Here is a 55,016-nt window from a genome sequence, read left to right on the forward strand (position 1 = left end):
TGCCTGATCGGCTGGGACGCCCCGCACGACTTCGGATCAGACGAACGCGCCCTGCTCACCGCCTCCGCGGGTCTCGCCGGCGAGGCCCTGATGCGCGCCCACGCCTTCGACGCCGAGCACGAACTCGTCGGGATGCTCCAGCGCGCCCTGCTGCCGCGCCGGCTGCCCGGGCTGCCCGGCGCCGAGGCCGTCGCCCGCTACCTGCCCACCAGCGAGGGCGGCCTGGAGGTCGGCGGCGACTGGTACGACGTTATCCCGCTGACCGACAACCACGTCGCCCTCGTCATCGGCGACGTCCAGGGCCACAACGCGAGCGCCGCCGCCCTCATGGGCCAGATGCGCACCGCCCTGCGCGCCTACGCCGCCGAGGGGCACACCCCCGACGTGGTCGTCTCGCACGCCAACCGGCTGCTCCTGGACATGGAGAGCGACCTCTTCGCCACCTGCTGCTACGTCGACGTCGACATGGAGGACGGCACCGCCTGGTGCGTGCGCGCCGGACACCTGCCGCCCGTGCTGCGTCACCCGGACGGCACCACGCGGATCACCGAGACCGAGGGCGGCCCGCCGCTCGGCGTGCTCGGCCGGACCGAGTTCCCGATGACCCAGCTGAGCCTGCGCCCCGGCACCGTGCTCGCACTCACCACCGACGGCCTGGTCGAGTCCCCCGACGCCGACATCGACGACGGCATGGAGCGCTTCGCCCGCGACCTCGCCGGCTCCGACCCGGCCCACCTCGGTCTGGTCGCCGACGCCCTGCTCGGCAACGCCCACCGCGCCGACGACGTCGCCCTGCTGCTGATGCGCTACGACGGCATGGCCGTCCGCCCGCTGCGGGAGAGCTGGACCGTGTGGCGGGTCCCCGAGGCGGCCCGGCACGCTCGCCGCTTCAGCAGGCGCACCCTGCGCTCCTGGGGCGTGACCGACGAGGGCATGGACGTGGCCCTGCTGGTCGTCTCCGAGCTGGTCACCAACGCCCTCATCCACACCGACGGACCCGTCCGGCTCGACCTGACCCTGGTCGACCACCGGCTGCGGGTCGCCGTCGCCGACGCCTCGCCGCGCAGCCCGGTGAAGCCCACCAACATCGGCTGGGAGGCCACCGGCGGGCGCGGCATCCTCCTGGTGGAGGCGGTGTCCACCGCCTGGGGGACCGTGCCGGCCAGCGGCGGCAAGCAGGTGTGGGCGGATCTCGTCCTGGCGGACTGACCTCCACCGCTCTCGACAGGCGGCCCGGCCCGACTCTCCTTAGTGTCCTTGACGTGGCACACACCTTCGAAGAGCTCGTGGCGAAGCACCGCGCGGCCGACGCGGCCCACGAGAAGGTCCTGGAACTGCGGGACGCCTACGGGCCACCGGCCCGGCAGCAGTCGGGCGGCGCCCAGTCGGAGACCTACGAGACGGCCCTGCGCGCCTGGCGCGACCTGGCCCGGGACGAACTGACCGCGGTGAACGAGTACGCCCGCGACGAGGGCCGCTCCAGGGCCGAGATCGAGGCCGAGGTGGAACGCGCGGCAGCCTGGCCGGCGGAGGGCTCCTGACCAGCGGACAAACAGGGCGGGATGCCGTTACGGGGCACCTCGTGGTCACATGACGTCCGCACCGAGGCCATACTGTCGTAACCAGTCAGGAAAACAGAAGAACGTCTCAATCAGATGTTCACCTATAAGGTGTAGCGAATGAAGGCTTTGGTGCTCTCCGGCGGTGCCGGAACCCGGCTGCGGCCGATCACCCACACATCGGCGAAACAGCTCGTACCGGTGGCGAACAAACCCGTGCTCTTCTACGGGCTCGAATCCCTGGCCGCCGCGGGCGTCACCGAGGTCGGGATGATCGTCGGCGACACCGCCGCCGAGATCGAGGAGGCGGTGGGCGACGGGTCGAAGTTCGGCCTGGACGTCACCTACATCCCCCAGGACCAGCCGCTGGGCCTGGCCCACGCGGTGCTGATCGCCCGCGAGTTCCTCGGCGACGACGACTTCGTCATGTACCTGGGCGACAACTTCATCGTCGGCGGCATCAGCGGACTGGTCGACGAGTTCCGCGAGACCCGCCCGGACGCCCAGATCCTCCTCACCCACGTGCCCAACCCGCGCGCCTTCGGCGTCGCCGAGCTGGACGCCGACGGCCAGGTGGTCGGGCTGGAGGAGAAGCCGCAGGAGCCCAAGAGCGACCTCGCCCTGGTCGGTGTGTACCTCTTCACGCCGGCCATCCACGACGCCGTCCGCGCCATCAAGCCGTCCTGGCGCGGCGAACTGGAGATCACCCACGCCATCCAGCACCTCATCGACCAGCGTGCCGACGTGCGCTCCACGGTGATCAAGGGCTACTGGAAGGACACCGGCAACGTCGTCGACATGCTGGAGGTCAACCGGACCGTCCTGGAGTCCCAGGAGCCGCGCATCGACGGCGAGGTCGACGAGGCCAGTCAGATCGTCGGCCGCGTGGTCGTCGAGGCGGGCGCGCGGGTCACCGGCTCCCGGATCGTCGGCCCGGTCGTGATCGGCGCCGGGACCGTCGTCAGCGACTCGTACGTGGGCCCCTTCACGTCGGTCGCCGAGAACTGCCGGATCACCGAGAGTGAGCTGGAGTTCTCCATAGTGCTGCGGGACTCCTCCATCGACGGGGTGGGCAGGATCGAGTCCTCGCTGATCGGCCGGCACGTCGAGGTCACCCCGGCACCCGGCACCCCCAGCGCCCACCGCCTCGTTCTCGGAGACCACAGCAAGGTGCAGATCCGTTCATGAATCTCCTCGTCACCGGCGCCGCCGGCTTCATCGGCTCCACGTACGTCCGCGGCCTGCTCGCCGCCGACGCGCCCGACGCGCCGCACATCACCGGGCTGGACAAGCTCACCTACGCGGGCACCCTGACGAACCTGCCCGAGTCGCACCCCCGGCTGACCTTCGTGCAGGGCGACATCTGCGACGCGGAGCTGGTCGACAAGCTCATGGCCGAGGCCGACCAGGTCGTGCACTTCGCGGCCGAGTCGCACGTCGACCGCTCCATCGACGGGGCCGGCGCGTTCGTCCGCACCAACGTGGTCGGCACCCAGACCCTCCTGGACGCGGCCCTGCGCCACGGCGTCGGCCCGTTCGTGCACGTCTCCACCGACGAGGTCTACGGCTCCATCGAGACCGGCTCCTGGCCCGAGAGCCACCCGCTCCAGCCGAACTCGCCGTACTCCGCCTCCAAGGCCTCCTCGGACCTGCTCGCGCTGGCCTTCCACCGCACCCACGGCCTGGACGTCCGCGTCACCCGCTGCTCCAACAACTACGGGCCGCACCAGTTCCCCGAGAAGGTCATCCCGCTCTTCGTGAGCAACCTGCTCGACGGCAAGAACGTGCCCCTGTACGGCGACGGCAGCAACGTCCGCGACTGGCTGCACGTCGAGGACCACTGCCAGGGCATCGACCTGGTCCGCACCGGCGGCCGGGCCGGCGAGGTCTACAACATCGGCGGCGGCACCGAGCTCAGCAACAAGGAGCTCACCGGCCTGCTGCTGGAAGCCTGCGGCGCCGGCTGGGAGCGCGTGGACCGGGTCGCCGACCGCAAGGGCCACGACCAGCGCTACTCCGTCGACTGGAGCAAGATCCACGACGAGCTGGGCTACACCCCCAAGCACGACTTCACCTCCGGCCTCGCCGACACCGTCGCCTGGTACCGCGACAACCGGGACTGGTGGGAGCCGCTCAAGGAGCGCGCCGCCCTGGAGTCCCGCAAGGAGCAGGAGAAGCGCTGATGAAGTGGCTCGTCGCCGGAGCGGGCGGCATGCTCGGCCACGACGTGACCGAGGAACTCGCCCGCCGGGGTGAGGAGGCCGTGGCCCTCGGCCGCGCCGACCTCGACATCACCAGTGCCGGCTCGGTGGACTCGGCGCTCGCCGCGCACCGGCCCGACCTGGTGGTCAACTGCGCCGCGTACACGGCCGTCGACGACGCCGAGACCGACGAGGAGCGGGCGCTGCTGATCAACGGCGAGGGCCCGCGCCTGCTGGCCCGCGCCGCCGCCCGGCACGGCGCCCGCCTCGTCCACGTCTCGACGGACTACGTCTTCGACGGCGAGGCCCGCACCGCCCCGTACCCCGAGGACCATCCGACGGCCCCGCGCACCGCCTACGGGCGCACCAAGCTCGCGGGCGAGCGGGCCGTCCTGGCGGAACTCCCGGGCGCCAGCGCGGTCGTCCGCACCGCCTGGCTGTACGGCACGCACGGGAAGAACTTCGTGCGCACCATGATCGAGCTGGAGTCCCGCCGGGACACCCTCGACGTCGTCGACGACCAGCGCGGCCAGCCCACCTGGAGCGCCGACCTGGCCGCCCGGATCGCCGACCTCGGCCCCCGCCTGGGCCGGGACGACCGGGCGCACGGTGTCTTCCACGGCACCAACTCCGGTGCGGCCACCTGGTGTGAGCTGGCCCGGGAGGTGTTCCGCCTGCTCGGTGCCGACCCGGAGCGGGTGCGCCCCACCACCAGCGAGGCGTTCGTCCGCCCGGCACCCCGCCCGGCCTACAGCGCCCTCGGGCACGACCGGTGGGCCGAGGTGGGTCTGGAACCGCTGCGGGACTGGCGGCAGGCCCTGGCGGAGGGGCTGCCGCTCATCCGCAAGGAGCTGTCCGCGTAGGACGCTTCAGCACCAACGCACCGCAGGGCGGCCGACGGCTCATCGAGCGCATCGGCCGCCCTGCGGCGCATCAGAGCGCTGCCCGGGCACCTTCCGCGGCGGCCCCGGCAGCCGGTCCCGGCGATCGGGCCGGTTCAGCCGTGGGTCTTGGCGAGCAGCTCCAGGACCTCGGCCGTGCTGCCGGACTCGCCGAGCCGGGGGAAGATCCGCTCGACGCTGCCCCGGTGCGCCTCGCCGTCGCCGTCGGCCATGGCGTCGGTGGCGAGCGTCACGTGGTAGCCGTGCGCGTAGGCGTCGCGGGCGGTGGACTCCACGCCGATGCTGGTGGCGATGCCGGCCAGCACGATCTGGGTGACGCCCCGGCGGCGCAGCTGGACGTCGAGGTCGGTGCCGTGGAAGGCGCTCCAGTTGTGCTTGGTGACCCGGATGTCGCCGGGGTGGCCGGAGAGTTCGTCGACGACGGCGTCCCAGCCCTCCGGGAAGGCGAGGCCGCGCGCCTGGCGCTCGGTGCGGCCCGGGACGGCGTCGGCGAAGTCGGCCGCGAAGGAGACCCGGACCAGGACGACGGGCAGGCCCTGGGCGCGGAAGGCGTCGGCGAGCTCCACCGTGCGGGCCACCACCTCGGGGCCGGTGTGCGGCTGGGTGGGCATGCCCACGATGCCCTGCTGGAGGTCGATGACGACAAGGGCGGTGCGCGGGTCGAGCGTGCTCAGAGACATGGGGTGGATCAGGCCTTTCGGGGGGCTTGACGGGGTTCGGGGGTGAGCCGGGCCAGGGAGCGGTCCGGCAGGGTGATCGCCAGCAGCAGTGCCGAGCCGGCGAGCATGAACAGGGCCAGGCCGTGCAGCCCGCCCGTGTCGGCGCGGTGCGGGTAGAACGCCGCGGTGGCGGCGGAGGCCCCCAGCGCGCCGAGGTACATGAAGGTGCGCAGCAGCCCGGCGGCGGAACCGATCCGCTCCGGGTCGGCCTGCCGGTACAGCGCGGTCTGCCCGGCGAGTCCGAGCAGGCCCTGCGGGATGCCGAGCAGCGCGCCGACCGCGAGCAGCAGCCAGACCGGGCTGCCGGCGCCGACCGGCAGCAGGGCCGCGCAGCCGGCGATCTGCAGCACGGAGCCGACGACCAGCTTGCCGCGGACGGCCTCCCGGCGTCCGGTGAGCGTGGCGGTGACGAGCGCGGCGGCCGACAGCGGAAGCAGGGCGAGTCCGGCGGTGGAGGCGTCGAGTCCGCGGCCCTGCTCCAGCCACTGCGTGTAGCCGTACAGGAAGGCGTACGAGGTGGTGTACGCGAGCAACTGGCGCACGTAGGTGACGACGAGCGGGACGTTGCCGCCGAGGACGCGCAGGTCGACGAACGGGTCGGGCACCCGCAGCTCCCGGGCCGCGAAGACGGCGGCCGTGACCACGGCCAGCGCCGGCAGGTACCAGCGGCCGGGCCGCGGGCTCATCAGGAACAGCATCAGCGAGACCAGCAGGACGGCGAACAGGGCCATGCCGGGCAGGTCCATGCGCTGCCGGTGCGCGGCGGTCGCGGTCCTCGGCAGCCACTTCACGCCGAGCACCAGACAGGCCGCGGAGAGCGGCACGTTGACGGTGAACACCAGGTGCCAGCCGCCGGCGCCGATCAGAATCCCGCCCAGCGTCGGACCGATCACGGCGACGGTCTGGGCGGACACCGCGAGCGCGGTCAGCACCGCGGCCGGGCTGTCCTGCCCGGTGCGCTCGGCCTCGCTGCGGGTCAGCCGCATCGCCGCCGGGTACGCCGCCGACGTACCGAAGCCGAGCAGCACCCGCGCCGCGATCAGCACGCCCAGCGAGGGTGCCAGCGCGCCCATCAGCCCGGCGACGCCCACCAGGCCGGTACCGACGAGGTAGAGCCGGCGCGGCCCGTACACGTCCACGAGCCGGCCGATCACCGGCTGGCCCACGGCGGTCGCCAGGTACAGCGCGGTGACCAGCCATGCCGTCTCGGCGGGCGGGGCCCCGAAGGCGATGCCGATCGGCACCAGGGCCACCGCGATCATCGAGGAGTTGATCGGGTTCAGTACGGACCCGAGGACCATCGGCGCGATCAGCCGCCGGTCGAATCCGGCGGGGGCCGGGCGGGTGTCCTTGCGGGTTCCTGCGGCGAGCCTCGGTATCACGGGCGCGACAGCCGTTCGAGCAGCTCGATCGCGGTGAGCAGGGTCCGGCGCTCGTCGTCGGTGTACCGGTCCTGGAAGGCGCGGGCCAGCCACTCGTCACGCGCCTGCCGGTTGCCCTCGACGCGGGCCTGGCCGGCCTCGGTCAGGGTGACCAGCTGGCGGCGGCCGTCGCTCGGGTCGGGGCTGCGGCGGATCAGCCCCTGCTGGTCGAGCGCGGCCAGGGTGGCGGCCATCGACTGGGGGCGCACCCCTTCGGCGGAGGCCAGCGCACTGGCCGTGGCCGCGCCGTGCTTCGACACCAGGGTGAGGGCCGACTCCTGCGACGGGGTGAGGTCCGCGTCCTGGGCGACCTCCCGGATGCGGCGGCGCAGCCGGCTGAACATCACGCGCAGGTCGCGTGCCGCACGGGTCGCGGAATCGGAGATCTCTGCCATGCGTCCACCGTAGAACCGGCAGCCGAAACTGTCCAGTCGGAACTGTTAAGTCTTGACTGAAGATCTTTCCGAGGTCCGGTGACCTAGGCTGGCCCGGTGCGCCTGCTCCTGACCTCCGACACCCACCTCCCCCTGCGCGCCAGGCGGCTCCCGGACGAGCTCCTCGCCGAACTCCCGCGCGCGGACGTCGTCCTGCACGCCGGCGACTGGGTCGACGAGGCCACCCTCGACCTGCTGGAGAGCCGCAGCCGCCGGCTCGTCGGGGTGTACGGCAACAACGACGGCCCGGGCCTGCGCGCCCGGCTCCCCGAGGTGGCCTACGCCGACCTGGGCGGCCTGCGCTTCGGGGTGATCCACGAGACCGGTCCCGCCCAGGGCCGCGAGGCCCGCTGCGCCGCCCGCTTCCCGGACCTGGACGTCCTGGTCTTCGGCCACAGCCACATCCCCTGGGACACCACGGCCCCGGGCGGCCTGCGCCTGCTCAACCCCGGCTCCCCGACCGACCGCCGCCGCCAGCCGCACTGCACCTACCTGACGGCGACCGTCACCGGCGGCGCCCTCACCGAGGTGACCCTCCACCGGCTGCCGCCCCGCTGACGACCGGCTTGCGGCGGGGCGGCAGGAGGCGGCCGATCAGAGGGGTGCGTCGGTGCGGGGTGGTAACCCGCAACGCATGGCAGACACACCGGCAACGCTGCTCCGGCGCGCGATGAGCCCGGCGCGGGTGTCGGCGGACCTGGGGGCACCCCCTCTGGGGGAGGGTGGTCGATGGCTACGCGCTGGCGCTCGCCTCGCTGATGCTCACCAGCGGCGCCGCCGGGGACCGGTACGGGCATCGCAGAGTCGTGCTGGCAGGGCTCGCCGTGTTCGGAGCCGGCTCGCCGGCGTGCGGGCTCGCCCCGGACGTGGCGGTGCTGGTCGCCGCGCGGGTGGCGCAGGGCGTCGGTGCCGCGCTGCTGCTGCCGGGCACGCTGGCCATCATCGGCCGCGCCTTTCGGGAACCGGCCGCGCGCGCTCGGGCGATCGGGGTGTGGGCGGGCATCGGGAGCCTGGCACCAACCCGCGCCCTCCCACACCGCTCCACCACAACACCCCAGAAACACGACCAACCGATGCTCGGCCACGGCCAGCGCCACCAGGGCCGCGACGGCGAGCAGGGCGGCGGTCACCGCCTCGGCCGGGCGGGCATGTTAGATGAACGCGTACGTCACCGCCGGCAGCGCAAGGCCGCTGAAGACCATGCCGGGGAGGTCGAGCCGCGGCGCCCGTTCGTCGACGCTCTCCGTCACCACGGCCGCCGACCAGGCCAGGGCGAGGAGCACGATCGGCACATTGACCAGGAAGACGGCCCGCCAGCCGAGCGCCTCCGTCAGCGCGCCACCGAGCAGCGGCCCGGCCGGCAGCCTGGTCGTGTTTCTGGGGTCGCGGTGGCGCGGTGTGGGGGAGGGGCGGGCGGTGTCGTTATCGGTGTGGGGAAGGGCGGCGCCTCCGCCGTAGCCTTGTCAGTGCCCAGGCAAGCAGGGCGGCCGCCGCTGCTGTCGCCGCCACGCGCTTGGCCACGGGCAGGCCCGCCGTGCGCAGCAGGTTGAGCGGCTCCGGTTCCTGCTCGTCGGCCGGTTCCGGGGTGTCGTCCCGCCGTTCGGCCAGACGCTCCGCCAGGCAGGCCGCGAACTGGCCCACCAGGCGGTCGCCCACCTCGGACAGCACCCCGCGCCCGAACTGGGCCGGGCGGCCTGTCACCGTCAGGTCCGTGCGCACCGAGACCGCCGTGCCGTCGCCGTGTTCGGTGAGGGTGCCGGTGACCGTGGCCCTGGCCGTGCCCTGCCCGCGGGTCTCCCGGCCGCTGGCCGCAAGCACCATCCGGTGCGCCGACTCGTCCTGTTCCTCGAACACCGCCGTACCCCGGTAGGTCACCGTGACCGGGCCGACCTTGACCTTCACCGAGCCGGTCACGGTCTTCCCGTCGTAGTCCTCGACCACGGCGCCCGGCAGGCACGGCGCGACCCGCTCGATGTCGAGGAGCGCCGGCCAGGCCTCGTCGACCGGCACGGGGACGGTGAACTCGTGGTGCAGTTCCATGACTCACTCCTCCTGACAGTCAGCGGACGGCGGATGCGTGGATGGCGCCGGTGGTCGTGGCCAGGGGCGCGCCGCTGCCGCCCCAGCGCAGGGCCACGATCTCGGCCGCGACGGACACGGCGACCTCCTCCGGGGTACGCGCGCCGAGGTCGAGGCCGAGCGGTGAGCGCAGCCGGGCCAGTTCGGCCTCGGTCAGACCGGCCTCGGCCAGCCGCGCACGCCGTTCGTCGTGGGTCCGGCGGCTGCCCATCGCCCCGATGTAGGCGGCCGGCCGGCGCAGCGCCTCCTCCAGCAGCGGCACGTCGAACTTCGGGTCGTGGGTGAGGACGCAGATCACCGTGCGGTCGTCGGTGGCGGTGCCGCGGAGATAGCGGTGCGGCCAGTCGACGACGACCTCGACGGCGGCCGGGAAACGCTTCGGGGTGGCGAAGACCGGACGGGCGTCGCAGACGGTGACCCGGTAGCCGAGGAAGTCGCCGATGCGGGCCACCGCGGCCGCGTAGTCGATCGCGCCGAAGACCAGCATCCGGGGCGGCGGCGCGAACGACTGGAGGAACACGGTGACCGCGTCCTCGCGGCGTTCGCCGTGCGGGCCGTAGTGCCGCAGGACGGAGGCACCGAGCGCGAGTTCGCCGCGTGCGTCGGCGGTGGCGGCGACGTCGAGGCCGGTCGTGCCGAGGGTCCCGGCCGTCCGGTCCGGCCAGACGGCGAGCGTGGCGCCCTGCGGTGCGGGTCCGTCCACCACCGTCGCCACCGTCACCGGCTCGCCGGCGGCGACCGACCCGGCCACCGCGCCGAACGCCGGGTCGGAGCCGGCGGTCACCGGCCGGACCAGGAGGGTGATCTCTCCGCCGCAGGTCAGCCCGACCGCGAACGCGTCCTCGTCGCTGTAGCCGAAGGTCCGCAGCGACGGCTCGCCGCTCGCGACGACCTCCTGGGCCAGCTCGAAGACGGCGCCCTCGACACAGCCGCCCGACACACTGCCCACCACCTCGTCGTCAGGACCCACGGCCATGGCCGCACCGGGCCCGCGCGGCGCGCTGCGGCTGACCGCGACCACCGTGGCGAGACCGAACGGGATCCCGGCCGCATGCCAGCCGGCCAGCGTCGGCAGAATCTCACGCACCATCCGCTCCCTTCCCCGGTCCGCTCCCCGGCGCGCCGCCGGCCCGCGCCCCGCGCACCACGGCGGCGAGCCGCTCCAGCGCAGCCAGGCTGTGCCCCGCCACGAAGGCGTCCACGCTGGGCAGCGCCGCCGCCATCCCGGCCGCCAGCGGCGCGTAACCGGGCCGTGCCTTGCGCGGGTTCGCCCAGACCACCTGGTGGGCCAGGGCGTGCAGCCGGCGCATCTGCTGCCCGAGCAGCTCCGGGTCGCCGCGTTCCCAGCCGTCCGAGAGCAGGACGACGATCGCGCCCCGTGCCATGCCACGCTGCCCCCACCGGTTGAGGAACTCGCGCAGCAGTTCGCCGAGCCGGGTCCCCCCACGCCAGTCGGGCACGGCCGCCGCGACCTCCGCCATCGCCAGGTCCGGGTCCCGGTGCGACAGTTCGCGGGTCACCCGGGTCAGCCGGGTGCCGACGGTGAACACCTCGGTGCGGCCCGCGCGCACCGCCGCGTGCGCGAACCGCAGCAGCGCGTCGGCGTACGGCCCCATCGAACCGCTCACGTCGACGAGCAGCACCACCCGGCGCGGCCGCGCCACCCGTGCGTGCCGCCGCAGCAGGGCCGGTTCCCCGCCGCGCCGCAGCAACTCCCGCACCGTACGGCGCGGATCGACCTCCCCGCGCCGGGCCGGCCGACGCCGCGCCGAGCGCCGGGTCTGCCCCTGCAAGGTGAACGCGGCCAGCAGGCGACGCAGTTGGTCCCGTTCGGCGGGGTCCAGCTCGGTGACGTCGCGGTGCCGGAGCACTTCGGCGGAGCTGGCGAGGACGGCGGTGGGCGGGCCCGGCGGCTCGCCCTCACCGCGGGTCCGGGGCGCCGTGGCCGTCTCCCGTGCGACCAGCCGCAGCCGGGGCGGGGGAGCGGTGCGCACCGGCTGCCGGGCGGGGGCGGCGGACGGGCCGAAGTACGCGGCGAACACTCTGTCGTACCGCTCCAGGTCGTCATGGCCGCCGCAGAGCGTCGCTCGTCCCGCCCAGTACACGTCCGGGCGCATTCCCGGCCGCAGGGCGGCCACGGCGCGCAGGAACGCGTACCCGCGCTCCGCGCTCGCGTCCACCCCCGCCGCCCGCAACGCCCGTACGAACCCGAGCAGTACGGCATCCGCCGGCACGCCGGCCGTCCTCGACAGCGCCGCGTCCATGTCCGGTCACCCGCCCCGGGCCGCGAGGACCGCCGAGAGATCGAGCCCGCGCGCCCGCTCCGTGTCCTCCCGGTACTTCAGCACCGAACCCAGCGTCGCCACCGCCAGTTCGGCGTCCACCTCGCTCGCCCCGAGCGCGTCCAGCGCCTCCGCCCAGTCCAGCGTCTCCGCCACTCCCGGCGGTTTGACCAGGTCCGCGCCGCGCAGCGCCTGCACCAGGGCCGTGACCTGCTCGGCCAGCCGGGCCGACACCTGGGGCAACCGGCTGCGCACGATGGCCAGTTCGCGGGCGAAGGAGGGATGGTCGAACCAGTGGTAGAGGCACCGCCGCTTCAGCGCGTCGTGCACCTCGCGGGTCCGGTTCGAGGTCAGGACCACCACCGGCGGCACCTCGGCCCGCAGCGTGCCCAGTTCGGGGATCGTGACCGAGTACTCGGACAGCAGTTCGAGGAGGAACGCCTCGAACTCGTCGTCGGCACGGTCGATCTCGTCGACCAGCAGCACCGAGGGATGCTGCTGGAGGGCGAGCAGCAGGGGCCGGGCGATCAGGAAGCGCCGGTCGTAGAGCTCGCTCTCCAGCCGGTCCGCGTCCTGGACGCCCGCCGCCTCGGCGGCCCGCAGGTGCAGCAGCTGGCGCGGGAAGTCCCAGTCGTACAGGGCCTGGGAGGCGTCGATGCCCTCGTGGCACTGCAGCCGGATCAGCGGTGCGCCCAGCGCCTCGGCGAGGGCGGCGGCGAGCGCGGTCTTCCCCACGCCGGCGTCACCCTCGCAGAACAGCGGCCGGTGCAGTCTGAGGGCCAGGAAGCAGGTGACGGCCAGCCCCTCGTCGGCGAGGTACCCCGTCTCCGCCAGGCGTCCCCCCACCTGCTCCGGGTCGTCCATCGGGGGAATCGGCGCTCACCCCATTCCGGCGGCGGTCAGCACGGCCCGCCTGGTCAGCACCCGGGCGAGGTGCTCGCGGTACTCGGGCGAGGCCGACAGGTCCTGGGAAGGCCGGGTGCCTTCTGCGGCGGCCTCGGCGGCACGCGCCACGGCCTGCGGGCCGTCTGCACCGGACAGGGCCTGCTCGGCCGCCGCGGCCCGCAGCGGGGTGGAGCCCATGTTGGTGAGCCCGATGCGTGCCTCGGCGATGTGCCCGTCCTCACGCCGCACCAGCGCGGCGACCGCGACGATGGCCCAGGACTGGGCGACCGCGTGGAACTTCTCGTAGTGGAAGCCCCAGCCGTCCGCCTTCGGGATCCGCACCTCCAGCAGGAGTTCGTCGGGCGCGAGCGCCGACTGGAGGTAGTCGACGAAGAACTCCCGGGCCGGGACCGTGCGCCGGCCGCCCGGCCCGGCGACGACCAGTTCGGCGTCGAGGGCGAGCGCCACGGCGGGCAGGTCCCCGGCCGGGTCGGCGTGCGCGAGGGAGCCGCCGAGGGTGCCGCGGTGCCGTACGGCGGGATCGGCGACGGTGGCCGTGGCCGCCGCAAGCAGCCCGGCGTGCCGCCGCACCAGCGGGTCGTGGACGACGTCGTGGTGCGTGGTCAGCGCGCCGATGGCCAGCATCCCGCCGTCCTCGCGGACCCCGCGCAGCTCCGGGATCCGGCCGACGTCCACCACCAGCTCCGGGAAGGCGAGCCGCAGGCGCAGCAGCGGCAGCAGGCTCTGCCCGCCGGCCAGCACCTTGGCCTCCTCGCCGGCGTCGGCGAGGGCGCCCACCGCCTCGTCGACGGTGGCCGGGCGGGTGTAGTCGAACGTGGGGGGAATCATGCGGAACCCTCCTCACCGTACTGGCCCAGGTCGCCCGAGCGGGCGGCCTGCCCGGACTGGCCCGACTGCGCCGGACCGGTCCCGCCGGCCTCCTCGCCGGCACCGCCCCGGCCGGCGCGGGCGGCCCGCACGGCCTGCCACACCCGGTGCGGCGAGCACGGCATCCGTACGTCGGTGACGCCCAGCGGGCGCAGCGCGTCCACCACGGCGTTGACCACCGCGGGCGTCGACGCGATCGCCCCGGCCTCGCCGACTCCCTTGACCCCCATGGCGTTCGAGGCCGCCGGGGTCTCCGTCCGGTCGGTGACGAAGTCCGGCAGGTCCGCCGCCGACGGCACCAGATAGTCGGCCATGGTCCCGGAGACGAGGTTGCCCTCGTCGTCGTAGACGGCCTCCTCGTACAGCGCCTGCGCGATGCCCTGTGCGAGACCGCCGTGCACCTGGCCCTCGACGATCATCGGGTTGACGACATGGCCGACGTCGTCCACGCAGACGTACGACCTGATCGTCGTCTTCCCGGTCTCCGTGTCGACCTCGACCGCGCACAGGTGGGTGCCGTGCGGGTAGGAGAAGTTCTCCGGGTCGACCACCGTCTCGGCGTTGATGGACGGTTCGACGCCGTCGGGCAGGTCGTGGCTGGTGAACGCCTCGAAGGCGATCTCCTGGATGGTCTTGCGCGCCTCCGGCGAGCCCTTCACGGCGAACACGCCGTCCGTGAACTCCAGGTCCTGCTCGCTGGCCTCCAGCAGGTGCGCGGCCACCTTCCGCGCCTTCTCGACCACCTTCGTCGCCGCCCGGTGCACGGCCTCGCCGCCGACGGCGAGCGACCGCGAGCCGTAGGTGTCCATGCCCTGCGGGGAGGACTGGGTGTCGCCGTGCACCACCTCGACGTCCTCGAACGGCACGCCCAGCACGTCGGCCGCGATCTGGCTCCAGCAGGTCTCGTGCCCCTGCCCGTGCGGACTGGTGCCGGTCACCACCTCGACCTTGCCGGTGGGCAGCATGCGGATGCTCGCCGCCTCCCAGCCGCCGGCCGCGTACCGGAGATCGCGCAGCACCCGGCTCGGTGCCAGCCCGCACATCTCGGTGTACGTCGACACGCCGATGCCGAGGCGTACCGGGTCGCCGCGTTCGTTGCGTCTGCGCTGCTCGGCACGGAGGTCGTCGTACCCGAACAGCGCGAGCGCCTTCTCGGTGGCCGCCTCGTAGTTGCCGCTGTCGTAGGTCAGCCCGGCGATCGAGGTGTACGGGAACTCCTCGTGCCGGATCCAGTTCCGGCGCCGCAACTCCACGGGATCCAGGCCGAGTTCGGCGGCCAGCTCGTCCATGATCCGCTCGATGGCGAAGGTCGCCTCCGGGCGCCCGGCGCCGCGGTAGGCGTCGGTGGGCGTCCGGGTGGTGAAGACGCCGGTGCAGGTGAAGTCGTAGGCGTCCATCTTGTAGATCGCCGGGTACATGAAGGCGCCGAGGATCGGGATGCCCGGGGTGACCAGCATCAGGTAGGCGCCCATGTCGGCGGTCAGGTCCACCTTCAGGCCGAGCAGCCGGCCCTCGCGGGTGGCGGCGACCTCGACGTCCTGGATCATGCCGCGGCCGTGGTGGGTGGCGAGGTAGCCCTCGGAGCGGGACTCCGTCCACTTCACGGGACGGCCCAGCCTGCGGGCGACGGCGAGTGCGACGGCCTCCTCGCCGTACACCTGGAGCTTGGAGCCGAAGCCGCCGCCCACGTCCGGGGCGATCACCCGGAGCTTGTGCTCGGGGACGCCGGTGACGGTGGCCAGCATGATCCGCAGGATGTGCGGGATCTGCGTCGCCGAGTAGACCGTGTACTCGCCGGAGGCGGCGATCGGGGTGACCACGACCGCGCGCGGCTCCATGGCGTTCGGGATCAGCCGTTGCTGGTGGTAGCGGCGCTTGAGCGTCACGTCGGCGCGCTGCCGTACGGAGTCGAAGCTCTCGCCGGTGGCGAGCGGCCAGGTGTAGCAGCGGTTGGTGCCCTTGTCGGCGTGGACCAGCGGGGCGTCGTCGGCGAGGGCGGCCTCCAGGTCGAGCACCGGGGGCAGCGGGTCGTAGTCGACCTCGACGGCCTCCAGGGCGTCCGCTGCGGTGTACCGGTCGCGGGCCACCACGACGGCCACCGGGTCGCCGGCGTGGCGGACCTCGTCGACGGCGATCGGCGGGTGGTCGGGCAGCACGATGTCCTCGGTCACCGGCCAGGCGCAGGGGAGCGAACCCAGGCCCTCGGCGAGGTCGGCGCCGGCGAACGCGGCGACGACACCGGGGCGTTCGAGGGCGGGGGAGACGTCGACGCGGGTGATGCGGGCGTGCGCCATCGGGCTGCGCAGGACGGCCATGTGGAGCAGTCCGGCGACCTGGATGTTGTCGGTCCAGTTGGTCTGGCCGGTGATCAGCCGGGCGTCCTCCTTGCGCAGCCGGGCGCGGCCGATCTCGTGTGCTGCGGCTTCTACGGCCTGGCCGGTCATGCCGTGGCCTCCTCGGGTACCTGTTGCCCGGAGGCGGCGAGCACCGCGCGGACGATGTTCTGGTAGCCGGTGCACCGGCACAGGTTGCCCTCCAGGGCGTGCCTGACCTCGTCGGAGGACGGGTGCGGGTTCTCGTTCAGCAGATCGCGGGCCGCCATGATCATCCCGGGGGTGCAGTAGCCGCACTGCAGGCCGTGCCGTTCGTGGAACGCCCGCTGCAGCGCCGTCCACTCCCCGTCCGTGGCCAGCCCCTGGACGGTGGTCACCGTGCAGCCGTCCGCCTGGACGGCCAGCACCGAGCAGCTCTTGGCGGTCGCCCCGTCCAGGTCGACCGTGCACGCGCCGCAGTTCGAGGTGTCGCAGCCGATCGGAGTGCCGGTCAGGCCGAGACGGTCGCGCAGGTAGTGGGCCAGCAGCAGGCGGGGTTCCACCTCGTCCTCGTAAGGCGTGCCGTCCACCGTCACCTTGATGTGGGTCATGTGGCCTCCAGACCGTGCGGCGGAAACGAGGGATTTCAGCCAGGCGACGTGATGTAGGTCACTCTAGAGCCGTGCCGGGAGGGCGGCGAGTGCTGCGGCGGGGCTTTTGTTGAGCGTTAATCCATTGCCGCGGACGGGTCCGTCCTGCTGCACTGCTCCTCACCCGACGTCACAGAGAGAGGGCCACCGATGCGCGCTGCGTGCATGTCCACCGAGGAAGGAATCCCCCCCATGCCGAAGGACATCACGCTCAGTGCACATGCTCAGTCTCGGAATTCTCGCGCACGTCGACGCAGGTAAGACCACTCTGACGGAACGGCTGCTGCACACGGCCGGCGTCACCGACGAGCTCGGCAGCGTCGATGACGGCAGTACCCGCACCGACACCCTCGCCCTGGAGCGGCAGCGCGGCATCACCATCAAGTCGGCCGTCGTGTCGTTCCCGCTCGACGGCGTGACCGTCAACCTCATCGACACCCCGGGCCACCCGGACTTCATCGCCGAGGTGGAGCGGGTTCTCGGGGTTCTGGACGGTGCGGTCCTCGTCGTGTCGGCCGTGGAGGGCGTCCAGGCGCAGACCCGGGTCCTGATGCGGACCCTGCGGCGGCTGCGCATCCCCACGCTGGTCTTCGTCAACAAGATCGACCGGCGGGGCGCCCGCGACGACGCCGTCCTCGGCCAGCTGGCCCGCAGGCTCGCCGTGCCGCTCGTCCCGATGGGCCGTGCCACCGGGCTCGGCACGCGGGCCGCCCGCTTCCTGCCCGGCCTCGGCCCGGCCGCGCTGGACGTGCTCGCCGACCACGACGACGCGTTGCTCGCCGCCTACCTCGACGGCGGTGCCCCGGAGCCCCGGCTGCACGCGGCCCTCGCCGAGCAGACCCGGCGGGCCGTGGTCCATCCGGTGTACTTCGGCTCCGCCGCCACCGGCGCCGGCGTGCCCGACCTGATCGCCGGCATCGAGCGGATGCTCCCGGCCGCCGACGGCGACCCGGCCGGCCCGTTCTCCGGCACGGTCTTCAAGGTGGAGCGGGGACCGGCGGGGGAGAAGGTCGCCTACGCGCGCCTCTTCTCCGGAACCCTGGGAGTCCGGGACCGGATCCCGTTCGGCAACCGCGCCGCCGCCGGCCACCGGCCGGAGGGCCGGGTCACCGGGCTCAGCGTCTTCGAGGGCGGTACGGACCTCCGGCGGGACCGCGCCGGTGCCGGGCGGATCGTCAAGGTGTGGGGGCTGGCCGGCATCCGCATCGGCGACGCCCTCGGGCTGCCGGGACGGGCGTACGAGCACCACTTCGCGCCCCCGACCCTGGAGACCGTGGTGGTCCCCGGACCCGGCACCGACCGCCGCTCCCTGCATGTCGCCCTCACCCAGCTCGCCGAGCAGGACCCGCTGATCGACGTCCGGCACGACGAGGCGCGGCAGGAGACCTCCGTCTCCCTCTACGGCGAGGTGCAGAAGGAGGTGATCCAGGCGACCCTCGCCGACGAGTACGGCCTCGACGTCGCGTTCCGGGAGACGACCACCATCTGCGTCGAACGCCTCACCGGCACCGGAGCCGCCGTCGAGTTCAACAAGAAGGACGACAACCCCTTCCTGGCCACGGTCGGCCTGCGGGTGGAGCCGGCCCCGCCGGGGGCGGGCGTCGGCTTCCGCCTGGAGGTGGAGCTGGGCTCGATGCCGTACGCCTTCTTCAAGGCCGTCGAGGACACCGTGCGCGAGACCCTCGGCCAGGGGCTGCACGGCTGGCGGATCCCGGACTGCACGGTGACCATGACCCACTCCGGCTACTCGCCCCGGCAGAGCCATGCCCACCAGGGCTTCGACAAGAGCATGTCGAGCACCGGCCACGACTTCCGCGGACTGACCCCGCTGGTGCTCACCGAGGCGCTGCGGCGGGCCGGCACCCTGGTGCACGAGCCGATGCACCGCTTCCGCCTGGAGGCCCCCACGGACACGCTGGGCGCACTGCTGCCGGTGCTCGCCGGACTCGGCGCGGTGCCGCAGCGGACCGGGACCGAGGGCATGCTCGCGGTCCTGGAGGGCGCGGTGCCCGCGGCCCGGGTGCACGGACTGGAGCAACGGCTGCCGGGGCTGACCCGCGGCGAGGGCGAGCTGGAGACCGCCTTCGACCACTACGCGCCGGTGGTGCGGGGGCCGGTCCCGGAGCGGTCGCGGACCGACCACAACCCGCTGAACCGCAAGGAGTACCTGTTGAACGTGACCGGTCGAGTGACCGGCTGAGGGAACCGGTACTCAACTTACTCGTGAGTCAGAAGTATTGACTGTGTCCGGAAATCACCGGACTGTAATGGACATGACGAATATCCGGGCACGACTGATCGTTGTCCTGGTTGTCCTCTGCGGATTCCTCGCGGTGGCGGGCACCCCGTCCGCCACCGCAGCCACCCCGTCCGACTCCCTCTCGTTCGACGGCACCGCGCTCACCGTGCAGAACGGCCGCTTCGTCGACGGCCAGAGCCGTGAGGTCGTGCTGCGCGGCTACAACGTCTCCGGCGAGACCAAGCTGGAGGAGAACAGCGGCCTGCCCTTCGCCTCGGTCGCCGACGCGAGGAAGTCCGCCACCGCGCTGCGCGCCCTCGGCGGCGGCAACGCCGTGCGCTTCCTGCTCTCCTGGGCACACGCCGAACCCGTCCAGGGCCAGGTCGACACCACCTACCTGGCCAACGTGACCGCGCAGATGCAGGCGTTCCTCGACGCCGGCATCCGCGTCTTCCCCGACTTCCACCAGGACCTGTACTCCCGCTACCTGTTCAACTCGGGCAGCTGGTACACCGGCGACGGCGCTCCCAAGTGGGCGGTCGCGCTCGGCGGTTACCCGGCCGAGTCCTGCGGCATCTGCCTCTTCTGGGGCCAGAACATCACCCAGAACGCGGCCGTCCAGAAGGCCCAGTACGACTTCTGGCACAACAACTACGGCCTCCAGGACTACTTCCTGGCCACCGCCCAGACCACCATGACCTACCTGGCCGGGCACCTGACGTCCGACGAGTTCGCGGGCGTCGTCGGCTTCGACCCCTACAACGAGCCGTACGCCGGCTCCTACGACTCCGGTGAGACCTCCCGCACCTGGGAGCAGAACCGGCTGTGGCCCTTCTACCAGAAGTTCCGGGTCCGGATGGACGCGGCCGGCTGGACCTCCAAGCCCGCCCTCGTCGAGCCCAACCTCTACTGGAACGGCAACGTCACCAACCAGGAAGGCGGACTGCTCGACGCGGGCACGCTCGGCTCGCGGTACGTCTTCAACACCCACTTCTACGACCAGAAGGCCATCTCCGGCATCCTGATGTGGGGCAACGCCTCCGACGGCCAGTACAGCACCGACTTCGGGACCATCCGGGACCGTGCCTCGGCAGCCGGGACGACGGCGGTCGTCAGCGAGTTCGGGCACCCGCTGTCCGGCACCACCTCCGGCAAGGCGCCGACCGTCGACAAGGCGATGTACCAGGCCCTCGACTCCCGCCTCTCCGGGGCGAACTGGTGGTCCACCCCGGCCTCCTCCGGACCGGTCCTCTCCGGCACCCAGTGGCAGTGGGACATCTACAACGGCCGCCATCACGAGCTGATGAACGACAACCCGGACAAGGTCCTCACCTCCGGCGACGCCTGGAACGACGAGGACCTCTCGGCCGTGAACATGACCGACTCGGGCACCGTGACGCTCCGTCAGGACGCCCGGCTGCTCGACCGGATCTACCCGTCCGCCACCTCGGGCTCCACCCTCGCCTTCACCTACGAGGACCGCTCCCGGGACGGCTCCACGACCCTGACCTGGAACCCGGTGCCCAGCTCGCTGCCGAACGTGGCCGCGCTGGTCGGCTCCGGACAGTACGCCGTCCAGGTCTGGCGTTCCGGCAGCGCCACCGCACCCACCGAACTCCACCTCCCGGCCTCCTTCCCGACCGCCTCCACGACGGTCGTCTCCGACCTGGGCACGGCCTATGCGCCCCCGTCGTACACGTCCGCGACCCCGGTCGGCGTGGCGGCGGAACCGGGTGGGACGGGCAGCCGCCGACTGCTGCTCACCGACTCGGACTCCGGCGTGCTGCACTTCGCGCTGGTGACCAACGGGGCGACCTCGCCCAGCTCCACCCTGCTGAACGCGGCCAAGGCGGAGCTGACCGCCTGGGTGGCGGCGAAGTTCTGAGCACGGCTTCGGCCTCCGGGTGCCGCGCACCCGGAGGCCGAAGGTCCTGACGGCCTCTCAACTGCCGGACGCACCAGCCCAGCCGGCCTGCACATGGCCGAGCCGGACGCGCTGCGGGTGGTCGCCCACGGGCACCGACGTCACCTTCTGACCGGTGCCGAAGTCGATCGCGGTCACCTGGTCGGCGCCGCTCTCCGAGATGACGCAGTCCTTGCCGTCACCGCTGACCGTGGCCCAGTACGGCGTGGACGCCGTGATGAGCGGCCCCTCCTGCAGGGTGGCCCGGTCGACGATCGTTGCGTAGTTGTCCATCGTCCCGGCGACGCACAGCTTGGTGCCGTCCGGCTTCATCGAGATGCCGTGGTGGCGCGAGTCCAGCAGCCAGGTGGTGCGGTCGGTGCTGGTCGCCGGGTTCGCCGGCAGGGTCTTCACCCGGGTGATCTTGTCGCTGGCGATGTCGTACTCCAGGAAGCCGTTGAAGAACGACACCTGGAAGTACATCTTCGACCAGTCGGGCGTGAAGGCCGCGGGCCGTACCGCGTCCGAGAAGTCCGTCAGGCCGATCGCGTCCAGCCGGGCGCGCATGTCGATGGTCTTGACCTGCTTGTAGGTGGTGGCGTCCGCGACGGTGATGTGGCGGTCGCCCTTGGTCCAGTCCCAGATCGGGTCGTCGAGCGAGGTGGTGACCTCGCCGATCGACATGTTCCAGATGTACTTGCCGTCGGGGCTGAAGACGTTCTCGTGCGGCTTGTCGCCGGTGGCGAACTCGCCCAGCTCCTTGCCGGTGTTGATGTCCAGCACCTGGACCTTGTTCGCGGTGGACGCCGACACCGCGACCTTCGTGCCGTCGGGCGAGACGGCCATGTGGTCGGCGCGGTAACCGGCCACCGGGAACCGCCAGTTGATCGTGTCGGTGGCGAGGTCGATGGAGACGACGTCGGCGAAGCTCGGCCGGGAGACGACCACGGACTTCCCGTCCGGCGTGGAGTACATGTCGTCCACGTACTGGTCGTGGCCCTGGCCGACCTCGTTGCGGATCGACGTGTAGTAGATCCACTTGATGGGGTCGGCGTTGATCTCGGCGATCCGCGCGTCCTTGTCGGGGATGACGTTGATCTGGCCGACCTTCGCGAAGTCGCCGGACGAGTTCAGGACGGTCGCGGTGCCGTCCCAGTTGTTGCCGACGAACAGCACCTCGCGCAGGGAGGCGTCGGCCGCGGCGGTGGCGGCGGTCGCGGGCGCGGCGACGGTCAGGACGAGGGCGGCGGCTACGGAGCAAAGGTGCCTGGGTCTGAAAGCAGGCATGACTGCTCTCTCCTCTGGGGGGTGGGGACGCGCGCGTGCGGGCACAGGGTCACGGAATCTGAACACGGGCGCGTTCAAAATGAACTTACTGAAAAGTAAGGAAGGGGTGGAGGACTCCACAAGAGGCGTACGCGAGAAAATTGGCCAACGGGCGGTCGACGGAGGGGGCAGTCTTGGCGGGCAGGATCAAGGCACCGACAGGTCGCTACGGCGGCCGGTCCGCCGAGGAGCGCAAGGCCGACCGGCGCCGGCGCTTTCTGGAGGCGGCGCTCCAACTCTTCGGCGAGGCACCGGGGTTCCGCGCCACGACCGTCGCGGCACTGAGTCAGGCGGCGGGCTTGTCGACCCGTCAGTTCTACGAGGAGTTCCAGACCCTGGAGGATGTGCTCGCCGCGTTGCACCTGGAGGTCAACGGGTGGGCGGAGCGGGCGGTTGCCGATGCGTTCGCCGAGGCGGAACCGTTGCCGTTGGTGGAGCGGGTGACGGTGCTGTTCCGCGCGTACGCCCGTGACGTCACGTCGGACCCGCGGCGCATCCGCATCGCCTTCGTGGAGATCATCGGGGTCAGCCCACGGCTGGAGGAGCAGCGGCTGGCGCGGCGGGCGCGCTGGGTGGAGCTGATATGCACCGAGGCGAACGCGGCGGTCGCGCGGGGGGATGCGGCACCGCGGGACTACCGGTTGGCCGCGACGGCGTTCATCGGCAGCGTGAACGGGTTGCTGCACGACTGGAGTGCGGGGTGGGTGGAGGCGAGCCTGGACGAGGTCGTGGACGAACTGGTGCGGTTGCTGGTGGGGATCCTGCGGCCGGAGGGGTGGACGCCCAAGGGGTGAGCCGCGTGGGGGTCGTTCTACGGCGGCGTTGCGGCTGGTCGCGCAGTTCCTCCCCCCAGCCTTCGGCCGGGGGTGCCCCCGCGCCTCCCGGCGCCTGGTGGGCCGGCTCGTCCAGCGCCCCGGCCGCTTGGGCTACGGGGGTCACATCGCCCCGTGAGCCCGCCGTCGTGATGCTGCGTGCACGACCGGAAGTATGGCGGCGCGTGCGTCCTCGCGGGGTGAACGACGCGAAGGGGAGGGCGACTTCACGCCTGTCCCAGCCGTTGACTTCACCCTCCGGCGGCTCTACGGTCGGCGCGCTGGCATGTTCGGGTCACCGATCTGCGTTTGATATTCCGAACATGCGTGAGCCGTATCCCCTCGTGCACCCCCGTGGAGGAGCCGCATGTACCCCCCGCCCAGATCGACCGGCAGCGGTCTCGTACGACACCTGTGGGCCGCTGCCGTACGCACCCTCGCCCTGACCCTGACGGCCGCGGCCGCGCTCCTCTTCGCCACCCCGGGGCCGGCCCAGGCGGCGACGGTTGCGCAGGTCTCGGTGCCCACCGCCCCGATGGGCTGGGCCTCCTGGAACAGCTTCGCGGCGAAGATCGACTACGACGTCATCAAGGCGCAGGTCGACGCCTTCGTCGCGGCCGGGCTCCCGGCCGCCGGCTACAAGTACATCAACATCGACGAGGGCTGGTGGCAGGGGACCCGGGACAGCGCCGGCAACATCACCGTCGACACCAGTGAGTGGCCCGGCGGCATGAGCGCCATCGCCGACTACATCCACAGCAAGGGCCTGAAGGCCGGCATCTACACCGACGCGGGCGCCAACGGCTGCGGCTACTACTACCCGACCGGCCGCCCCGCCGCCGCCAACACCGGCAGCGAGGGGCACTACGCCCAGGACATGCTCCAGTTCTCGACATGGGGCTTCGACTTCGTGAAGGTCGACTGGTGCGGTGGCGACGCCGAGGGGCTGGACGCGGCCACCACGTACAAGTCGATCAGCTCGGCCGTCGCCACGGCCGCGGCCACCACCGGCCGTCCGCTGACCCTCTCCATCTGCAACTGGGGCTACCAGAACACCTGGAACTGGGCGACGGGCCTCGCCCCCATGTGGCGGACCAGCACGGACATCTACTACTACGGCGGCACGGCGTCGCAGTCGGCGGTGCTGTCCAACTTCGACCAGACCCTGCACCCGGCCGCCCAGCACACCGGCTACTACAACGACCCCGACATGCTCACCGTCGGCATGTCCGGCCTCACGGCAGCCCAGAACCGCACCCACATGGCCCTGTGGGCGATCTCCGGAGCCCCGCTGCTCGCGGGCAACGACCTCACCACCATGACCAGCGAGACGGCCGCCATCCTCAAGAACTCGGACGTCGTCGCCGTCGACCAGGACCCGCGCGGCCTCCAGGGCGTCAAGGTCGCCGAGGACACCACCGGTCTGCAGGTCTACAGCAAGGTCCTGGCCGGCACCGGCAACCGCGCGGTCGTGCTGCTCAACCGCACCTCCTCCGCCGCGAACATCACCGCCCGCTGGTCCGACCTCGGCCTGACCAGCGCCTCGGCGACTGTCCGGGACCTGTGGGCGCAGTCGAACCTCGGCTCGTACGCGACGAGTTACACCGCCGGCGTCCCGGCCGGCGGCTCGGTCATGCTGAAGGTGAGCGGCGGTACGGAGGCGGCGGGTACGAGCTACAGCGCGTCCGCCACCGGCAAGTACACCGGCGTCAGCGCCGCGAGCACCGGCCTGGACGTCGTCGACGTCGCCTACACCAACACCGGCTCGACCGCCGTCACCGGCACCCTCCAGGTCAACGGCCAGACGGCCACGACGGTGTCGTTCCCGCCGACCGGGTCCTCGCAGGGGACCGTGTCCGTACAGGTCGACCTGAGCAAGGGGTCGGCCAACTCACTCACCTTCACCGGGAGTTCGCTGCCCGCGCTCGGCTCGATCGCGGTCAGCCCGATCCCCGGCGCCAACGGCACCCTTCTCGTGGGCGGGCAGTCCGGCCGCTGCGCCGACATCTACAACAACACCATCACCAACGGCACCCAGGCGGAGATCTGGGACTGCAACGGCGGCCAGAACCAGGCCTGGACGTACACCTCCCGCAAGGAGTTCGTGGTGTACGGCAACAAGTGCCTGGACGCGTACAACCAGGGCACCACCAACGGCACCAAGGTCGTGATCTGGGACTGCAACGGGCAGGACAACCAGAAGTGGAACGTGAACTCGGACGGGACGATCACGAACGTGAACGCCGGGTTGTGCCTGGATGTGTACGGGGCGGCCACCGGCAACGGGTCGTCGCTGGTGCTGTGGTCCTGCAATGGCGGGAGCAACCAGCAGTGGAGCAGGAGTTGAGCCGGTAGTTCGTCGGGTGCGGGTGGGCTGTGGCTGGTCGCGCAGTTCCTCCCCCAGCCTTCGGCCGGGGGGACCCCCAGCGCCCCTGCGGGGGCGCGTCATCCGCAGGCCGACAGTGAGATCAGGGCCGTTGACGCAAAGAGAGCGCAGGCGAGGACGGAGCCGACGACGAGTCGCAGGCGTAGCGCCCGGTATCTCTGCTCGTACTCCTGCCTCAGTGTCTCCGCGCGTTGCGCCGTGCGCTGCCAGGATCTGCGGGCCATGGCCACGTACTCGGTCTCGAAATGCCGCTCAAGGTCGGCTCGCTGGGTGTCCGTGAGCCATCCGAAGCGGTCCGCGAGCCGAGCCGCCGCCCGCCGGGCCTCCTCCCTGGTCGCCGCCAGCAGCAGATGGCCCTCCACCTGGGCGACCAGTGCCCGTTCCTCCTCCCGTGCCGTCATCGCGTGCTCAGCTCCCGCTCCACGGCGGCATGGTGCAGGTCGAACGCCGGGGACTCGCTGCGGATCTGAGGCAGGGAGACGAAGTTGTGGCGCGGCGGCGGGCACGACGTCGCCCACTCCAGGGAGCGGCCGTAGCCCCAGGGGTCGTCCGACTCGACCTTCTCCCCGTACTTGGCCGTCTTCCAGACGTTGTAGAAGAACGGGAGCAGCGACGAGCCCAGCAGGAACGAGAAGATCGTCGAGACCGTGTTGAGGGTGGCGAACCCCTCCACCGCCAGGTAGTCGGGGATCCGGCGCTGCATACCCTCGGCACCCAGCCAGTGCTGGACCAGGAACGTGCCGTGGAAGCCGACGAACAGGGTCCAGAAAGTGATCTTGCCGAGGCGTTCGTCCAGCATCTTGCCGGTGAACTTGGGCCACCAGAAGTGGAATCCGGCGAACATCGCGAAGACGACCGTACCGAAGACCACGTAGTGGAAGTGGGCGACGACGAAGTACGAGTCGGAGATGTGGAAGTCGATCGGCGGGGACGCGAGCATCACGCCGGTCAGGCCGCCGAAGACGAATGTCACGAGGAAGCCCGTGGCCCAGAGCATGGGCGTCTCGAAGGACAGCGAGCCCTGCCACATCGTGCCGATCCAGTTGAAGAACTTCACTCCCGTCGGGACGGCGATCAGGAAGGTCATGAAGGAGAAGAAGGGCAGGAGGACCCCGCCCGTGACGTACATGTGGTGGGCCCAGACGGTCACCGAGAGGCCGGCGATGGAGATGGTCGCCGCGACCAGGCCCATGTAACCGAACATCGGCTTGCGCGAGAAGACCGGGATCACCTCGCTGATGATGCCGAAGAACGGCAGCGCGATGATGTAGACCTCCGGGTGGCCGAAGAACCAGAACAGGTGCTGCCAGAGCAGCGCTCCGCCGTTGGCCGCGTCGAAGACGTGGGCCCCGAACTTGCGGTCTGCCTCCAGGGCGAACAAGGCCGCCGCCAGGACCGGGAAGGCGAGCAGGACCAGTACGGCGGTCAGCAGCACGTTCCATACGAAGATCGGCATGCGGAACATGGTCATGCCGGGGGCCCGCATGCAGATGATCGTGGTGATGAAGTTGACCGCGCCGAGGATGGTCCCGAAGCCGGAGAAGGCCAGGCCCATGATCCACATGTCGGCGCCGACCCCCGGGGTGCGCACCGCGTCCGAGAGCGGGGCGTAGGCGAACCAGCCGAAGTCGGCCGCCCCCTGCGGGGTGAGGAAGCCGCCGACCGCGATGGTGGAGCCCAGCAGGTAGAGCCAGTAGGCCAGCATGTTCAGGCGGGGGAAGGCCACGTCCGGCGCGCCGATCTGGAGCGGCATGATCCAGTTCGCGAAACCCGCGAAGAGCGGGGTCGCGAACATCAGCAGCATGATCGTGCCGTGCATCGTGAACGCCTGGTTGAACTGCTCGTTCGACATGATCTGCAGACCGGGGCGGGCCAGCTCGGCGCGCATCAGCAGGGCCATCACCCCGCCCACGCAGAAGAACGAGAACGCCGTGACCAGGTACAACGTCCCGATCGTCTTGTGATCCGTGGTCGTCAGCCACTTGAGGTTCCTCATGCCCCGCCTGTGTCCGGGCTGTCCGCACCGGTCACACTGGACGGATGCGACGAGCGTCACGGAGACGGGTGTGACGATCGGGGAGGTGCCGGACAAGAACGGGACATGAGCAACGACGAGATCTTCGCCGCTGCCTATCGCGAGCACTACTGGGCGGTCAGCCGCTATGTCGCGCGGCGACTGGACGGGCGGACCGGCGAGGTGGAGGAAGTGGTGGCGGAGGTGTTCACGGTGGCCTGGCGCCGCCGCGCCGACCTGCCGGCGGTCCCGCTGCCCTGGCTGTACGGCGTGGCACGCAACTGCCTCGCCAACGCGGTACGCGGATACGGGCGCCGGCGCCGGCTGGTGGACCGGCTGGGCAACGACGACACCGCGCACGGCCGGCACCTCGCGGCCGGCCCCGACAGCGAGCGGCCCGGCTCCTGGGTGCACGACGCACTCGCCCGGCTGTCCCCGGCCGACCAGGAGGTGCTGCGGCTGACGGCGTGGGAGGAGCTCGGCGTCGACGAGGTCGCCGTCGTCCTGGGCTGCGGGCAACGGGCGGCGGCGATGCGGCTGCACCGCGCCCGCCGCCGCCTCAGAGCCGAGATCGACCGACTGCGCCCGCCCGCCGCCGAGGCCCTTTCCGAGGAACACCGCCATGGCTGACGAACTCGACCTGCTGCGCGCCGCCGACCCGGTGCCCGCCGACGGCCCCCGCTTCGGCGACGGCCCCCTCGACCACACCGCCGAACGGCACCTCAACCGGCTGCTGCACAGCCCCCGCCCCGGCCGCCCGGCCTGGGTCCGGCCGCGCCTGCTGTGGGGGCTGACCGCGGCCGCCGTCGTGACGGCCACCACGCTGACCGTGCTGCTCGGCGGGCCGTCGGGCGCCCCGGCCGTCGCCGCGCCCCGGCCGCTGAGCGTCCGCGCCCACTCCACCGCCGTACCGCTCGCCCAGGTCGCGCAACTCGCCGCCGTGGCCGCGACGGACGGCTCCCCGGCGCTGCGCCAGGGCACCCATGTGCAGTCCTGGAGCCTGGCCATGAGCGACGACAGACCGCCGGTCACCCTGCCCGAGGAACGCGTGGTGCGGTGGCGGGCGGACGGCACGCACACCGAGGTGGTCGTGGCGACCGACCCGGACCACGCGGGCCGTCCCGTCCTGACCGACACGGGCCGGGTCGAGGACGGCAAGGTGCTCAGCCGGCAGACCTTCCCGCCGATGTGGGGCGACGCACCGCCCCTGTCCACACCTCCGCACGACCCCGCGAAGCTGCGCGCCTACCTCACCGACCTGATCCACAGCGACACCCTCACCACGTCCGAACTCCTCGACGCCACCACGGAGTTGCTGGACAACTGGACGCTCGGGACACGCGAGACGGCGGCCCTGGCCGACCTGCTCGCCGACGCGAAGGGCCTACGGGCCGCCGGCCAGGTCACCGACCGGCTGGGCCGCACCGGGCAGGCCTACGTCCTCGACGAGGGCACCGGCGGGCGGCGGATGCTGATCCTGGACCCGGCCACCGGTGCCGTACTCGGTCTGGAGACCACGTTCACCCGGGACGACCCCGAGTACGGGGTGCGGGCCGGGGACGTCATGGAGTACCGCGCCTGGCTGCGCTGACCCTCATGCCCCGAGCTGCCGGGCGGCGGCCGCCACCGTCTGCTCCAGCAGCACGGCGATGGTCATCGGGCCGACCCCGCCCGGCACCGGCGTGATCAGCGAGGCGCGCTCGACGGCGGTGTCGAAGTCGACGTCACCGACGTTGCCCTCGTTGTAGCCGGCGTCGAGCACGACCGCGCCCGGCTTGATGTCCCGGCCCCGGATCAGCCGGGGCCGGCCTACGGCGGCGACCACGATGTCCGCCTCGCGGACGGCCGCGGACAGGTCCCGGGTGCGGGAGTGGCAGTAGGTGACGGTGGCGTCGCGCGCGAGCAGCAGCATCCCGGCCGGCTTGCCCAGGATCGCGCTGCGGCCGACGACCACCGCACGCTTCCCTGCCGGGTCGACGTCGTACGCGTCGAGCAGGCGCAGCATGCCGCCGGGGGTGCAGGAGACGAAGCCCGGCAGGCCGAAGCTCATCGTCGCGAACGACGCGAAGGTCACGCCGTCCACGTCCTTCTCCGGCGCGATCGCCTCGAACGCGGCCCGCTCGTCGATGTGTTCGCCGACCGGATGCTGGAGCAGGATGCCGTGCACCGCCGGGTCGGCGGACAACCCCCGCAGGGTGGACACGAGGGCGGCGGTGGTCGTGGTGGCGGGCAGGGCCACGTGCCGGGAGGCGATGCCTGCCTTGCGGCTGCGGTTCTGCTTCATCCGGACGTAGGTGACGGAGGCGGGGTCCTCGCCGACCAGCACGGTCGCCAGACACGGCGTGACGCCGGTCCGTGTGGTGAGGTCGGCGGCCTTCTTCGCGGTCTCCTCGACGGTTCGGCGGGCGAGGGCGGTTCCGTCGATGAGACGAGCCTGGGTCATGCGGCGCTCCTGAGCTGGTTCGACCTTGATCGCCCAGGCGCACGGCAGCGACAGTGCGGACCGCTCCCCGGTGGTGCTCCACCTCAGCGCCAGTCACGGCCCGCGTTCAGGGTAACCGAGACGCTCGGCGTCTCCGGCGACAGTGCGCGGTCCGCAGCAGCGCCCGCAGCAGCGCGGTGCACGCGCGGGGCCGCGGGCGGTGGGCGTGTCCCAGCGTCGCCCGCGCCGAGAAGGTCCAGGTCAAGCGTGAGCTGACCTGGACCCTTCCGGTCCTTGCGACTACTCGTCGTCCCATGCCTGGATCATGATCTGTTCGGCGATCTTGCCGTCGCGGAGCGTGATCATCGACTCGGCGAGCACCCGGACCCCGTCCCCGTACTCGCAGGACTCGCTGAAGGCGGCCTTGTCGCCCTGGACGATGCACTGGTCCAGCCTGTGCGTCATGTCGCGGCTGTAGACGTCGTCCAGCAGTGCGGCGATGTCCTGGCGGCCGTGCAGGACCTTGGGGTGGCTGGGCTGGGTGTTGCGGTCGATGATGCGGATCTCGGCGTCGTCCGCGTAGAGCGCCAGAAGGCTGTTCCCGGTGTTCCCCTCTATGGCCCGGCGCAGCGTGTCGGTGTCGAACGTGGAACCCGTCGCGGTGCCCATGGTGACCTCCTGCGGGAGCCCGCGACCCGATGCGGAGCGGGCCGCGCGAGCCCCTCACATCGAGCGTCCCCCGCACCGCCGGGCTCGGCAAGCGCAGGCGCACGCTCCGCCTTGCGGGTGAGGGGGACCGGCTGCCCGTGTCCGGCCAGGCGCCGGGGCCGTTGCTGAGGACATGATCTCAACACGACGTATCGTCGCCGCCGTCGGCCTTGCCGTCGGGGTCACCGGCCTCGCCGCGCCGCTGGCGAACGCGGCCGACGCGAGCGCGCAGCACCCCGGGAAGCTCACCGCGCTCGGCGTGCTCGACTCGGTCTCCCGCAGCGACGTCCCGGCGGAGTACCGGGGCAGGATGCCGAAGGTCTCGGAGCAGGTACAGGGGCTGAACGGACTCCACAAGCTCGGCGAACTGCACCAGGTCACCGACCTGGCCGCGCCCGCCATGGGGCTGCTGCCGGGCATCGAAGCCTGACCGCGCCGCACACCGAGGGCCGTCCCGGCAGGGGCGGCCCTCCTCGTTGCCCGCTCTCGGTGCTCCGCTCTCAGTGCTCCGAGGCCAGGAACTGCGTCGCCGCCAGCTCCGCGTACAGCGGGTCCGCCGCCACCAGCTCCCGGTGCGTGCCCACCGCGCGGACCCGGCCCGCGTCCATGACGACGATCCGGTCCGCCATGGTCACCGTCGACAGCCGGTGCGCGACCACCAGCACCGTCGTCGACCGTGCGACATCGGCGACGGTGTCCCGGAGCGCCGCCTCGTTCACCGCGTCCAGCTGCGAGGTGGCCTCGTCCAGCAGCAGCAGCCGGGGCCGGCGCAGCAACGCCCTTGCGATCGCCACCCGTTGGCGCTCCCCGCCCGACAGCTTGGTGCCGCGATGCCCGACCAGGGTCTCCAGCCCCTGCGGCAGCCGGGCGACCAGGCCGTCGAGCCGCGTCGTCTTCACCACCCGCGCGACCGCGTCCTCGTCCGCCTCCGGGTTGCCGAGGAGCAGGTTGTCCCTCAGCGACCCCGACAGCACCGGAGCGTCCTGCTCGACGTACCCGATGGCCGAACGGAGCAGCGGCAGTTCCCAGTCGGCGACCGGACGGCCGTCGACGGCGATCGTGCCGGACTCCGGGTCGTAGAACCGCTCGATCAGTGAGAAGACGGTGGTCTTGCCCGCGCCGGACGGCCCGACGAACGCCGTCATGCCCCGCGCGGGGACGTCGAAGGTGACACCGTGGTGGACGTACGGCAGGTCGTCGGCGTAACGGAAGTGCACGTCGGTGAAGGCGACGGCGGCCGGTTCGGCGCCGGCGGACGGCAACTCGGCGCGCCGGGAGGGAGGTTCGGCGGGCAGCCGGAGCGCCTCCTGGATGCGGGCGAGCGCGCCGGCGCCGGTCTGGTACTGGGTGATCGCCCCGACGACCTGCTGAATCGGCTGCATCAGGTAGAAGACGTAGAGCAGGAACGCCACCAGCGTGCCCACCCCGATCGCACCGGTCGCCACCCGCGCCCCGCCCACCGCGAGCACGGTGATGAACGCCAGCTGCATCGCCAGCCCCGCCGTGTTGCCCGCCGCGGCCGACCACTTGGCGGCCCGCACGCTCTGCCGCCAGGACTCCTCGGCGGCCTCGTGCAGGGCGAGTTCCTCCCGGTGTTCGGCGCCGGACGCCTTCACCGTGCGCAGGGCGCCCAGCACCCGCTCCAGCGAGGCCCCCATCACCCCGACCGCGTCCTGCGCCCGGCGGCTCGCCCGGTTGATGCGCGGCACGATCGTGCCCACCACCGTGCCCGCCGCGCCGATCACGACGAGGGTGACGGCAAGGAGCACCGGATCGACCACCCCCATCATCACCACGGTGGCGAGCAGGGTGAGTCCCTCGGTGCCGAGTGCGACCAGCGAGTCCGTGGTGACCTCGCGCAGCAGGGTGGTGTCCGAAGTGATCCGCGCCATCAGGTCACCGGGTTCGGTCCGGTCCACCGCGCTGATCCGCAGCCTGAGCAGATACGACGACAGGGTGCGCCGCGCCCCGAGCACGACCGACTCTCCGGCGCGCCGCAGGACGTACGAACCCAGCGCGCCCACCCCGGCGTTGGCGACTACCAGACCCGCCATCGCGAGCAACTTGGCCGTGATGGAACGGTCGTGGGACAGGTCGTCGATCAACCCCCGGGCCACCAGCGGAAGCAGCAGCCCGGTCGCACCCGTCACCAGCGAGAGCGCCGCACCGGCCAGCAGGGCCCAGCGGTGCGGACGTACATAGGAGAGGAGCAGCCGGAACACGGGCTCTTTCCTCGGTGTCGTCGGAACTGCGTCAGCGGCGGTCACGGTGCTCCTCGTCCGGCGGCGGGCGGCGCCCTCCGACGTGCCCAGGCTACGACGGCCGCTCCCGGCACCGGGGCCCGGTCAGCTCCGGGCGGAACCGAGCTTCGCCAGGGTCGCGTCGAGGTCGGCCGGACGCGGCCGGTTGTGGGGCAGCTTCGAGAGGACCGCGGCCATCCCGCAGGTGTCGGTGAGCGCCGAGAACACCAGGCCGCCCGCGACCCCCGCCGACAGCAGGAGCCAGGCCGGGTGCAGCAGGCCGAGGCCCAGGCCCGCGAGGACGGCCGCCCCGGCGGTGAACCGCACCTGGCGCTCCATGGCCCAGGTCGCACGGGACGCGCCGCGCGGCCGGTGCAGTTCGTGACCGCGCTCGGCCCAGCCGTGCGTGCCGCCGGTGAGGGTGGCCGCCGGGATGCCGTGCTCGGCGAGGAGTGCCCGGGCGCGCTCGGCCCGCGCGCCGGAGGCACACACCAGGAGCATCCCGCCGTCCGCGGCGCGGAGCGCGGGCAGGGCCCGGTGCAGCGCGTCCAGGGGGATGTTGTGGGCGCCGGGCACATGGCCGGCGGCGTACTCGCCGGGTGTGCGGACGTCGACGACGGTCAGCTCCGGGAGGCGGGCGAGGGCCTGGTCCGGGGTGAGACCAGGGTTCGGGGGAGTAGTGGTCATGGCGGATGCGATCCTTCCTTGCAGTGATGAAGTGATGAGCGGCGGGTTCGCCCGAGGGGCGGGTAAAATACCCCTACGGGTATGTGAGGAGTGGTGGTCGTGGAGCTTCAGTTCGAGGGCGACGAGCTCAAGTCGGTGCTGAACCGGCTGCGCCGGGCGCAGGGGCAGATCTCCGGCGTGATCAAGATGATCGAGGAGGGCCGCGACTGCGAGGACGTGGTCACCCAGCTCGCCGCCGCCTCGCGCGCCCTGGACCGGGCGGGCTTCGCGATCATCGCGACCGGGCTGCAGCAGTGCATCATCGACCCCGCCCGGAGCGGGGCGGACGGTGAGACGACCGAGCAGATGAAGGCACGGCTGGAGAAGCTGTTCCTGTCGCTTGCCTGAGCGGTAGCGCCCCGAAAGGGGCGCTGGGGGCACCCCCGGCCGAAGGCTGGGGGAGGAACCGCGGGACCAGCCACAACGGCGCCGCAGTCGACCGACGGCATATCGCGGCCCTTCCCGCGGAGGGCTCGGCGCGTCAGCTGACCGCGTCGGCCAGCATGAACGCGGCCACCGCGAGCAGCGCGTAGGCGAAGAGCCGCTGGAGGGTGCCCGCGGAGAGGCGGGCCGCGAGCCGTCTGCCGTCCCAGGCGCCGAGGATCGCGGCCCCGGCGAAGGGCCCCACGGCCGACCAGTCGACGCCCGCCGCCGCACCGGCGCGCGCCGCCAGCGCGGTGAGCGAGTTGACCGTGATGACCAGCAGGCTCGTGCCGATCGCGGCACGCATCCGCAGCCCCACGACGTTCACCAGGGACGGCACGGCGAGGAACCCGCCGCCCACCCCGAGCACCCCGGTCACCGCGCCGAGCCCGGCCCCGGCCCCGGCGACCCGGGACGCCCGTACGGGGCCCGGCCCGGTGACCGCGGTCGCCGCGGGCCGCAGCATACGCACCGCCGCCACGGCGGCCAGCACCGCGAACGCCCCGGTCAGCAGCGCCGCCGGAAGATGCCGGGACAACACCCCGCCGACCGCCGCCGGCCCGAGGCCCGCCGCCGCGAACACCGCACCGGCCCGCCAGCGCACCGCGCCCTCGCGGGCGTGCGCGACGAGTGCGGTGGCCGAGGTGACCGTGACGACGACCAGGCTCGCGGTGGTGGCCGCGGCCGGGCTGAAGCCGAGCAGATAGATCAACGCCGGTACGGCCAGCACGCTGCCGCCGCCGCCCAGGGCCCCGAGCGCCAGCCCGGTGACGGCCCCGGCGCCGAGGGCGAGCAGGAGCGCGCTCATCCGGCGGTGCCCTCGGCGGTCACCGCGAGGCCTGCCGTGCGCCAGGCGGTCATCCCGCCCACGACGTCCACCGCGTCGAGCCCGCGGGCGGTCAGCAGCGCCGCCGCCTCCCGCGAGCGCCGGCCCGAGTGGCAGATCACGACGAGCGGGCGGTCCGCGGCGGCCGGCGGCAGCGGAGCCCCGGCCGCCAGCCCGGACAGCGGGGCGTGCACCGCCCGCGGCGCGTGTCCGGCCGCCCATTCGCCGGCCTCGCGGACATCCAGCAGGACGGCATCCGCGTCCGTGCGCTCCCACGCCTCGGCCGGGGTGAGCCGGGCCATCGGCAGCCCGGCCGCGCCCGCCGCCGCGAACCCGTCGTCCACGGCCACCACATCGCGCCCGGCCGCGTCGAGGAGGGAGGCGGCGACGGCGGCCCGCATCCCGCCCGCGCAGTGCACCCACACCGTGCCGCCGGGTATCTCGCCCAGCCGCTCCCGCACCTGGTGCAGGGGTATGTGGACCGAACCCCGTATGTGGCCGCCGGCCCGCTCGGTGTCGCGGCGCACGTCCAGGACGACGACGTCCTCCGTGCCGCGTGCGGCCAGGTCCGCGAAGGTGGCACGGGGGAAGGAACGGGGCCGCTCGCCCGCGCGCAGCCAGGCCTCGGGTGCGCCGGTGGCGGCCGCGGCCGGGCGGTCGATGCCCACGCGGATCAGCTCCCGCTGAGCGGCGGCGAGCTGGGCCGCCGACTCGGCGAGCAGCGTGACCGGCCGGCCCCAGGGCAGCAGCCAGGCCAGATAGGTGGCGAGCTGCCCGTCGGCCTCGAAGTTCAGGGTGCCCGAGACGTGTCCCTCGGCGAACGCCACCCGGTTGCGCAGGTCCACCACCCACTCCCCGGCGGCCAGCCGCGCCGCGATCTCCGCCGCGTCCGCCCGGCCCGGCGGCGTGAGGTCGACGGGGGCCGGGCCACCGGAGTTCAACGGGCCCATGTGGGCGTAGTAGGCGGGTACGTCGTCCAGTCCCGCCAGCAGCTCCGCGACGAACGTGTCGACGTCCTTGACCAGTGCCTCGTTCACCGCGCGCTCCCGGCCGATGGTGGTGTCCGGACCGGCGGCGTCCCCGGCCGAGCAGAAGCTGCCGAAGCCGTGCGTCGGCAGCACCGCCGTCGCGTCCGGAAGCTCGGCGGCCAGCCGGTGCGCCGAGGCGTGCTGCGCCCGCGCCAGCTCGCCGGTCAGCCGGGGCTCCACCAGGTCGGGCCTGCCGACCGTGCCGATCAGCAGCGAGCCGCCGGTGAAGACGGCCACCGCGCGGCCGGTCTCCTCCAGGACGTACGACGTGTGGTGCGGGGTGTGCCCGGGGGTGGCCAGGGCCCGCAGCGCGAGGCCGGCCTCGATCTCCAGCACGTCCCCGTCGGCCACCGGCACCCGCTCGTACGCCACCCGCGCCCCGGCCGGCACCACGTACGCGGCCCCGGTCAGCCGGGCCAGCTCGAGGCCGCCGGAGACGTAGTCGTTGTGCACGTGCGTCTCCACGACCTGCGTGAGCCTGACCCCGCGCCGGGCGACGGCCGCCAGCACCCGGTCGACGTCGCGGGGCGGATCGACCGCGACGGCGCCGTGCGCCCCGCCCGCCAGATAACTGCGGTTGCCCAGTCCGGGCACCTCGATGGTGTCGACGAAGGACACGGCAGCACACTCCTCTCCTCGATCCCCCTCGTGAATTACCCCCGGGGGTATGTGAGCCACCGTAGCAGAGGTACCCCCGGGGGTATGTGGCAGAGGTGGTGGCAACACGAACGGCGGTGGCAGGGGAAGGTCCGCAGCGGTCGATGCGTGCCGTCGCTGATCGTTCCCGCGTAGGGTCGGAGGCCAGCACGTCAGCAGAGCGACGAAAGGGCAGGCCCATGGCGCAGGAAGTACGCGGCGTGATCGCACCGGGCAAGGACGAGCCCGTGCGGGTCGAGACGATCGTGGTGCCCGACCCGGGGCCGGGCGAAGCCGTCGTACAGGTGCAGGCCTGCGGGGTCTGTCACACCGATCTGCACTACAAACAGGGCGGCATCACCGACGAGTTCCCCTTCCTGCTCGGCCACGAGGCCGCCGGGGTGGTGGAGTCGGTCGGCGCCGGCGTCACGGACGTCGCGCCCGGTGACTTCGTGATCCTCAACTGGCGTGCCGTGTGCGGGGCCTGCCGGGCCTGTCTGCGCGGGCGGCCCTGGTACTGCTTCAACACCCACAACGCGAAGCAGAAGATGACCCTCGCCTCGACCGGCCAGGAACTCGCCCCGGCCCTCGGCATCGGGGCCTTCGCCGAGAAGACGCTGGTCGCCGCCGGGCAGTGCACCAAGGTCGACCCGGCCGTCTCCCCGGCGGTCGCCGGGCTGCTCGGCTGCGGGGTGATGGCCGGCATCGGTGCCGCGATCAACACCGGCAACGTCGGCCGGGGCGACTCGGTCGCCGTGATCGGCTGCGGCGGGGTCGGCGACGCGGCGATCGCCGGGTCGAACCTGGCGGGCGCCGCGAAGATCATCGCCGTCGACATCGACGACCGGAAGCTGGAGAAGGCCCGCTCCCTGGGCGCCACCCACACGATCAACTCGCGCGAGAGCGACCCCGTCGAGGCCATCCGCGGCCTGACCGGCGGCTTCGGCGCCGACGTCGTCATCGAGGCGGTCGGCCGCCCGGAGACCTACCGGCAGGCCTTCTACGCCCGCGACCTCGCGGGAACCGTCGTCCTGGTCGGCGTACCCACCCCCGAGATGAAGCTCGAACTCCCGCTCCTCGACGTCTTCGGCCGCGGCGGCGCCCTCAAGTCGTCCTGGTACGGCGACTGCCTGCCCTCCCGGGACTTCCCCATGCTGATCGACCTGCACCTCCAGGGACGGCTGCCGCTGGACGCGTTCGTCACCGAGACGATCCAGCTCGACGAGGTCGAGAAGGTGTTCGACCGGATGCACGGCGGCGACGTGCTGCGTTCGGTGGTGGTGCTCTGATGACCACGCGCATCGAACGCCTCGTCACCTCCGGCCAGTTCACCCTCGACGGCGGCACCTGGGACGTCGAGAACAACGTCTGGATCGTCGGCGACGAACGCGAAGTGATCGTCATCGACGCCGCGCACGACGCCCGGGCCATCGCCGAGGCGGTCGACGACCGCGTTCTGAAGGCGATCGTCTGCACCCACGCCCACAACGACCACATCGACGCGGCGCCCGCCCTCGCGGACCTCACCGGCGCCAAGATCTGGCTGCACCCCGACGACCTGCCGCTGTGGAAGCTGACCCACCCCGACCGCGACCCCGACAACCACCTGTCCGACGGGCTGGTCATCGAGGCCGCCGGCGCCGACCTGACCGTGCTGCACACGCCAGGCCACGCCCCCGGTGCCGTCTGCCTCCACGACCCCGGCCTGGGCGTCGTCTTCACCGGCGACACCCTCTTCCAGGGCGGCCCCGGCGCGACCGGGCGGTCCTACTCGCACTTCCCGACGATCATCGACTCCATCCGGGACAAGCTCCTCACCCTCCCGCCGGAGACGAAGGTCCTGACCGGACACGGCGACCCGACCACCATCGGCGCCGAGGCACCCCAGCTCGCGGAGTGGATCGCCCGGGGACACTGACCCGCACGTGATGCCGGCTTCCGCGGAAGGCCCGCCAGCGGTCACCGCGGAACCGGCCACCGCGGAACCGGCACGCCCCTCAGTCGTCGGACGCCGGCCGGGTCGGCCAGAGCGCCGGATGCCCCGGAGGCAGTGCGAGATCCTCGCGTACGGCGGTGTAGTAGCGCTCCCGGCAGGCCCGCTGCCGTGCCAGCAGGTCCTGCCAGGCGTCCGGGTCGACCGTCCCGGAACGCATGAACCGCTCCATGGCCATCACCGCCGTCACCCACTCCCGCGCCTGCTCCACCACCTCCCGGCTGCCCAGCATGATCAGCGCCTCCCCGGCCGGATCGCGGCCGTCGGTGGCCGCCGCCAGCTGCGGCTCGGCCTCGGCCGGGGAGATCGGGTGCGGATGCGGGTCGTTGCCGAGATGGGCCGCGACGCGGTAGGTGAGGTTCACCGTTTTCTTCAGCGCCCGCGCGTACTCGCTGTACACCGCCAGCCGCCGCTCCTCCCAGCGCGCCTCCTGCTCTCGCCGGAACCGCGCCCGGTCACCCCGCACCACCGCGAGGTACGAACCGAGCGCGCCGATCACGACGCCTATCAGGGCCGGGAGTTGCTGCAGGAACGCGGTCATGTGCGCACGGTATCTGTCCTGTTGATCGTCCGGCCCGTACGGTCGTCGCCATGACCGGACTGACTCGCTTTGCCGGACACGGAGTTCTCGTCACGGGCGCGGCCCGCGGCATCGGCGCGGCCGTCGCCCGTCGGCTGGCCGAGGAGGGCGCACAGGTGCTGGCGACCGACCGGGACCTGCCCGAGGCGGAGCGGACGGCGGCCGCGCTGCGCGAACAGGGCCTGGCGGTAACGGCGTTCGCCTGTGACGTCGCCGACCGGGACTCGGTGGCGGCGGCCGTCGAGCGGGCCGTCGGCTCCTTCGGCACGCTCGACGTCCTGGTGAACTGTGCCGCGCACTGCACCCCGGACGTCCCCCTCTTCGAGGACCAGCCGGACGACGGGTGGGCGCTGGACCTCGACATCACACTCACCGGCGTCCACCGCTGCTGCCGTGCCGCCCTCCCGCATCTCGCCGCCTCCGGACGGGGCGCGATCGTCAGCATCGGCTCCGTCAACGCCCGGGCGGACTTCGGCAACCACGCCTACAGCGCCGCCAAGGCCGGTCTCGCCTCGCTGACCCGCACCCTCGCCGGGCACGCGGCCGCGCGCGGGGTGCGGGTCAACCTGGTGGAGCCGGGGACGGTCCGCACCTCGGCCTGGGCGGGCCGGGAGGACGAACTCGACGCCGTCCGGCCGCTGTACCCGCTCGGCCGGGTCGGCGAACCCGAGGACATCGCCGCGGCCGTCGCCTTCCTCGCCTCCCGCGACGCCGCCTGGATCACCGGCACCACCCTGAGCGTCGACGGCGGACTCACCGCCGTCCACAGCGGATTCCACGCCGCGCTGCGGCCGCACCGGGAGGCCCGGAGCGGCTCAGAGAGCGGCTGACGCGGTCGCGAGCACCGCCAGCACGCGCCGGGTGTCGTCCTCGGCGGTCCGCCAGTTGCTGAACGCGGCCCGCAGCGCCGGCACCCCGCCGTACACCGTCGGCGTCAGGAACGCCTCCCCGGACGCGGCGACCGCCCGGGCCAGCGCGGCCACCCGTTCCTGCGTGGGCTGCTCGGAGAGGGTGAAGCAGACGACGTTGAGCCGGACCGGGGCGAGCAGACGCAGGGCGGGCAGCTCCTCGATGCCGGAACCGAGGCGGCGGGCCTCGACGACGTTGCGCTCGACGATCTCGCGGTGCCCGTCCCGGCCGTACGCCGTCAGCGCGAACCAGGCCGGCAGCGCCCGCATCCGGCGGGAGTTCTCCGGGGTCAGGTGCAGGAAGTCCGGGGTGCCGGCGGGCGGGCCCAGGTAGGGGGACTCGTTCTGGAAGACGGCCACCTGGAGGTCGCGGCGGCGGGTGAACTGCACGGCCGCGTCGTAGGGGACGTTGAGCCACTTGTGCAGGTCCACGCAGACCGAGTCGGCCGCGTCGAGCCCGGCGACGAGCGGGGCGTGGGCGGGGGAGAGGGCGGCGAAGGCGCCGAACGCGGCGTCCACGTGCAGCCAGAAGCCGTACCGCTCCTTGAGGGCGGCGATCGCCCGCAGGTCGTCGAAGTCGACGGTGTTCACGGTGCCCGCGTTGGCGACGACGATGGCCGGCCGTCCGTCCCGCGCGGCCAGCGCCGCGTCGAGCGCGGTCACGTCCACCGCCTCCCGGTTGCCGGGCAGCAGCGCCACCCGGTGCAGTCGGTCCCGGCCGATGCCGAGCACCGAGAGCGCCTTGCCGACGCTGGAGTGCGGGCTGCCGGAGAACACGTCGACCGGGCCGAGCGCGGCGGCGCCCGCCCGGGAGACGTCCACCCCGAGCCGCTCCCCGAGCCAGGCGCGGGCGATCGCCAGACCGACCGTGTTCGACATCGTGGCCCCGGACACAAAGGCGCCGCTGTGCGCGTCGCCGAGCCCGAACAGCTCGGCCAGCCAGGCCACGGTCTCGCGCTCCAGGGCGGCGCCCCAGGAACCGGCGTCCCCGGACAGGTTCTGGTCGTAGGCCGAGGTCAGCCAGTCGCCGGTGAGGGAGGCGGGGGTCACCCCGCCGGTGACGAAACCGAGGTAACGTGGCCCGGCCGAGGCGGACATACCCGGCGCCCACCGCTCGGTGAACCGGGCCAGTGCGCCGGCCCCGCCCTCCCCCCGCCCGGGCAGCGGCGCCCGCGCGGGCGCGGGCCCGAGCACGGCCACCGGCCGCTCGGGCGATCCGGCCGCCGCACGGGCGGCCACGTCGCGGGCGGACTGGAGGAGTTCGGGAAGCCGGGCGAGATCGTCGGCGAGTGCGGGGTGCATGACCCGCACACTAGGTCGGCCACGACGCTGTGGCGCGGGCCACTTCCGGGTAAGTGGACCCATGCCGGCCGGGGCGGCCGCGGCGGGTAAGTTAACCGTTTCGTCACAGCGCGCCCCGGGCTACAACCAATGCCGCGCATCGGGCAGTCCAGTACGACGAGACCACAGCACAGGAAAAAGGAGACAGACATCATATGGGGGACATACGCAGACGAAGTGCCGTAGTGCTCGGTGTCACTGGCCTTGTGGCGCCGCTCACGCTCGCCCTCACCTCCGCTCCGGCGCAGGCGGCGAGCTGCACCACGCAGGCCGGGCCGTACCAGAAGCAGGTGGAGAAGTTCCTCGGGCGGCCGGTCGACGGCAAGCAGTCCACCGCCGACTGCAAGGCGATCCAGGCATTCCAGAACAAGCACGGCATCACGCCCGCCGTCGGGTACGCGGGTCCCGTCACCTGGGGCGTGATGGACCTGATGAACAAGCAGAAGGCCGTCGGGAACAACCCCAACAAGGACGGCAAGTGCCCGACGAACAAGGGGCGCATCGCCTGCGTCAACCTCACGCTCCAGCTGAGCTGGATCCAGGACGGCAGCAGGCTGGTCTACGGCCCGGTGCCGGTCCGCACCGGCCGGGACGGGTTCGAGACCCGAACCGGCCTGAAGAAGATCTACTGGCGTGACATCGACCACGTCTCGTCCGTCTACAACGTGCCGATGCCCTACAGCCAGTTCTTCGACGGGGGCCAGGCCTTCCACTCGGTGAATCTCAGCATGTGGAACCCGCCGGGCTCGCACGGCTGCGTCAACATGACCCCCACCACCGCCAAGAAGTACTGGTCGCTGCTGAAGACCGGTGACGACGTCTACGTGTACGGCCGCAAGCCGGGCACCTGACGGCACCCGGCCCCGGCCGGCGCCCCGGCTCAGCTCGCCGGGGCGTCCCCGAAGTCCGGGATCTCCAGCCTGGCCCCGCCCTGCCGCGCGGACTCGTGCGCGATGATGCCCGGCAGGGTGTAGCGGGCCGCGACCCACGCGTTGACCGACGGCAGACTGCGCGTGTTGACGGCGGTCACGAAGTCGTCCACCAGGAAGTGGTGGCTGCCCTCGTGCCCGTTGTGGAGCGCGTCGAACTCCCGCGGCAGCCGCGCCCGGTCGTGGACCGGTGCCGACCCGGAGGTGAAGGCGGCCCGCAGTTCCGGCGCGATGTGCTGGAGCGACGGGTCGTCGGGCGACATGGTGGGCTTGGGCTCGAGCAGCTCGCTGATGTCCTGGACGCCCTTCTTGTCCTGCCACAGCGCCACCGTCGCCAGCTGCTCCATGCTCGCCTCCGTGCCGAAGAACCGGAAGCGGGACTCACGGATGTGCGACGGGTAGCCCACCCGCCGGAACTCGTTGGTGCGGAACGAACCGCCGCCCGCCACCTCGAACAGAGCGGTGGCGTTGGACACGTCGTTGCCGAACTGACTGACCTCCTTGTCGAAGACGCCGTCACCCCGGTCGTCCACGACCCCGATCGCCGACACGCTCACCGCGTGGGTCTGCCAGGCGCCGAGCACCCCGCCCACCGCGTGCGTCGGGTAGAGCAGCGGGGGGTAGCTGGCGGTCGCCTTCCAGTTCTCGCCGCCGCTGTAGCGGTAGGCGTCGTAGAAGCCGAGGTCCATGTCGTGGACGTAGTCGCCCTCGGCGTAGAAGAGCCGCCCGAAGGCGCCCTCGGCGATCTGGTTGCGGGCGTGCACGGTCGCCGGGTTGTACTGGCTGGTCTCGCCCATCATGTACGTCAGCCCGGTCGCCTTGACCGTGTCGATGATCGCGGCGATCTCCTCGGTCGTGATCGCCATCGGAACCGCGGAGTACACGTGCTTGCCGGCGTTCAGGCCCTGGAGGACCAGCGGGCCGTGCGTCCAGCGCTGGGTGAAGATCGCGACCGCGTCGACGTCGGACTCCAGCATGGCCTCGTACGACGGGAAGGTGCCCGCCAGACCCTGGTCGGCGGCGAGCTTCTCCGCCCGCTCGGGCAGCAGGTCGGTGACGTACACGTCGCCGACGCCTGGATGGGCCTGGAACAGCGTGGCGAACTGGCCGGAGAACTGTCCGGCGCCGACGATGCCGAGTGAGAAAGTCATGGGGGTTACTTTTGCTGCGGAAGAATCTTGCCGTCAAGGGGCGGAAGGAAGTCGGAAAGGTGCGAGGAGGGCGCTTATGCGGCGCACTCGGCGCACAGTAGGGTGGCTTGGTTGCTTCAGCTCCGGAAGAAAAGGGATACCGTGACCGACTGGCTGCCGCTGAGCCCCGCGGAGCGCTCCGTGGCGATCGAGGTGCTCGTCAACGGTCCGCTGTCACGCACCGCGCTGGCCCGCAGGCTGAACCTGTCCCAGGGCAGCCTCACCCGCCTCACCAAGCCGCTCATCGAATCCGGGCTGCTCGTCGAGGCCCCCTGGACGGGCGCCCCGGCGGAGGCGCGCCAGGGCCGCCCCTCGCAGCCGCTCGACGTGGTCGCCGAGTCCCGGTCCTTCCTCGGCTTCAAGATCACCGACGAGATGGTCTACGCCGTGGTCACCAGCCTCAGGAGCGACATCGTCGCCCGCCTCGACCGACCTCTCGCCGGCCATGACCCCGAGTACGTCGCCGACCTGCTGGCCGACATGACCGCCGAGCTCGCCGGCCGCCACCCGGCGATCGCGGGCATCGGCATCGGCGTCGGCGGGTTCGTGCGCGAGTTCGCGGTGGTCGGCGAGTCGCCCTACCTGTCCTGGCGTGACGTTCCGCTGGCCGGCCTGGTCCGCGAGCGCACCGGGCTGCCGGTCGTCGTGGAGAACGACGTGGCCGCCCTGGTCGAGGCCGAGACCTGGTTCGGCGCCGGCCGCGGACTCGACCGGTTCGTCGTCCTGACCATCGGCGCCGGCATCGGCTACGGCCTGGTGCTCGGCGGCAGGCGGGTCCCCTGTGCCGAGGAGGACCGCGGCTTCGGGCGGCACTGGATCATCGACCCGCTGGGCCCGCTCACCCCGCAGGGAGAGCGCGGCAGCGCCGTGTCGCTGCTCACCATCCCCAGCATCCGCTACCAGGTCCGGGCCGCCACCGGCCGCGACGCGTCGTACGAGGAGATCCTCGCCGGCGCCGCAGCGGGCGAGCCGATGGCCGCGCGGGTGATCGGCGAGGCCGGCCGGGCGCTGGGCACGCTGCTCGCGCAGATCGCCAACTTCGTCATGCCGCAGAAGATCCTGCTGGCCGGGGAGGGGGTCGGTCTGATGGAGGTGGCCGGGGACACGGTGCGGGAGACGGTCCGCGCCCACCGGCATCCGCTTGCCGCCCCGATCGGCCTGGAGACCAAGGTCTCCGACTTCCACGACTGGGCGCGGGGTGCGGCCGTCCTGGCGATCCAGGTTCTGGTGCTCGGCCGGGCCGGCGGCTGAACCGCCGTTTCCGCAGGTACGGCCGTTGCCGGACCGCGGCGAACTCCCGCCTGTCCTTGACACATTGACGTGATGAGTAACACGGTCCGATATGTCCGTATCGGTCGTACTTACTCACGGCGCCTTCACGTCGAGCGGCATATGCTTCACACCATGTCCACCACTGTTGAAACCGTCACCGAGCGATCGGCCGACGAGGTCAACGAGGAGATCCGGGCCCTGTGGCTCCGGTCGGGCGGGACACTGAGCACCGAGCAGCGCGAGGAGTACCAGCGGCTCGTCCTCGAATGGGCGGCAGCGACCCCGTAGCAGCCGGGCCAGACGGCCTGACCGCCCGTCCCGGGCACCCGCAGCGGGCGGGTGCCCTTCTCGTAGGACCTCGCGCGGCAGACCTCGCGCCGCCCCGTCAGCCCCAAGTGGCCGAGTAGTAGCGCTGGTACGCCTTGCGGTCCTGTTCCGCGCGGATGAAGCGCGTGCCCACCAGCGCGATCAGACTGCCCCCGATCACCAGCAGGCCCGGCCCGATGTTGCGAGTGTCCGTGAGCCGGGCGACCAGGCTGGTGTCGTCCCCGGTGACCGGCGCCGTCGAACCCGGCGTGGCCGTGCTCGGCGCGATGGCGCTGTGGTTGGCCGACGCGGACGGCGCGGGCGTGGCGGCCTGCCCCCCGGCGGCCTGCTTCGTCACGATCAGCTGCACGTTCAGCGCCGCCATCGCCCGCGTCACCGGCTGGAAGAACGTCACCCCGCCCGTGGTGCAGTCACCGCTGCCGCCCGAGGTCACCCCGAGCGCGATGCCGTTGGAGAACAACGGACCCCCGCTGTCGCCCGGTTCGGCACACACGTTGGTCTGGATGAGCCCGGTGACGGTGCCCTCGGGGTAGTTGACGGTCGCGTTCAGCGCGGTCACCGTGCCGTCGTGCAGCCCGCTTGTGGAGCCGCTGCGGAACACCTTCTCGCCGACCGTCGGATCCGCCGCCCCCGTGATCCGCACGCCCTGGCCGTTGCCGATCGCGACCACGTCCGCGTTGTCACCGGCCTTCCCGTTCGCGTACTGGATCAGCGAGAAGTCGTTGCCCGGGAACTGCGTGTCGATCGTGGTGCCCACCTGCTGGTCGTTGCCCTGTCCCTCGTCGAACCAGATGGTGTTGGCGGGACCGCAGTGACCGGCGGTGAGGATGAAATCGGTGGTCCCGTTGGTGACGTTGAACCCCGCCGAACAGCGGCCGCCCGTCGACAGGATGGGCTGCGCCCCGTTCAGCCGGGTGGTGAACTTGCCCTCGGAGCGCTGCATCTGCACGAAACCGCCGATGCCCGCGGCGACCTTGCTCAGGTCCGACCAGTCCGACGCGGAGACCGTGCTGTCGGCCTCCACCATCACCCGGTTGGTCTTGTAGTCCACCGCCCACGCGGTGCCGGCCACCCGAGGTGCCGCCTTCAGCGTCGCGGTCGCCGCCTTCAGCTCGTTCATGCTGTGCGACACCATCTTGGGCTCGGCGCCCGCCCGCTGCACCGTCGCCGCGGCCTGCTCGTCGGTCACCGCGACCACCGGCTTGCCGTCGGCGCCGATCCAGCTGCCCGCGGTGCGGGCCGTGCCGAGCTTCGCCACCAGCGCGGCCCCGGTGTCACCGGCCTCGGTCGCGGAGCCCGAACTGAACGGGACGGCGGACGTGCCGGGAGTCTCGCTCGCCATGGCCGTGGTGACCATCGCGCCTCCCAGAAGGAGTCCGCCGACCGCCGCCAGCTGTGTCCCCCGCCGGACGACCCGTCGTCGTGCGTGCCTCATCAATGGCTCCCGAACCCCGAACGCGCGGTGCCTGCACCGCGGGGCCCTCCGGTCGTCGAGCGCCCTGCTCTCCATACGTGGGCGGCCCGCGGGGTGTTCACGGCGGTAGTGATCTTTACGATCCCGTGGCAGTGCGGCACGGCCCCACGCCTCGTTCCCGGGCCCTCCCCAGCCGCCTATCTTGAGCCCATGACCAGCATCCCGCAGGAGAATCCGGGCGAACCGAACCCGTTGCGCGCCCTCACCCTCGACCGGCTGCGATGTCGTACCAGCATGAAATGGCGCACCTATCCCGAGGACGTGCTCCCGCTGTGGGTGGCCGAGATGGACGTGCCGCTCGCGCCGGCCGTCGTCCGCGCGGTCACGGACGCGATGGAACTCGGCGACACCGGCTACCCGGCGGGCACCGCCTACGCCGAGGCGCTCGCCGCGTTCGCCGCGAAACGCTGGGACTGGGGCGGGCTCGACACGGCCCGCACCGCGATCGTCCCCGACGTGATGCTCGGCGTGGTCGAGATGCTGAAGCTTGTGACCGGGCCCGGCGACCCGGTGGTCGTCAACTCGCCGGTGTACCCGCCGTTCTACCAGTTCGTCGAACACATGGACCGGCGGGTGGTGGAGGCCCCGCTCGGGGCCGACGGGAGGATCGACCTCGGCGTCCTGGAGGCGGCCTTCCGCGGGCTCGGCGGCGGGCAGGCCGGCTATCTGCTCTGCAGCCCCCACAACCCGACCGGCACCGTCCACACCGCCGACGAGCTCACCGCCGTCACCGCCCTCGCCGGGCGGTACGGCGTCCGGGTCGTCGCCGACGAGATCCACGCCCCGCTCACCGCCCCGGGCGTCGGCTTCGTGCCGTACCTGAGCGTGCCGGGCGCCGAGCGCGGGCTGTCCCTGATGTCGGCGTCCAAGGCCTGGAACCTCGCCGGTCTCAAGGCCGCGCTCGCCGTGGCCGGACCCGGGGCAGCCGCCGACCTCGCCCGGCTGCCGGAGGAGGTGAGCCACGGCCCGAGCCACGTCGGCGTCATCGCCCACACGACCGCGCTGACCGACGGCACCGCCTGGCTGGACGCGCTGCTCGCGGGCCTGGACGAGAACCGGCGCCTGCTCGCCGGGCTGCTCGACCGCCACCTGCCCGGCATCCGGTACCGGCCCGCCGAGGCCACCTTCCTGGCCTGGCTCGACTGCCGCGCTCTCGGCCTCGGCGACGATCCGGCCGAGGTCTTCCTGGACCGGGGCCGGGTCGCCGTCAACTCCGGCATCCCCTTCGGGACCGGTGGTGCCGGGCACGTACGGCTCAACCTGGCCACCTCGCCCGAGGTGATCACGGAGGCGGTGGAGCGGATGGCGGCGGCGCTCGCGTGAGGCGTGGCCGCGCGGCTGACATCATGGCCGTATGCGCGTGCTGATACCGCTTCCCGACCGGGACTTCGACGTGACCGAGGTGGCCGTGCCCTGGCGGGAGCTGACCCGGGCCGGCCACGAGGTGGTCTTCGCCACCGAACGCGCCGGCACCCGGCCCGCCGCCGACCCCCGGCTGCTCACCGGCGTGTTGTTCGGGCAGCTCGGCGCGGCGGAGGAACCCAAGCGGTGCTACGAACAGCTCACCGTCGCACCTGAGTTCACCGCCACGCTCGCCTGGGCCGACCTCGATGTCACCGGCTTCGACGGGCTGCTGCTGCCCGGCGGCCACGCGCCCGGCATGCGCCAGTACCTCGGTTCGTCCGAACTGCGCGACCAGGTAGGGAAGTTCTGGGCGCTCGGCCGCCCGGTCGGCGCGATCTGCCACGGTGTCCTCGTCCTCGCCCGCACCGGGGACCCGGCCACCGGGCACAGCGTCCTGTCCGGCCGCCGTACCACCTGCCTGCCCAAGTACATGGAACGCACGGCCTACTTGACCACCGCCTGGCGCCTGGGCCGCTACTACCGGACCTACCCCGCCTACGTCGAGGACGAGGTGCGCGGTGCCCTCGCCGACCCGGACGCCCAGTTCGAACGCGGCCCCCGCGAGCTCACCCGGCGCGGCACCGCGACCGACGACACCCACGCCTTCGTCGTCGAGGACGGCACGTATCTGTCGGCCCGCTGGCCCGGTGACGCGTATCTGTTCGCGCGGAGGTACCTCGACCTGCTCGACAGACATTCGGAAGCGTGAGCGCTGCGCCGGCCGCGCGGTTCGTCGACCGCGGGCCGGTGGGGGCTGGTCGCGCCCACGCGGCGGAGCCGCACATTGATACGGCCCCGTGCCCCTGCGGGGCGCGGGGCCGCCTAGACTCCGGTCATGGACGACACCACCGGTACGGCCCTCGACCGGCTCGGCGCCGGCAAGTACCTCCTGGTCACCAGCTACCGCAAGGACGGCACCCCCGTGCCCACGCCGGTGTGGGTGGTGCGGGACGGGGACGCGCTCGGCGTCTGGACGGTCGCCGACTCCTTCAAGGTCAAGCGCATCCGCCGCCGTGCCGACGTCACGGTCGGCCCCTGCGACCTGCGTGGCAACCCGACCGGCGACCCCGTCCCGGCCACCGCCGAGATCACCGACGCGGCCACCACCGCCCGCTACCGCGGCCTCATCGCCCGCAAGTACGGCATCACCGGCCGCCTCACCCTCCTCGGCAGCAGGCTGCGCCGGGGCGTCGACGGCACGCTCGGCATCCGCGTGACCCTGGCGCCCTGAGGAGGCCGGGACCCCCTCAGGGCGCGCGGGGCGCTACGAGGCGTCCAGCACCGTGCCGGTGAGCGTCAGACCGCCGGGCAGCGGCTTGCCCTCGTCGTCCGCCTGCTGGAAGGTCACCGACTCGGCCGGTTCCGCGGCCTGGTCCCGTACGGTGGGCACGGTCACGTCGAGGCGGGTCTGCCCGGCGGGCACGTCCAGCCACAGGTACAGGCCGTCGACCTGGGACAGCGGCCGCTCGGGGTCCGGATCGGCGCCGGAGACGTCGGCCAGCCAGCGGGGGTCGACGTCCTTGGTGGACAGCTCCGTGCCGCCGCTGCCGGCCGGCACCGGCACGAACAGCGCGCCGATGTCCGTGTCCGCGGCCTCCGACAGCGAGATCCGCCACTTCAGGGCCGAGCCCTCGGTCACCCGGTCCGCGAGCGGGGTCACGGTGACGGTGGGTGCCGGGTCGTCGTTGTGTACGGTCAGCCCGCCCAGGTAGGAGCCGACGACCGCCCCGTGGACGGCCTTGACCAGCACGTCGTACGGCACGTCGGCGCCGTAGCGGGTGTTGCCCCGCACCTTGACCGGCACGTCGATGCCGTGGCCGCCGGGCCGCACGGTGACCAGGCGGTCCTTCGCGGTACCGGTCGCCGGGTCGACGACGTACACCCGGACCTGGCCGCTGCCCCGCCCGGACACCCGCACCGGGACGTGGTAGGTGCGGACGCCCGAGTCGCCCTCGTCGACCGTGAGCCGGCCGACGTCGACGCGCGGCAGCCCGGCCGCGCGGACCGCCGGGGTGCCCGGCCGCCAGCCCCAGGCGTCCATCAGCCAGGCCCGTCCGGACCCCGAACGCGGCGTCAGCTCCAGGGATGTCACGGACCGCAGGTCGAGGCCGGCCCGGCGGGCGGCGGTGAGCGGTACGCGCAGTTCGCGCGCCCAGTAGGACGCGGTGCGGTCGCTGCCGGGCAGTCCGTCGGCCCGGACCCGGCCCAGTACGGCCCGCCGGCCGTGGCTGTCGGTGACGGACACGTCGAGGCCGGTGCCCCTGGTGTTCGGCGGCACGAAGACCCGCAGCGCGAGCGCCTCGGCGCCGGAGAGCGAGACCGGCCGCGCCACCCGGATGCGGGCCGGCGTTCCGGCGGACGTCCAGTGCAGCGCGATCGCGTGCCGGCCGGCCTCCCGTGCCGTCTCCCACTGCGCGAAGTGGGGCGAGGCGCCCGTGGTGCCCTCGCCCAGGCAGGCCACCGCCGGGTCGGGATCGACCGCCGAGCACAGCCGGCCGCCGGTCACCGTCACCTTTCCGTCCGGCAGGAACCCGGCACCGCGGTTCGCGCCGACCGCGTGGCCGAGCACCCGCGCCGGATCCGCCGACGGCGCCCGCCGCCCCGAACCGTCCAGCAGCGGACGGACCTTGTCGTCCCCCGCGACGAACAGCCGGGCCGCCGCCGCGATGTACGCCGAGCCCGCCCGGTGCTGCTGGTCGGCCGTCAGCCGGGTCGCGGCGCCCGGGGAGCAGACCGGGTCCGGGTGGTCCGGGTCGTCGAAGAAGTCGTCCTCCGCGGGGGCCTGCGCCTGCCCAGGCGTCCACTCCGTGTTGAAGAAGTTGTGGTCGGCGCCGATCACGTACACCGCGCTGTGCAGGGCCTTGCCCTTGCTGACCGCGCGGGTGCCGTCGACGTACACCTCGCCCTGGAGGTCGGAGACGTCGCCGTCGCAGCCCGGCAGGATCGTGAGCGACGGCACGTCCGGCACCGGGTTCTGGCCGAAGACGGTCGGCCCGATCAGCACGGTCCCGCTGATGTGCCAGCGCACCTTGCCGTGGTAGCCGTCCTGGTCGGCCGGCGGCGGGTACAGGCTGTCCAGCGCCGCCCGGTTGACGCCCTCGCCGCCGCGCGAGTGGCCGATCAGCAGCACGCGGGAGAGGTCGGCGCGGGGTGCCTCGCGCACGATCGGGGGCGCGTGCCCCGGGTCGCGCGCCCAGTCGGCCCAGTGCGCGAGGTGCAGCCGGATCAGGGACGAACGGGCCTGCGCGCCGCCGTCCTCGGCCTGCCAGTCCTGGCCGTTGATCCCGTTGGCCGAGATAGACACCGTCACATAGCCCTGGGAGGCCAGCAGTTGCTGGTCGCGCAGATAACCCCGGTGACTCGGTATGGGGAGCGTCCCGGCCGGGCACGGCCAGGCGCCGGAGGCGTCGTCGGAGCCGCCGTGCGGGGCGTAGCAGGTGGCGTGGCGGCCGTGCAGGAACAGCGCGAGCGGGCGGGCCCCGGAGACCCCGGTGGGCGCGACCACCACGGCCTGCATCTCGACCGGTACGGAGAACCCGGGCAGCCGCACCGACTTGAGACGGTACGAGCCCGTCTCCGTGCGGTACTGGCCGGGCCTGCCCGGGTCCACCGGATTGGCGGGCAGCGGTGCGGGCGGCCGGACCACCGCCGCATGCCCGGACGCGTCCGCGCCCGGACGGGCGTCCAACCTTCGTCCGCCGGACCAGACCTGAAGGTCCTTCAGCGCGCCCGCCCGTGCCCCGTCCAGGCCGAGCCGGAAGGTGTGCCCGTCCCGTTCCGGCTTCGGCACCCCCAACAGCCGCCCGCCCGCACGGAATTCGACCCGCGCGTCTCCCATCGGCACCCGCCTGCCGGACCGCCACACCAGCTGGGGCGCCTGCCGTCCCCGGTCGATGTGCCAGCCGGGCGGCAGCTTCCCGTCGGCTGCGGCTGCGGCTGGGCCCTGTTGAGCGTGTGCGGTGGTGCCGGACACTCCTCCCGCGAGCGCGAGCACCGCCGCAGCGGTGACCCATATGCGCCGGGTACGGACCAATGTTCCTCCTCCTCGCAAGGCGAGCACGGGCCGCCCCGGCCGTCCCGGGGAAGCCCCTCGCCCTCCGGAGGACGGGGAGTGGAGTCTGTGGGTTGCCTGTGCGACTGGAGTGAACGGATCACGTGAGGGATACCGGAGTGAACCGGTCAGGTGCGGGAGGGGCGGCACCTGCCGAGTTCGGGGGCGGTCTGCCCGCGGGCGAACTCGACGGGTGCCGCCCCTCGCGTGCTACTCGACGCCGCGCGGTACGGCCGTGGCGTGGTGGTAGTACATGCGCCAGCCGCTGCGCTCGTCGTGCCGGCGCCAGAGTGAGCTGTGGCGGGAGCGGCGGTCGCCGAGGCGGGCCTCGAAGGTCACCTGTACCAGCCCGGGAGCGAGGACGACTGCGGTCATGCCGGACGGCTCGTACCGGGGGCCGTTCGCCGACGCGCCCGGCTTGTCGGGCAGTTCGGCGAGCAGCTGCTGGTACGTGGACCTGCGGCCGGACGCGCCCACCTCCACGAACTCCGGGTCCAGCAGCTCGGCCGCCCGGTCCCGGGAGGCGCGCACCGCGGGATCCATCAGCCGCAGCTCGCCCGCGATCACGGCCGCCGCCTGGGCCCGTTCGTCGTCCATGGGCACATCCTCGCCCAGCGGCCCGGTCGCCGGGCAACCGGATTTCCGACCGTCAGCTCCAGGCCCGGTACGGCTCGTCCAGCAGCTGGAAGACCGGCTCACCCCGCACCGGGTCCTTGGCCGTGGAGAGCCTGACCCGGTCACCGCTGTGGATGCCGATCGGCGGGCCCATGACCCGGCCCCGGACCACGAACCCCTCGGCCATCTCGATCAGGGACACGTTGCGCGCGGCGGGGGTGTTGCGGTGCACAACCGTCGAGTGGCGGACCGTGCCGGTGCCCTCGCTGCGCTCCGTCCGCAGCTCGCTGCACTGGCACACCGGACACAGCAGCCGGTGGTACATCGCGGTGCCGCACCAGGTGCAGCGCTGGTAGACGATGGCGTCCTTGCCCCGGTCCGCGGGCGCGGGGTCGAGAACGCCCGTCGCGAATCCGACCGCCGACTGCGCGGCGCTCGTCGAGTGGTGGTACACGCTGGTCAACTCCCTGCGCTCGCCCGGAATCCCGCGTGTCCGGACCCGGCCGGGCACGCCTGTGCCCGGTTGGCCGTGCCACCGTGCACGTCGACAGAGTATGGCACTCAGTGCCAGTCGTAAAGGCACTGCGTACCCCGAATATGAGGTCTTCCGGGTCTCAGGCGCGGCCGAACGCGGTCTCGATCTCCTGGACGACCCGCCACAGCGGGGCGTCCCGCCGCGAGACGAGGACGACCACGTCGTCCGGGTGTTCCGCCGGGCCGCCGAACAGCGCGGCCGACGCCCCGCCCTCGGCGGCCCCGGTGCCGAACGCGGCCTGCACGTACCCGAGGGCGTGGTCGACCGTCTCGTCCGCGTCGACCCGCCCCTCCGAACGCAGCCAGGAGCGGAGCGCGTTGTTGTGCGCCGCGACCACGGCCGCCGCGACGACATCCGCCCGCAGGGTCCCGTCGGGGCGGCCGGCGTACCGGCCGCGCAGGTACTCGGCGAGGGCGCGCTCGTAGCGCCACACCACCGACAGCTCGTACGCGCGCAGCCCTGGGACCTGTTTGGTGAGCCGGTAGCGCTGTACGGAGAACGTGGGGTTCTCCGCGTACATCCGCAGCACCAGCCGGGCCGCGTCGCACACCCGCCGCACCGGCTCGCACTCCGGGTCGTCCGCCGCCAGGAAGGCGGTCATGTCGGCCAGGCACCCCTCGTGGTCGGGGAAGACCACGTCCTCCTTGGACGGGAAGTAGCGGAAGAACGACCGGCGCCCGACCCCCGCGAGGGCAACGATGTCGTCGACGGTCGTCTGCTCGTACCCGCGCTCCACGAAGAGCCGGAAGGCCGCCGCGACCAGGGCGTCCCGCATGGGCGGCTTGGCGGGCGGTGCCACGCTGCTGGAGCTCATGGACGGGAACGTAGCATTCCGTCGGCCCGTGTGGCACTCAGTGCACCAGGTTGGGGGACTGAGTGCTCTGCCGGCCGCCCCGGACCCGCTCGCGCTCCCGGTCTGAACCGGTGGGGCGGTCCTCCCGTATGTGTTCTCGGGGATCGCGGACTCCCCGTGCGCACGGGGAGTGGAAGGAGAGCAGTGTGTCGACACCGCCCGACCCTGAACAGTCGCACCGCGGGCCGGTCCTGGAACCGGTCCGGGTCCTGCGCCCGCGCCGGCTCGACACCCTCGCGGAGCTGATGCGCGAGTTCCACGCGGACGCGGAGGCCGCCGAGCGGACGCGGGAGGCGCAGGAGAAGAAGGAGGCGAAGGAAGCGCGGAGCCGGGGGCCCGCCGACTTCGAGGCCTTCGAACCGGCCGTCGGTTCCGGCACCGGGTCCTTCGGCTCCGGCATGGAGGACGAGACCCAGGAACTGCCGCCCGTCACCGACGGCCCGCGTACCATGCCCGGCCGCCGTGGCCACGGCGCCGACCCCTCCCGTTCCTTCGGCTTCGGGCCGGGACTGCGCAGGGCCGCCGTCGTGGTGGCCGTCGGCGCGGCGGCCCTGGTCGGCTTCGGCTGCGCCCTGCTGCTGCCCGGCCGGGAGGGTACCGCCGAGGCCGCCCAGCCGTCCGAGTCGGCCACCACGGCACCGGCCTCCACCCCGCCGGCCTCGGACACCTCCACCGACCCCGACGGCGCCGGAACCCTCCGCCAGGGCGACACCGGCCCCGAGGTCGTCGAGCTGGAGCAGCGCCTGCTGCGCATCCCGGACGTCTACCGCGACGGCTCCACCGGCGGCACCTACGACGCGGCCCTGACCGCCGCCGTGGAACGCTTCCAGATCTGGTATGGCATCAGCGGGGACGAACGCGGTGTCTACGGCGACGACACCCGCCGCGCCCTGGAGTCCCGTACCAGCCTCACCGACGGCTGACGGCCCGGAGGTGCGACTACTCCTCGTCCTCGACCGGCACCCGGATGTCCAGCACGCACACGTCGTCCCGGCGTTCGCCCGCCAGCATCGCGGTGAGGAGCGCGTCCAGGGTGGCCGGCCCGGCGGCGAGCGCGGCCGCGGCCAGGCGGTCCAGGCCCGCGTCGATGTCCTCGCCGGGCCGCTCGACCAGGCCGTCCGTGTACAGCAGCAGCCGGTCGCCGGGCTCCAGCTGGAACTCGGCGGACTCGTAGACCGGGTTCGCCGACGCGCCGAGCAGCATGCCGGCCGGACGGTCGAGCCGGTAGGCCTTGCCCCCGCGCACGAGGAGGGGCGGCGGGTGACCCGCCTGGGCCCAGGCGAGTCGCCGCTCGGCCGGGTCGTAGCGGGCGAGGACGAGCGTCGCGGTGGACTGGGCGTCGCGCGAGTGCAGGAGCAGGAAGTTGAGCCGGGCCAGCGCACCCGTGAGGGAGGAACCGGTGCTCACCATGCCCTTGGCGGTGAACCGCAGCTGGGCCATCGTGGCGACGGCGTCGACGCCGTGGCCCGCCACGTCGCCCACCACGAACAGCGCGGACTCGTCGGGCAGTTCGATGGCGCTGA

At 72.7% G+C, this 55,016-nt stretch carries 53 protein-coding genes, 1 pseudogene and 1 riboswitch (2 of these 55 cut by a window edge); of the genes and pseudogenes, 25 read left to right on the forward strand and 29 right to left on the reverse strand.

Annotated elements, in window-relative coordinates; translation table 11 throughout:
* The 5 genes from ACZ4UV_RS30000 to rfbD all read left to right on the forward strand — a co-directional run.
* A protein-coding gene (locus tag ACZ4UV_RS30000; RefSeq protein ID WP_390036109.1) for a SpoIIE family protein phosphatase crosses the window boundary here: on the forward strand, positions 1-1,209 show its 3' end. The gene continues 1,239 nt to the left of window position 1, outside the view; only the last 1,209 of its 2,448 coding nucleotides appear in the window; its start codon lies off the left edge, out of view; its stop codon occupies positions 1,207-1,209.
* Positions 1,210-1,262: 53 nt separating this feature from the next.
* Positions 1,263-1,541: a hypothetical protein gene (locus ACZ4UV_RS30005; RefSeq protein WP_390036107.1), complete on the forward strand. Its 279-nt coding sequence runs from the start codon at positions 1,263-1,265 to the stop codon at positions 1,539-1,541.
* 138 nt (positions 1,542-1,679) lie between these two features.
* A complete protein-coding gene (locus tag ACZ4UV_RS30010) occupies positions 1,680-2,747 on the forward strand; it encodes a glucose-1-phosphate thymidylyltransferase (protein ID WP_390036105.1) in 1,068 nt (355 codons plus the stop codon).
* Positions 2,744-3,742 (forward strand): dTDP-glucose 4,6-dehydratase, encoded by a 999-nt coding sequence (rfbB, locus tag ACZ4UV_RS30015; RefSeq protein ID WP_467842047.1) that lies wholly within the window; start codon positions 2,744-2,746, stop codon positions 3,740-3,742. The genes ACZ4UV_RS30010 and rfbB overlap by 4 nt, the downstream gene beginning before the upstream one ends.
* A complete protein-coding gene (gene rfbD, locus ACZ4UV_RS30020; RefSeq protein WP_451020037.1) occupies positions 3,742-4,623 on the forward strand; it encodes a dTDP-4-dehydrorhamnose reductase in 882 nt (293 codons plus the stop codon). The genes rfbB and rfbD overlap by 1 nt, the downstream gene beginning before the upstream one ends.
* Positions 4,624-4,757: 134 nt before the next feature.
* On the opposite strand, the gene ACZ4UV_RS30025 is transcribed toward rfbD, so the two are convergent.
* The 3 genes from ACZ4UV_RS30025 to ACZ4UV_RS30035 are packed head-to-tail and all read right to left on the reverse strand — an operon-like array spanning position 4,758 to position 7,197.
* Positions 4,758-5,342, reverse strand: coding sequence for a hydrolase (locus ACZ4UV_RS30025; RefSeq protein ID WP_390036099.1), 585 nt, complete (start codon positions 5,340-5,342; stop codon positions 4,758-4,760).
* Positions 5,343-5,350: 8 nt separating this feature from the next.
* Entirely contained in the window at positions 5,351-6,763 is a 1,413-nt protein-coding gene (locus tag ACZ4UV_RS30030; RefSeq protein ID WP_467842051.1) for an MFS transporter, read from the reverse strand.
* On the reverse strand, positions 6,760-7,197 hold the full coding sequence (locus ACZ4UV_RS30035; RefSeq protein ID WP_351496810.1) for a MarR family winged helix-turn-helix transcriptional regulator: 438 nt from the start codon (positions 7,195-7,197) through the stop codon (positions 6,760-6,762). Before ACZ4UV_RS30035 ends, ACZ4UV_RS30030 begins: the two co-directional genes overlap by 4 nt.
* Positions 7,198-7,293: 96 nt before the next feature.
* On the opposite strand from ACZ4UV_RS30035, the gene ACZ4UV_RS30040 reads away from it, so the two are divergent.
* Together ACZ4UV_RS30040 and ACZ4UV_RS30045 are read left to right on the forward strand one after the other, a co-directional pair.
* Positions 7,294-7,794 carry a metallophosphoesterase family protein gene (locus ACZ4UV_RS30040; RefSeq protein ID WP_467842054.1) on the forward strand — a complete coding sequence of 167 codons (501 nt, stop codon included), beginning with the start codon at positions 7,294-7,296 and terminating at the stop codon, positions 7,792-7,794.
* 164 nt (positions 7,795-7,958) lie between these two features.
* Positions 7,959-8,243 (forward strand): annotated as a pseudogene (locus ACZ4UV_RS30045) (MFS transporter); the annotation flags it as partial.
* A gap of 144 nt (positions 8,244-8,387) precedes the next feature.
* On the opposite strand, the gene ACZ4UV_RS30050 reads toward ACZ4UV_RS30045, so the two are convergent.
* The 8 genes from ACZ4UV_RS30050 to ACZ4UV_RS30085 all read right to left on the reverse strand — a co-directional run bounded on the left by ACZ4UV_RS30050 (position 8,388) and on the right by ACZ4UV_RS30085 (position 16,293).
* Entirely contained in the window at positions 8,388-8,528 is a 141-nt protein-coding gene (locus ACZ4UV_RS30050) for a hypothetical protein (RefSeq protein WP_451020847.1), read from the reverse strand.
* A gap of 130 nt (positions 8,529-8,658) precedes the next feature.
* Positions 8,659-9,276: an SRPBCC family protein gene (locus ACZ4UV_RS30055; RefSeq protein ID WP_467842057.1), complete on the reverse strand. Its 618-nt coding sequence runs from the start codon at positions 9,274-9,276 to the stop codon at positions 8,659-8,661.
* Positions 9,277-9,295: 19 nt separating this feature from the next.
* The gene (locus ACZ4UV_RS30060; protein WP_451020846.1) at positions 9,296-10,402 is read right to left on the reverse strand and encodes an XdhC family protein; all 1,107 of its coding nucleotides are present in this window, start codon (positions 10,400-10,402) and stop codon (positions 9,296-9,298) included.
* The gene (locus ACZ4UV_RS30065) at positions 10,395-11,579 is read right to left on the reverse strand and encodes a vWA domain-containing protein (RefSeq protein WP_451020843.1); all 1,185 of its coding nucleotides are present in this window, start codon (positions 11,577-11,579) and stop codon (positions 10,395-10,397) included. The genes ACZ4UV_RS30060 and ACZ4UV_RS30065 overlap by 8 nt, the downstream gene beginning before the upstream one ends.
* Positions 11,580-11,585: 6 nt before the next feature.
* On the reverse strand, positions 11,586-12,461 hold the full coding sequence (locus tag ACZ4UV_RS30070; protein WP_390036087.1) for an AAA family ATPase: 876 nt from the start codon (positions 12,459-12,461) through the stop codon (positions 11,586-11,588).
* A gap of 15 nt (positions 12,462-12,476) precedes the next feature.
* Complete coding sequence (locus tag ACZ4UV_RS30075; protein WP_451020842.1) at positions 12,477-13,331, reverse strand: FAD binding domain-containing protein; 855 nt, start codon at positions 13,329-13,331, stop codon at positions 12,477-12,479.
* Positions 13,328-15,814 (reverse strand): xanthine dehydrogenase family protein molybdopterin-binding subunit, encoded by a 2,487-nt coding sequence (locus ACZ4UV_RS30080; RefSeq protein ID WP_467842061.1) that lies wholly within the window; start codon positions 15,812-15,814, stop codon positions 13,328-13,330. Before ACZ4UV_RS30080 ends, ACZ4UV_RS30075 begins: the two co-directional genes overlap by 4 nt.
* Positions 15,811-16,293 (reverse strand): (2Fe-2S)-binding protein, encoded by a 483-nt coding sequence (locus ACZ4UV_RS30085; RefSeq protein WP_467842064.1) that lies wholly within the window; start codon positions 16,291-16,293, stop codon positions 15,811-15,813. The genes ACZ4UV_RS30080 and ACZ4UV_RS30085 overlap by 4 nt, the downstream gene beginning before the upstream one ends.
* Positions 16,294-16,546: 253 nt before the next feature.
* Between ACZ4UV_RS30085 and ACZ4UV_RS30090 the strand changes: the two genes are divergently transcribed.
* A complete protein-coding gene (locus ACZ4UV_RS30090; RefSeq protein ID WP_467842067.1) occupies positions 16,547-18,532 on the forward strand; it encodes a GTP-binding protein in 1,986 nt (661 codons plus the stop codon).
* A 67-nt stretch (positions 18,533-18,599) separates the two neighbouring features.
* On the forward strand, positions 18,600-20,456 hold the full coding sequence (locus ACZ4UV_RS30095) for a cellulase family glycosylhydrolase (RefSeq protein WP_467842070.1): 1,857 nt from the start codon (positions 18,600-18,602) through the stop codon (positions 20,454-20,456).
* Positions 20,457-20,513: 57 nt separating this feature from the next.
* Here the strand turns inward: ACZ4UV_RS30095 and ACZ4UV_RS30100 are convergent, their stop codons facing one another.
* Positions 20,514-21,761 carry a YncE family protein gene (locus ACZ4UV_RS30100; protein ID WP_451020838.1) on the reverse strand — a complete coding sequence of 416 codons (1,248 nt, stop codon included), beginning with the start codon at positions 21,759-21,761 and terminating at the stop codon, positions 20,514-20,516.
* A gap of 173 nt (positions 21,762-21,934) precedes the next feature.
* On the opposite strand from ACZ4UV_RS30100, the gene ACZ4UV_RS30105 reads away from it, so the two are divergent.
* Both ACZ4UV_RS30105 and ACZ4UV_RS30110 read left to right on the forward strand, forming a co-directional pair.
* On the forward strand, positions 21,935-22,594 hold the full coding sequence (locus tag ACZ4UV_RS30105; protein WP_451020837.1) for a TetR/AcrR family transcriptional regulator: 660 nt from the start codon (positions 21,935-21,937) through the stop codon (positions 22,592-22,594).
* Between the two features lie 385 nt (positions 22,595-22,979).
* Positions 22,980-24,959 (forward strand): ricin-type beta-trefoil lectin domain protein, encoded by a 1,980-nt coding sequence (locus tag ACZ4UV_RS30110; RefSeq protein WP_451023269.1) that lies wholly within the window; start codon positions 22,980-22,982, stop codon positions 24,957-24,959.
* Between the two features lie 98 nt (positions 24,960-25,057).
* Here ACZ4UV_RS30110 and ACZ4UV_RS30115 read toward each other — a convergent pair whose 3' ends face one another.
* Both ACZ4UV_RS30115 and ctaD read right to left on the reverse strand, forming a co-directional pair.
* Positions 25,058-25,399: a hypothetical protein gene (locus tag ACZ4UV_RS30115; protein WP_467842074.1), complete on the reverse strand. Its 342-nt coding sequence runs from the start codon at positions 25,397-25,399 to the stop codon at positions 25,058-25,060.
* Positions 25,396-26,994 (reverse strand): aa3-type cytochrome oxidase subunit I, encoded by a 1,599-nt coding sequence (gene ctaD / locus ACZ4UV_RS30120; protein WP_467842077.1) that lies wholly within the window; start codon positions 26,992-26,994, stop codon positions 25,396-25,398. Before ctaD ends, ACZ4UV_RS30115 begins: the two co-directional genes overlap by 4 nt.
* Positions 26,995-27,099: 105 nt before the next feature.
* Between ctaD and ACZ4UV_RS30125 the strand changes: the two genes are divergently transcribed.
* Positions 27,100-27,642 (forward strand): RNA polymerase sigma factor, encoded by a 543-nt coding sequence (locus ACZ4UV_RS30125; RefSeq protein ID WP_351496774.1) that lies wholly within the window; start codon positions 27,100-27,102, stop codon positions 27,640-27,642.
* The gene (locus tag ACZ4UV_RS30130) at positions 27,635-28,603 is read left to right on the forward strand and encodes a CU044_5270 family protein (protein ID WP_467842080.1); all 969 of its coding nucleotides are present in this window, start codon (positions 27,635-27,637) and stop codon (positions 28,601-28,603) included. The genes ACZ4UV_RS30125 and ACZ4UV_RS30130 overlap by 8 nt, the downstream gene beginning before the upstream one ends.
* A gap of 3 nt (positions 28,604-28,606) precedes the next feature.
* Here ACZ4UV_RS30130 and ACZ4UV_RS30135 read toward each other — a convergent pair whose 3' ends face one another.
* Entirely contained in the window at positions 28,607-29,455 is an 849-nt protein-coding gene (locus tag ACZ4UV_RS30135; RefSeq protein WP_467842083.1) for a bifunctional 5,10-methylenetetrahydrofolate dehydrogenase/5,10-methenyltetrahydrofolate cyclohydrolase, read from the reverse strand.
* A 24-nt stretch (positions 29,456-29,479) separates the two neighbouring features.
* Positions 29,480-29,562, reverse strand: a riboswitch (ZMP/ZTP riboswitch).
* 172 nt (positions 29,563-29,734) lie between these two features.
* Positions 29,735-30,103 carry a nuclear transport factor 2 family protein gene (locus tag ACZ4UV_RS30140; protein ID WP_390036060.1) on the reverse strand — a complete coding sequence of 123 codons (369 nt, stop codon included), beginning with the start codon at positions 30,101-30,103 and terminating at the stop codon, positions 29,735-29,737.
* A gap of 172 nt (positions 30,104-30,275) precedes the next feature.
* On the opposite strand from ACZ4UV_RS30140, the gene ACZ4UV_RS30145 reads away from it, so the two are divergent.
* A complete protein-coding gene (locus ACZ4UV_RS30145) occupies positions 30,276-30,572 on the forward strand; it encodes a hypothetical protein (RefSeq protein WP_390036059.1) in 297 nt (98 codons plus the stop codon).
* Positions 30,573-30,642: 70 nt separating this feature from the next.
* Here the strand turns inward: ACZ4UV_RS30145 and ACZ4UV_RS30150 are convergent, their stop codons facing one another.
* Both ACZ4UV_RS30150 and ACZ4UV_RS30155 read right to left on the reverse strand, forming a co-directional pair.
* Positions 30,643-32,364, reverse strand: a complete 1,722-nt coding sequence (locus tag ACZ4UV_RS30150; RefSeq protein WP_451017693.1) for an ABC transporter ATP-binding protein — start codon at positions 32,362-32,364, stop codon at positions 30,643-30,645.
* A 123-nt stretch (positions 32,365-32,487) separates the two neighbouring features.
* Positions 32,488-33,069 carry a rhodanese-like domain-containing protein gene (locus ACZ4UV_RS30155; protein ID WP_390036054.1) on the reverse strand — a complete coding sequence of 194 codons (582 nt, stop codon included), beginning with the start codon at positions 33,067-33,069 and terminating at the stop codon, positions 32,488-32,490.
* 99 nt (positions 33,070-33,168) lie between these two features.
* On the opposite strand from ACZ4UV_RS30155, the gene ACZ4UV_RS30160 reads away from it, so the two are divergent.
* A complete protein-coding gene (locus ACZ4UV_RS30160; protein WP_293991319.1) occupies positions 33,169-33,456 on the forward strand; it encodes a metal-sensitive transcriptional regulator in 288 nt (95 codons plus the stop codon).
* A 133-nt stretch (positions 33,457-33,589) separates the two neighbouring features.
* On the opposite strand, the gene ACZ4UV_RS30165 is transcribed toward ACZ4UV_RS30160, so the two are convergent.
* Both ACZ4UV_RS30165 and ACZ4UV_RS30170 read right to left on the reverse strand, forming a co-directional pair.
* Entirely contained in the window at positions 33,590-34,339 is a 750-nt protein-coding gene (locus ACZ4UV_RS30165) for a sulfite exporter TauE/SafE family protein (RefSeq protein ID WP_451017692.1), read from the reverse strand.
* A complete protein-coding gene (locus tag ACZ4UV_RS30170) occupies positions 34,336-36,003 on the reverse strand; it encodes an MBL fold metallo-hydrolase (RefSeq protein ID WP_451017691.1) in 1,668 nt (555 codons plus the stop codon). Before ACZ4UV_RS30170 ends, ACZ4UV_RS30165 begins: the two co-directional genes overlap by 4 nt.
* Positions 36,004-36,221: 218 nt before the next feature.
* Here ACZ4UV_RS30170 and ACZ4UV_RS30175 point away from each other — a divergent pair, with 218 nt between their 5' ends.
* Positions 36,222-37,310 (forward strand): S-(hydroxymethyl)mycothiol dehydrogenase, encoded by a 1,089-nt coding sequence (locus ACZ4UV_RS30175; protein ID WP_467842091.1) that lies wholly within the window; start codon positions 36,222-36,224, stop codon positions 37,308-37,310.
* Complete coding sequence (locus ACZ4UV_RS30180) at positions 37,310-37,939, forward strand: MBL fold metallo-hydrolase (protein WP_351496758.1); 630 nt, start codon at positions 37,310-37,312, stop codon at positions 37,937-37,939. The genes ACZ4UV_RS30175 and ACZ4UV_RS30180 overlap by 1 nt, the downstream gene beginning before the upstream one ends.
* A 79-nt stretch (positions 37,940-38,018) precedes the next feature.
* Here ACZ4UV_RS30180 and ACZ4UV_RS30185 read toward each other — a convergent pair whose 3' ends face one another.
* The gene (locus ACZ4UV_RS30185) at positions 38,019-38,555 is read right to left on the reverse strand and encodes a hypothetical protein (RefSeq protein ID WP_451017689.1); all 537 of its coding nucleotides are present in this window, start codon (positions 38,553-38,555) and stop codon (positions 38,019-38,021) included.
* A gap of 50 nt (positions 38,556-38,605) precedes the next feature.
* On the opposite strand from ACZ4UV_RS30185, the gene ACZ4UV_RS30190 reads away from it, so the two are divergent.
* Positions 38,606-39,424 (forward strand): SDR family NAD(P)-dependent oxidoreductase, encoded by an 819-nt coding sequence (locus ACZ4UV_RS30190; RefSeq protein ID WP_451017688.1) that lies wholly within the window; start codon positions 38,606-38,608, stop codon positions 39,422-39,424.
* On the opposite strand, the gene ACZ4UV_RS30195 is transcribed toward ACZ4UV_RS30190, so the two are convergent.
* Complete coding sequence (locus ACZ4UV_RS30195; RefSeq protein ID WP_390036043.1) at positions 39,410-40,804, reverse strand: pyridoxal phosphate-dependent decarboxylase family protein; 1,395 nt, start codon at positions 40,802-40,804, stop codon at positions 39,410-39,412. The genes ACZ4UV_RS30190 and ACZ4UV_RS30195 overlap by 15 nt on opposite strands.
* Positions 40,805-40,998: 194 nt before the next feature.
* Between ACZ4UV_RS30195 and ACZ4UV_RS30200 the strand changes: the two genes are divergently transcribed.
* The gene (locus ACZ4UV_RS30200) at positions 40,999-41,694 is read left to right on the forward strand and encodes a L,D-transpeptidase family protein (RefSeq protein ID WP_351500560.1); all 696 of its coding nucleotides are present in this window, start codon (positions 40,999-41,001) and stop codon (positions 41,692-41,694) included.
* Positions 41,695-41,723: 29 nt separating this feature from the next.
* On the opposite strand, the gene ACZ4UV_RS30205 is transcribed toward ACZ4UV_RS30200, so the two are convergent.
* Positions 41,724-42,923: a Gfo/Idh/MocA family protein gene (locus ACZ4UV_RS30205; protein ID WP_467842097.1), complete on the reverse strand. Its 1,200-nt coding sequence runs from the start codon at positions 42,921-42,923 to the stop codon at positions 41,724-41,726.
* A 141-nt stretch (positions 42,924-43,064) separates the two neighbouring features.
* Between ACZ4UV_RS30205 and ACZ4UV_RS30210 the strand changes: the two genes are divergently transcribed.
* A complete protein-coding gene (locus tag ACZ4UV_RS30210) occupies positions 43,065-44,213 on the forward strand; it encodes an ROK family transcriptional regulator (RefSeq protein WP_451017686.1) in 1,149 nt (382 codons plus the stop codon).
* Between the two features lie 153 nt (positions 44,214-44,366).
* On the forward strand, positions 44,367-44,522 hold the full coding sequence (locus tag ACZ4UV_RS30215; RefSeq protein WP_351500593.1) for a hypothetical protein: 156 nt from the start codon (positions 44,367-44,369) through the stop codon (positions 44,520-44,522).
* Positions 44,523-44,619: 97 nt separating this feature from the next.
* Here the strand turns inward: ACZ4UV_RS30215 and ACZ4UV_RS30220 are convergent, their stop codons facing one another.
* Positions 44,620-45,996 (reverse strand): S1 family peptidase, encoded by a 1,377-nt coding sequence (locus ACZ4UV_RS30220; protein ID WP_451017685.1) that lies wholly within the window; start codon positions 45,994-45,996, stop codon positions 44,620-44,622.
* A 189-nt stretch (positions 45,997-46,185) separates the two neighbouring features.
* Here ACZ4UV_RS30220 and ACZ4UV_RS30225 point away from each other — a divergent pair, with 189 nt between their 5' ends.
* From ACZ4UV_RS30225 to ACZ4UV_RS30235, 3 genes are all read left to right on the forward strand, one after another.
* Positions 46,186-47,358 (forward strand): MalY/PatB family protein, encoded by a 1,173-nt coding sequence (locus ACZ4UV_RS30225; RefSeq protein ID WP_451017684.1) that lies wholly within the window; start codon positions 46,186-46,188, stop codon positions 47,356-47,358.
* A gap of 31 nt (positions 47,359-47,389) precedes the next feature.
* Complete coding sequence (locus tag ACZ4UV_RS30230; protein ID WP_451017683.1) at positions 47,390-48,148, forward strand: type 1 glutamine amidotransferase domain-containing protein; 759 nt, start codon at positions 47,390-47,392, stop codon at positions 48,146-48,148.
* Between the two features lie 126 nt (positions 48,149-48,274).
* Positions 48,275-48,670: a PPOX class F420-dependent oxidoreductase gene (locus ACZ4UV_RS30235; RefSeq protein ID WP_351500572.1), complete on the forward strand. Its 396-nt coding sequence runs from the start codon at positions 48,275-48,277 to the stop codon at positions 48,668-48,670.
* Between the two features lie 33 nt (positions 48,671-48,703).
* On the opposite strand, the gene ACZ4UV_RS30240 is transcribed toward ACZ4UV_RS30235, so the two are convergent.
* The 4 genes from ACZ4UV_RS30240 to ACZ4UV_RS30255 form a co-directional block, all read right to left on the reverse strand.
* On the reverse strand, positions 48,704-51,472 hold the full coding sequence (locus ACZ4UV_RS30240; RefSeq protein WP_467842103.1) for an alpha/beta hydrolase: 2,769 nt from the start codon (positions 51,470-51,472) through the stop codon (positions 48,704-48,706).
* A gap of 228 nt (positions 51,473-51,700) precedes the next feature.
* A complete protein-coding gene (locus ACZ4UV_RS30245; protein ID WP_467842106.1) occupies positions 51,701-52,087 on the reverse strand; it encodes a nuclear transport factor 2 family protein in 387 nt (128 codons plus the stop codon).
* Between the two features lie 52 nt (positions 52,088-52,139).
* A complete protein-coding gene (locus tag ACZ4UV_RS30250; RefSeq protein ID WP_451017696.1) occupies positions 52,140-52,559 on the reverse strand; it encodes a Zn-ribbon domain-containing OB-fold protein in 420 nt (139 codons plus the stop codon).
* A gap of 160 nt (positions 52,560-52,719) precedes the next feature.
* On the reverse strand, positions 52,720-53,454 hold the full coding sequence (locus ACZ4UV_RS30255) for a TetR family transcriptional regulator (RefSeq protein WP_451017680.1): 735 nt from the start codon (positions 53,452-53,454) through the stop codon (positions 52,720-52,722).
* Between the two features lie 185 nt (positions 53,455-53,639).
* Here ACZ4UV_RS30255 and ACZ4UV_RS30260 point away from each other — a divergent pair, with 185 nt between their 5' ends.
* Positions 53,640-54,416, forward strand: a complete 777-nt coding sequence (locus tag ACZ4UV_RS30260) for a peptidoglycan-binding protein (protein WP_467842109.1) — start codon at positions 53,640-53,642, stop codon at positions 54,414-54,416.
* A 16-nt stretch (positions 54,417-54,432) separates the two neighbouring features.
* Here the strand turns inward: ACZ4UV_RS30260 and ACZ4UV_RS30265 are convergent, their stop codons facing one another.
* Positions 54,433-55,016: the 3' portion of a SpoIIE family protein phosphatase gene (locus tag ACZ4UV_RS30265; protein ID WP_467842112.1), read on the reverse strand. The gene runs 1,774 nt beyond the window's last position; the window shows 584 of its 2,358 coding nt (coding positions 1,775-2,358); the start codon falls outside the window, past its right edge — the gene reads right to left on this strand; it ends in the stop codon at positions 54,433-54,435.

This window comes from Streptomyces sp. NPDC028289 (assembly GCF_055565975.1).

Excerpts from the sequence above, each read along its gene's own strand:
- ACZ4UV_RS30140 (WP_390036060.1), bottom strand. The coding sequence starts at position 30,103 with ATGGGCACCGCGACGGGTTCCACGTTCGACACCGACACGCTGCGCCGG.
- ACZ4UV_RS30245 (WP_467842106.1), bottom strand. The coding sequence starts at position 52,087 with ATGGACGACGAACGGGCCCAGGCGGCGGCCGTGATCGCGGGCGAGCTG.
- ACZ4UV_RS30135 (WP_467842083.1), bottom strand. The coding sequence starts at position 29,455 with ATGACCCAGGCTCGTCTCATCGACGGAACCGCCCTCGCCCGCCGAACC.
- rfbD (WP_451020037.1), top strand. The coding sequence starts at position 3,742 with ATGAAGTGGCTCGTCGCCGGAGCGGGCGGCATGCTCGGCCACGACGTG.
- ACZ4UV_RS30165 (WP_451017692.1), bottom strand. The coding sequence starts at position 34,339 with ATGAGCGCGCTCCTGCTCGCCCTCGGCGCCGGGGCCGTCACCGGGCTG.
- ACZ4UV_RS30155 (WP_390036054.1), bottom strand. The coding sequence starts at position 33,069 with ATGACCACTACTCCCCCGAACCCTGGTCTCACCCCGGACCAGGCCCTC.
- ACZ4UV_RS30025 (WP_390036099.1), bottom strand. The coding sequence starts at position 5,342 with ATGTCTCTGAGCACGCTCGACCCGCGCACCGCCCTTGTCGTCATCGAC.
- ACZ4UV_RS30095 (WP_467842070.1), top strand. The coding sequence starts at position 18,600 with ATGGACATGACGAATATCCGGGCACGACTGATCGTTGTCCTGGTTGTC.
- ACZ4UV_RS30085 (WP_467842064.1), bottom strand. The coding sequence starts at position 16,293 with ATGACCCACATCAAGGTGACGGTGGACGGCACGCCTTACGAGGACGAG.
- ACZ4UV_RS30075 (WP_451020842.1), bottom strand. The coding sequence starts at position 13,331 with ATGATTCCCCCCACGTTCGACTACACCCGCCCGGCCACCGTCGACGAG.
- ACZ4UV_RS30220 (WP_451017685.1), bottom strand. The coding sequence starts at position 45,996 with ATGAGGCACGCACGACGACGGGTCGTCCGGCGGGGGACACAGCTGGCG.
- ACZ4UV_RS30145 (WP_390036059.1), top strand. The coding sequence starts at position 30,276 with ATGATCTCAACACGACGTATCGTCGCCGCCGTCGGCCTTGCCGTCGGG.
- ACZ4UV_RS30195 (WP_390036043.1), bottom strand. The coding sequence starts at position 40,804 with ATGCACCCCGCACTCGCCGACGATCTCGCCCGGCTTCCCGAACTCCTC.
- ACZ4UV_RS30215 (WP_351500593.1), top strand. The coding sequence starts at position 44,367 with ATGTCCACCACTGTTGAAACCGTCACCGAGCGATCGGCCGACGAGGTC.
- ACZ4UV_RS30055 (WP_467842057.1), bottom strand. The coding sequence starts at position 9,276 with ATGGAACTGCACCACGAGTTCACCGTCCCCGTGCCGGTCGACGAGGCC.
- ACZ4UV_RS30185 (WP_451017689.1), bottom strand. The coding sequence starts at position 38,555 with ATGACCGCGTTCCTGCAGCAACTCCCGGCCCTGATAGGCGTCGTGATC.
- ACZ4UV_RS30230 (WP_451017683.1), top strand. The coding sequence starts at position 47,390 with ATGCGCGTGCTGATACCGCTTCCCGACCGGGACTTCGACGTGACCGAG.
- ACZ4UV_RS30065 (WP_451020843.1), bottom strand. The coding sequence starts at position 11,579 with ATGGACGCGGCGCTGTCGAGGACGGCCGGCGTGCCGGCGGATGCCGTA.
- ACZ4UV_RS30070 (WP_390036087.1), bottom strand. The coding sequence starts at position 12,461 with ATGGACGACCCGGAGCAGGTGGGGGGACGCCTGGCGGAGACGGGGTAC.
- ACZ4UV_RS30235 (WP_351500572.1), top strand. The coding sequence starts at position 48,275 with ATGGACGACACCACCGGTACGGCCCTCGACCGGCTCGGCGCCGGCAAG.
- ACZ4UV_RS30180 (WP_351496758.1), top strand. The coding sequence starts at position 37,310 with ATGACCACGCGCATCGAACGCCTCGTCACCTCCGGCCAGTTCACCCTC.
- ACZ4UV_RS30130 (WP_467842080.1), top strand. The coding sequence starts at position 27,635 with ATGGCTGACGAACTCGACCTGCTGCGCGCCGCCGACCCGGTGCCCGCC.
- rfbB (WP_467842047.1), top strand. The coding sequence starts at position 2,744 with ATGAATCTCCTCGTCACCGGCGCCGCCGGCTTCATCGGCTCCACGTAC.
- ACZ4UV_RS30225 (WP_451017684.1), top strand. The coding sequence starts at position 46,186 with ATGACCAGCATCCCGCAGGAGAATCCGGGCGAACCGAACCCGTTGCGC.
- ACZ4UV_RS30205 (WP_467842097.1), bottom strand. The coding sequence starts at position 42,923 with ATGACTTTCTCACTCGGCATCGTCGGCGCCGGACAGTTCTCCGGCCAG.
- ACZ4UV_RS30255 (WP_451017680.1), bottom strand. The coding sequence starts at position 53,454 with ATGAGCTCCAGCAGCGTGGCACCGCCCGCCAAGCCGCCCATGCGGGAC.
- ACZ4UV_RS30035 (WP_351496810.1), bottom strand. The coding sequence starts at position 7,197 with ATGGCAGAGATCTCCGATTCCGCGACCCGTGCGGCACGCGACCTGCGC.
- ctaD (WP_467842077.1), bottom strand. The coding sequence starts at position 26,994 with ATGAGGAACCTCAAGTGGCTGACGACCACGGATCACAAGACGATCGGG.
- ACZ4UV_RS30175 (WP_467842091.1), top strand. The coding sequence starts at position 36,222 with ATGGCGCAGGAAGTACGCGGCGTGATCGCACCGGGCAAGGACGAGCCC.
- ACZ4UV_RS30110 (WP_451023269.1), top strand. The coding sequence starts at position 22,980 with ATGTACCCCCCGCCCAGATCGACCGGCAGCGGTCTCGTACGACACCTG.
- ACZ4UV_RS30010 (WP_390036105.1), top strand. The coding sequence starts at position 1,680 with ATGAAGGCTTTGGTGCTCTCCGGCGGTGCCGGAACCCGGCTGCGGCCG.
- ACZ4UV_RS30200 (WP_351500560.1), top strand. The coding sequence starts at position 40,999 with ATGGGGGACATACGCAGACGAAGTGCCGTAGTGCTCGGTGTCACTGGC.
- ACZ4UV_RS30115 (WP_467842074.1), bottom strand. The coding sequence starts at position 25,399 with ATGACGGCACGGGAGGAGGAACGGGCACTGGTCGCCCAGGTGGAGGGC.
- ACZ4UV_RS30125 (WP_351496774.1), top strand. The coding sequence starts at position 27,100 with ATGAGCAACGACGAGATCTTCGCCGCTGCCTATCGCGAGCACTACTGG.
- ACZ4UV_RS30100 (WP_451020838.1), bottom strand. The coding sequence starts at position 21,761 with ATGCCTGCTTTCAGACCCAGGCACCTTTGCTCCGTAGCCGCCGCCCTC.
- ACZ4UV_RS30190 (WP_451017688.1), top strand. The coding sequence starts at position 38,606 with ATGACCGGACTGACTCGCTTTGCCGGACACGGAGTTCTCGTCACGGGC.
- ACZ4UV_RS30080 (WP_467842061.1), bottom strand. The coding sequence starts at position 15,814 with ATGACCGGCCAGGCCGTAGAAGCCGCAGCACACGAGATCGGCCGCGCC.